Genomic DNA, 57,671 nt, shown 5'->3' with positions numbered 1-57,671 from the left:
ATGGCGAAGACGTTCCCGGCCCGGCAGATCCCGGCGTACGGGGCGTACACGGTGGCTCCCGGCTACCCCGACTTCTTCCTGCCGGACGAAGTCGCGCGCGAGGACGCCGTGCGCCGGTACTTCGCGCCGGGTACGCCCCGGGCCGAGCGGATGGAGGTGCTGCGGCGGTACGGGGTGCGGTGGGTCGTGGCGTATCCCGGGGACGGGGGTCTGGGGGCGGACGATCCCGCGCTGCGGAAGGTGGGGACGGGGCCGCGGGGGCTGGGGCTGTACCGGGTGGTGGGGTGAGGCGGCACCGGCCCACGGGAAGATCTGGAGTGGGGGTCGCCGGAACAGCCGTACACTCGGGCTCATGGGTCGCATGGGTTCGCTGAGGCAGTGCCCGCACAGGGCGGCCTCAGGACCGCGCCCGATCGTCGTCCACGCGGCTGTCGCCGTTGACGTCGAGACACCCCTTCCCCGGCGGATCGCGCTCCACGGGCACGGTTAGCGCGCTGGGGCGCACCGGTTCGCCGCTCTTCCGTGCCGCGCGCCGGGCCATTCGCGGCGGCGTCCCGCGGTCTCCCAGGGCCTCCAGGCGCCGAGAGCCGTTTGCGCCTTTCCCTCCCCCCCCGCCCCGCCGGGCGAATTCCCTTCCCTCGCCCCATCGCCACACCAGCTTGCCGGCCTCCGCCGGTGCTGCCACCTGGCTCCGACCGCACGACCGGGCCGGGGCCACCTCGAAGGGATCACTGTGAAGCTGAGCGAGCTCCTGGCCGGACAGGAACATCAGGTACTTGAGGGTGACCCGAGCGCGACTGAGGTCACGGCGGGGGTGACCTTCGACGTCGACCGGGTCACGCCCGGGGCCGTCTTCATCGCCGTGCCCGGACACCGGGAGGGCGGACCCGGCTCGGTGGCGGCCGCGTTCGCGCGGGGCGCTGCCGCTGTGGTGGTCGAGGGGCCGGTGGTCGAGGGGCCGGTGGCCGAGGGCTCGGTGGTCGAGGGGCCGGTGGCCGAGGGCTCGGTGGTCGAGGGGCCGGTGGCCGAGGGGCCGGATCCAGCCCTTCCCGGCCGTCCAGCCCTTCCCGGCCGTCCAGCGCTCCCGGGAGCCGCGGGCAGGTGCACCGTGCGGGTGCCGGACGCCCGTCGGGCGGCTGCGGTCGTGGCCTCCCGGTACGTCGGCGAGCCGGGCCGGTGGATGGACATGGTCGCGATCACCGGGACCAACGGCAAGACGTCGGTCTCGTACATGGTCGAAGCCGTACTGCGGATGTCCACGGGGGCGAAGGTCGGAGTCATCGGGACGGCGGGCAGCCGCATCGGCGACGAACTGATCCCGATGCCGCCCTCGGTGCTCACCACTCCGGAGTCGCCCGACCTGCAGTACCTCCTTGGGCACATGCGGGACCGCGCGACCGGCAGCGTGGTCCTCGAAGCCACCTCGATGGCTCTGCTCACCCATCGGGTGGACCGGACGTTCATCGACGTCGGCGTGTTCACCAACCTCACGCAGGACCACCTCGACGACCACGGCACGATGGCCGACTACCGGGACGCCAAGCTCCGCCTCTTCCAAGGCCTGTGCGGGCACGCGGTGGTCAACGCCGACGACCCCGTGGGCGCCGGGATCGTGGCGATGATGCCGGGGGCGGTGACCACGTACGCGCTCGACGCACCGGCGGACTTCCGGGCGACCGACCTCGCGGTGAGCGCCACGGGGACGCGGTTCACGCTGCGGCACGGTGGGCGGGCGTATCCGGCGGCCATACCCTTCCCCGGCCGGTACTCGGTCGCCAACGCCCTTGCCGCGCTGGCCTCCTGCCACGTCCTGGGGCACGACCTGGACGCGCTCGTCGCCGCGCTCGCCCACATGCCGCCCGTACCCGGCCGGTTCGAACGCTTCGAGACCACCGACGGCACCTCCGTGATCGTGGACTACGCCCATTCCCCCGACTCCCTGGACAAGGTCCTGACCACCATCCGCGGCTACGCGCGCGGCCGCGTGATCACCGTCTTCGGCTGCGGCGGCGACCGGGACACCACGAAGCGGGCCGACATGGGCAGGATCGCCGGGACCCACTCCGACCTGTGCGTCCTGACCTCCGACAACCCCCGCGACGAGGACCCCGAGGCCATCCTCGACGAGATCACGCCCGGCCTCACCGCGACGGGCACGCCCTTCGAGCGCCTCGCCGACCGCCGCGAGGCAATCGCCTTCGCCCTGTCCGCGGCGGGTCCCCGGGACACGGTCCTCATCGCGGGCAAGGGCAGCGAGCCGCACCAGACCGTGCGGGGGCGACTGCTTCCGTTCAGCGACATGGCCGTCGCGCGGGAGGCCGCCCTGGAGGGGGCGGGGGGTGGGGCCGGGGTGGGGCGACCCGGGCGGGGTGGCGCTGCGGCTGCCGCCAGCCTGGCCTGAGGGCCCGGGCCGGACGCGGCACCGGGTGGCGGCTCGTGCCGACCATGCTTCACCTGCGGCCACAACCCGGCCCGGTGGACCGGCCGTTGGCTAGTCTCGGAGTCAACGGTCGACAACTGTCCGGAGCGCCCCGTGACCGACTTCGCCGTCCGCGCCCGTGCGGGTGGGGCGGTGCCTGACCGTTTGCGGAGTGAGTGTGCCTCCGTCGTCGCGGAGGCGGCCCAGGTTGCTGGGTGGCTCTTGTTCGTGGCCGACCGGCAGGAAGCCGCGCGGGCCGCTCGGGCTCTCGCCCACGCGGGCGACGGCGGCCGCGCCCTGCGCGAGATGAAGGCGGCCTGGGCAATTCTGGACGACTCGATCGGTCCCCGGGACCCGGCCCGGACCTGGTGGCTCAACGAGTGCGAGCTGTCCGGCCACGAGGGCGAGGTCCGGCTCGCGCTGGGCGAACCGGCCAGGGCGCTGCCCCGACTGCGAGCGCAGTGACGTTGGGGGTGAGGTCGCGTTCGCGGGGGTCACTCAGGTGTGAACTCGTATTGCAGCTCATAGAGATGGCCTGCCTTGGCCATGACGGTGACCTCGATGGGGAGGTCGTTGTCGCTGTAGACGACGCGCAGGGTGTGGAGTACCGGCAGGTTGCCGGGCAGCCTCAGAGCCTGGTGCTGGTCCTGGGTGGGAACTCTGGCGGAAACGCGGTCCACACTCCGGCGCGGCGGGAAGCCGAGCTCGGCGAGCAGGGCCGGGGTGCCGCCTTTGATCCGGCGCTTGTCCGTGATGGCGGTTCCCCTGGCCAGGGTCAACGGGTAGTACGACGTGACCAGTTCGGCCGGTTCGTCGTCGATGGTGAGGAGCTGCCGTCGCAGCAACGCCGATTCGCCATCGGCGAGCTTCAAGGCGGCCGAGACGTCGGCGGGCGGGTGCGCCTCTGCCACGTCCAGCAGTGTGATGTGCGCCGACGTGCCGTGCCGCGCCACCTCGGTGAGCCAGCGATACGGCTCTCCCGGGCCTGCCGGGGCCATGTAGGAAGCGGGACGCATGGTGCGCTGCCTGTGTTCGCGTACCGTGACCGCCGCTCCGGCACGGCCTATGACGAGCTGTTCGTCCTTGAGGAGTTGAAGCGCCTTCTGGATGGTGGCGTTGGAGGCGTCGAAGCGTGTTTTCAACTGCGCGGTGGACGGCAGTTTGCCGCCCGGGGGCAGGTCGCCGCTCATGATCTCGTCCCGGAGGTCGGCGGCGATCCGCTCGTGCAGTGAGCGGCGGTCGAGCGCGTGGGCTTCGGTGGTGGGCACGGTCATCCGATCCTGATCTCGTAACGCAGTTGCTGCCGATGGGCGGGCATGACCATCAGGTCGACCTGGATCGGCTGGTCGTCGCTGTCCAGAGTGACCCTGGAAAGGCGCAGGACAGGTTCGTCCGTTCCTGTACGCAGCGTCTCGCGCTCGTCCGCGCTGGGCATCCGCGCGGTGACGTCCTCCCGGACCCGTACGCCGACGTGGCCGAGTTCGGCGAGCAGGGTGACGGCACCGCCGGGGATCTTCCGCTTCGCGGCGAGGCGGGTGCCGCGGGCGATGGACACGGGATAGTACGTGTCCGTCAACTCGCATGGCCGGTCATCCAGTTCGATGACCCGACGGCGCACGACGACGGGTTCGCCGGCTGCCACGCCGAGCAGCGCGGCCACCGCGTCCGGGGCCGGCACCTCCCCGGCGTGCACGATGCGCTGACCTCCCGTGCCGCCCTGGGCGGCGGCCTCGGCCGCCCACGCGTGGGGCTGTCCCGCCGCTCGCGGCGCCAGGTACGGCATCGAGGTGCTGACCCACGTGCTCTCGCTCACGGTGTCCTCCGAGTGGCCAGTGGCTTCGACCTTGCTGCTTTACACGTTAAGCGACCCGCTCGGCGCCTGACCCTTGGGTCACCTTGCTGCTTTTCGTGAATAGTAGTACGGTCATCGCCATCGTACGGCCCAGGATCAAGGCGGTGTTCACCGTGTCCCTGTCACGGCAACGACGATTTCCCCGCGCACGTGGCTCCGTGCCCGCTGCTCGCGCCTTCGCTCTTGAGACGCTGGTGGAGTGGGGTGTGGACGTCACTGATCGGTATGACGACGTACGTCTCTGCGTCTCGGAGCTCGCCACGAATGCCGTGTTGCACGGCGTTCCGCCGGGGCGTGAGTTCTGCCTCACGCTTGTTGTGGACGGTCCGCTGCTCCGGATCGAAGTGCGGGACAGCGGCGGCGGGTTCCCGCGGATCGTCCGTGAGGGCGGCGAGGAGTGCGGTGGCCGAGGGCTGCGCCTGGTGGCGGCCTTGGCCGACGACTTCGGTGTCACCGTTCACACCCCTGGCAAAACCGTCTGGCTGGTCTTCAAGGCCGTCACCGAAGTGGCGCCGAGGTCCGCGCGTGCGGACGGGACGCTCGGGGTTCGCGCGTGAGCGGGAGGGGCGGGATCGCGTGAGGCAGGTATGGGTTCGACGCTGTGATGGTCGACCTGGATGCGGCTTCGGACGCACCGTAGGCGGAGAGGTGGAGGGCTGCTGCCCGCGTGGGTTCACTCGGGTCGGCGGGGGCGGGCGGGTGGGCAAAGGCCGGGCGGCGAGGACGGCGGTGATCGGCTGCGGCGTCATGGGGGCGGGCTCGGGCGCAGCCTCCGCGTCAGCGGGTCGCGCTTGCCAGGAGGCGGGCCGCTCGGCGTACGCGGGAGTTGCTGGGGCCGATGATCCTGCGGGTCAGGGGACGCAGGACGTGGGCCGTCACGCCCGCCGGGGTCCAGGTGAGTTGGAGGCGGCCCGCGCCGCGGCCTTCCGGCTCCGCCGTCACCTGGTGTGGGGCCGTGCCCGAGCGGTAGGGGATCCGGGCCGTCATGCGGGGGAAGGTCAGCGGGGCCAGGAGCAGGCCGCTGTTGCGGAGGCGGCCGTCGGTGAGCTGGATCAAGGGGTGGCGCGTGCCGGAGAAGCCGTCCACGGGGACGCGGGCCTGCGCCAGGTCCAGGACGACCTCGCCCTCGAAGACGCCGGGGCGGACCGGGTCCAGGCGGAAGCGGGTCGTCATGCGGCGGCGGCCCGGCGCCACGACCAGGCTCGCCACCTGCGGGCCCACGGGGAGGCGGAGCCCGGGGTCGTACGTGCGGACGGAGAGGGTGAGTGCCGCGCCGACGGGGGCCCGCTCGATGCGCGTGATCTCGTGCCGGAACTGCGCGCTGGGAAAGGGGCGCGCATCCAGGGCGAGTTCCGTCAGGTCCAGCTCCCCGCGCGCGGACGGTGTGTCCGGGACCCGCGCACCCCAGTACAGCCGCCCCTCCCCGTCCACACACACCTCGCGCGGAGCGACTCCGTGGCCGAGCCCTCGCGCCGCGACCTGCGCCTCCGCGAGTCGCCCGTCCCGTACGAGTTGGAGGACGACGCGCTCCGCGCGCGGCAGCCGCTCGTACGCCCTCTGCGCGAGGCCCGCCAGATAGGGGTTCACGATGTCCGCGAAGCCCCGCAGCCACTCCTCGTCCCGGAAGGGGAGGTCGCCCGCGTACATCCGGAAGTCGTGCTTGAGGAACTTGTAGTCCTTGGCCTCCCGCACTCCCGCGTGCCCGCTCTCCACCAGGAACGCATCGATCAGGCCCTGCACGTGCACCCGGTCCCGCACATTGCTCAGCTTGTGCCGCTGGTTGGAGATCGACGCCGCCTCCGCCGCGCCGTAGGGCTCTATGTACCAGCGGTACACCGGCTCGGGGATCACCGTGAACGCCTTCGCCAGGCAGTACGCCTGCGCCGAGAACAGCTGGTCCTCGTAGTGGATGCCCTCGGGGAAGCGGAGGTTGTTCCGGTCCAGGAAGGACTTCCGGTACATCTTGCTCGTCGACAAGTGCTCGAAGAACAGGCCGGGTTCGGCCTCGATGCCCGCCACCGTGCGGCGCTCGGCGACGAGGTGCGGCATCCACGTCGACGTACGGCCGGTGTCCACCCGGACCCGCTCCACGGCGCCCATCACGAAGTCGACCTCCGCCTCGGCGTGCGCCGCGAGCAGCAACTCCACCGCTCGCTCGGGGAGTTCGTCGTCACTGTCCAGGAACATCAGGAACGGTGCGCGCGCGATCTCGATCGCCCGGTTGCGGGGCGCGCTGCAGCCGCCGCTGTTCTCGGGGAGGCGGAGGTACGTGACCCGGTCGTCCCGCGCCGCCAACTCCCGCGCCACGCGCGGCGTCTCGTCCGTCGAGTGGTCGTCGCTGATGACGATCTCGATGTTCGGGTGCGTCTGGGCGCGCAGTGAGGCCACCGCACGCGGGAGGCGTTCGGCGTCGTTGTAGACGATGACGGTGACGGTCACGTCGGGGGCTTCGGAAGGCGCTGACGGGTGTGCGGTGCCCTCGGTGCTCATCGTGCCGCCTCCTCCGGAGTCGGGGCCGGGGTCCGTTCGTCCAGGGGCGTGACCGGCGGCAGCGACGCTTCGCTCTCGCCCAGGAACACCCGCCGTACGACCCGCTCCGCCGCCCGCCCGTCGTCGAACTCGCAAAAGCGCCGCCGGAACGCCGCCCGCGCCTTCGCCGCCGTCTCGTCCCGCCAGGCGTCGGAGACAAAAAACTGCGTCAACTCCTCCTGGGTGCGCGCCACTTGGCCCGGCGGCTCCGCCAGCAGGTCGAAGTACACACCGCGCGTCTTCGCGTACGTCTCCCAGTCGTCGGCGTAGACGACGATCGGGCGGTCCAGATTGGCGTAGTCGAACATGATGGAGGAGTAGTCCGTGATCAGCGCGTCGGCGGCGAGGGCCAGGTCCTCGACGGGGTCGTACGTCGACACGTCGATGACGCGTCCGGCGCGGCGCAGCCCGGCGAGCGGGGAGGCCGTGCCGCCGTAGAAGTAGTGGCCGCGCACCAGGAGCACGGTGTCCTCGCCGAGCCGGTCGGCGAGGGTCGCGAGGTCGAGGCGCGGGGTCCAGGTGGCCTCGTAGTCGCGGTGCGTGGGGGCGTAGAGGAGGGCGCGCTTCCCGGGGGCGATGCCGAGGCGTTCGCGGACCGCGCGCACGTCCGCCGCCGTCGCCGTGTAGTACACGTCGTTGCGCGGGTAGCCGTAATCCAGCTCCACGTACCGCGACTGGTAGGCGCGCTGCCACATCTGCGTGGAGTGGGTGTTGGACGAGACGCTGTAGTCCCAGCGGTCCACGCGCGCGAGCAGGTCGTGGAAGTTCAGGCCCTTGGCCGCCGCCGGGTAGTCGAGCTGGTCCAGGCCCATGCGCTTGAGGGGCGTGCCGTGGTGGGTCTGGACGTGCACGGCGTCGGGCCGCTTCACGGTCGCGTTGGGGAAGTTGGCGTTGTTCACCAGGTACTTCGCCGTCGCCAGGGCGCGTGAGTGGCGGCGCGTGCCGGGGACGACGTGGTCCGTGCCGGGCGGCAGCAGCGGTACGTTCTCGGCCGCGACCACCCACACCGGGTGGATGTGCGGGGCGAGTTCGGCGAGCTTCGCGGCGATCGCGGCCGGGTTGCAGGCGACGCCCCGGTCCCAGTACGCGGAGAACACGGCCAGGTTCGGGTCGACCGGGCGCCGCAGGTCCTGGTGGTAGCGCGCGTCCCGGACCTTCCTGCCGACCGCCGCCCGTCCCGCCCCGACGGCCGAACGCACCTTGCGCCGCCGCTGGTTGACCGCCTGGAACGCGCGGTACTTCGCGTACGCGTCCTCCTCCAGGAGGCGTCGGCGCACCCCTTCGAGGCCGCCGGGGCTGCGGTACCCGGGCGGGCGGTGGGCGACCGCCGCGCGCGAGGCCCGGCGGAAGAACTCCCGCGCCGCCGGTTCGGGCAGCCGGTCGCGGGCGACGATCCGCAGGCTCGCGGTGACCATCGCCGCGTACAGCACGGCGCCGGGGCCGCCTCCCGCGTCCCGCTCGGCCGCCAGGTTCAGGAGCCGCTCGTACGTCTCCAGGAGCGCGAAGCGGTCCTCGGGCGTGACCGGCGGCAGGCTCTCCACCCGCAACCGCCGGTCCTCCAGGGCGACTTGGTCGTACGCTGCCACGCGCCCGGCGACCAGCGGCACCGCGTACGCCACGAACAGCTCGTCGTCCGTACCGAACAGCTCCGCGTGCGCCCGCCAGAAGTCGGCCCGCACGATCCTCGTCCCCAGCAGCGGCGTGACCTTCAGCAGATCCGGGCAGTCGGCGAGCGGCACGTCCCGGCGGCCCGGCTTGGCCAGGAACCGGCCGTCGCGGCTCGGCGTCCGCGAGTGCCGCCAGGTGGAGACGACGTGGTCGGTGAGCAGCACGTCCACGGTGTCGTCGAGGGCCGCCGCGCGCTCGGCGACCGCTCGGGCCGCGAGCGCGGGCACCCCGTCCTTGCTGTGCGCGAACTGCAGCCGGCGCCCGCTCGCCCGCGCCGCGCCCGCCGCACGGGCCGCGCCGTCCGGGGTGCCGTCGGGCAGCGGGACCACCGTGACGTACGGGTGGCGGGCGGCGGCCTCCTGGGCGGACGCGCCGACGGCCGCGAGGACCACCTCGACCGCGGGGCCGGCGTCCGCCAGCTCCGCCAGGGCCTCGGGGAGATGTCCCTGCACATTGCGGCCGTACACGACGACGCTCAGGTCTGGCATCCAGCGGCCCGCCTCTCTCGTCCTTCCGGTGTAAACGCTCCCATAGTGTAAGGATCTGCGTATTGATGCGACAAAAGGGGCACTGTCAGCGGGCGGTGAACCGCTCGTACTCCTTCATGACCTCCGCCGTCGGCCCGTCCATCCGCAGCTCGCCGCGCTCCAGCCAGAGCACGCGGTCGCAGGTGTCCCGGATCGACTTGTTGTTGTGGCTGACCAGGAAGACCGTGCCCGCGCGTGCGCGCAGTTCGCGGATGCGGGACTCCGAGCGCTTCTGGAAGGAACGGTCGCCGGTGGCGAGGGCCTCGTCGATGAGGAGGACGTCGTGATCCTTGGCCGAGCCGATGGAGAAGCGGAGGCGGGCCGCCATGCCGGAGGAGTACGTGCGCATCGGCAGGGAGATGAAGTCGCCCTTGTCGTCGATGCCGGAGAAGTCGACGATCTGCTGGTAGCGCTCGCGGATCTGCGCGCGGGACATGCCCATGGCCAGGCCGCCGAGGTGGACGTTGCGCTCGCCGGTGAGGTCGTTCATCAGGGCCGCGTTGACGCCGAGCAGGGACGGCTGGCCGTCGGTGTAGATGTGCCCGCGCTCGACGGGGAGCAGCCCGGCGACCGCCTTGAGCAGGGTGGACTTGCCCGAGCCGTTGGTGCCGATCAGGCCGATGGCCTCGCCGCGGTGGGCGGTGAAGGAGACGCCGCGGACGGCGTGGACCGTGCGGACGCCACGCGCCTCCCCGCCCTCGCGGCGGCGCAGGATGCGGCCGAGGGCGGCGGTGGCGGCGCCGCGGCCGGAGGTGGCCGCGCCGTGGACGCGGTAGACGATGTCGACCGCGTCGGCGATCACGGTGGGGGTGTCAGCCACGGCCGTACGTCTCCTCCGCCTTCCAGAAGTACAGGAACCCGCCGACCCCGGCGAGCAGCGCCCAGCCCACCGCCCAGGCCCACACGTGCGCGGGGAGCCGGCCCGCGTGGAAGCTGTCGATGAGGGCGAAGCGCATCAGGTCGATGTAGACGGCGGCCGGGTTGGACTCCAGGAGCACGGTCACCGCGTGCGGCAGGTGGCGGTCCTTCAGGACCGTGTCGATGCTCCACATCACCCCGGACGCGTACATCCACGTCCGCAGCACGAACGGCATCAGCTGCGCGACGTCCGGGGTCTTGGCGCCGATCCTCGCCATGGCGAGGGCGAGCCCGGCGTTGAACGTGAACTGCAGCGCGAGCGCGGGGATCGCCAGCAGCCAGGACGCGGTGGGCGGCACGCCGAACGCCAGCAGGATCGCCACCAGGGCGCACAGCGAGAACAGCAGTTGCTGGAGCTGTTGCAGGCAGTACGAGAGGGGGAGCGAGGCGCGCGGGAAGTGCAGGGCGCGGACCAGGCCAAGGCTGCCGGAGATCGCCCGCGTGCCCGCCATCACCGACTGCTGCGTGAACGTGAACACGAAGACGCCCGTGACCAGGAACGGGACGTAGTCCGGCACGCCGTGCCTGGTGTTCATCAGCACGCCGAAGATGAAGTAGTACACGGCCGCGTTCAGGAGCGGCGTCATGATCTGCCAGAGCTGGCCGAGCTTCGCCTGGCTGTACTGCGCGGTGAGCTTGGCGGTGGCGAACGCCGTGATGAAGTGCCGCCGGTGCCACAGCTGCCGTACGTAGGCGGGCAGGGTGGGGCGGGCGCCGCTGACGGTCAGGCCGTGGCGGGCGGCCAGGTCGGCGGGGGACAGGGCGGGGGGTCCGGAGGGGGCGGCCGTCGCGGTGGGCGGCTTGTCGAGGAGCTGGCTCACGTCCGCTGCTTTCGCTCGGGGGCGCGGGGGTCCGAGGGCGACGGCGACACGTCTGTGCGTCGGGACGGGTCCGTATCGTCGTCACGCCGACAGTAGGACGTCATTACGTCGGGACGCAACCGTATCGTCGTCACGCCTTATGCTGTCCGTATGACGACGAGCGACGGGGACGCGGGCCGTACCGCACGCCAGCAGGGCAAAAGGACGCCGGCCGGAGCCGCCGTGCTCCGTGAGGATGTGACCGAGGCCATCCGGGCCGCCGTCTTCGGGGAGCTCGCGGCCGTCGGCTACGCCCGCATGTCGATCGAGGGCATCGCGCGCCGCGCGGGCGTCGGCAAGACCGCCGTCTACCGGCGCTGGCGCTCCAAGCTGCACCTGGTCCTCGACCTGGTGTCGGCCCTGGCCGTCCAGGGCCTGCCGACCCCGGACACCGGCTCCCTGGAGGGCGACCTGCGCCTCCTGTACGAGGTGACGTCCCGGGCCCTGCGCCACCCCGTCGCCTCCCAGGTCATCCCCGACCTCCAGGCCGAGGCGGCCCGCAACCCCGAGATGGCGGCGGCCCTGCAGAAGGCGCTCCGCGAGGGCCAGCACGGCGTGGCGAGCGGCATCGTCGCGCAGGCGGTGGCGCGCGGCGAACTGCGCGCGGGCCTGGCCGACGGGGACGAGGAACTGGCCCTCGACCTGATGTCGGGGCCGCTGTACTGGCGGGCGGTGGTGGTGCGCGGGGAACTGCCGAAGGGGTACCTGGAGAGCTTGGTGCGGGCTACGGCGGCGGGGCTCAGGGCGCTGTAGGGCCGCGCGCCGCCCGGACGCGGGTGGGCCGGGGCGCTGTGGGCCGATGCGGCCCAGGCCCGTCCCGGCCCTCGCTCAGGCCCGCTTCTCGCGCGTCAGCACCAGCGCCGTGATCGAGCCGATGACGGCGACGCCCGTGGTGACGCTCACGGCGATCTCCAGCGCGCCGTCGAACAGCATGCCGCCGAAGGCGTTGACGATGGTGCCGAGGGCGAGCAGGAGCCAGAGGGCGGCCTTCATGGTGTGACCTTTCGGGACGGCGGGACGGCTGGGCGCCCGGACGAGGGGTGAGGGCTGGAGGGTCCGTCGGTTTCGTACGTGATCAACTCTGCCGCCCCCGCGCCTCGATGGCGAGGGAGCGTCCCCCCGAAGCGATGGTGCAGCCCGCTGCACCATCCTCCAGGGGGCGGGCACGCCCGCGCCCACGGAAGCCCTCGCCTAGCCTGAGGCTCATGCGAGAGACGATCGACCGGGCGGACCGCGCCTCCATGCTGCTGCTCATGGGCGCCGGCCTGTCGATGATCTCGTACATCTTCGTCGGCATCCTCCTCTTCACCGTCGTCGCGTCGCTCATCGTGGTCGGCCTGGGGATGCTGCCCGAGACGGTCCTGCTGCTGCGCAGGCTCGCCGGGATCAAGCGGCGGCAGGTCGGCGAGTGGTCGGGGCGGCGGATCCCCGAGGCGTACACGCCGCTGACCGGCACCCTCGTCGAACGGGTGCGGAAGGCCGTCAAGGACCCCGGCACGTACCGGGACCTGCGGTGGCTCGTCCTGCACTTCATCTACGGCTTGCTGCTGCTGTACGTGGCGCTGCCGGTGTGGGTGGTCGGCATGCTGGTCGACGGCGTGTGGTGCGGACTGCTCGGCCGCAGGGCCGTGGTGCTCCCGCTGATCGTGCGCTTCGCCGCCCTCGACGCGCGCTGGTCGCGGGCGCTGCTCAAGCCGTCGCCCGACGCCGAGCGCAACGCCGAACTGACCGAACGGGTCGAGGAGCTGACCGTCACCCGGGCGGGCGCGGTCGCGGCGCACGGCGCCGAGCTGCGCCGGATCGAACGGGACCTGCACGACGGCACCCAGGCGCGGCTCGTCTCCCTCTCGATGCGCGTCGGCCTGGCCCGGCGGGCGTACGACAAGCAGGTCACCGCCGACCCCGGCGCCGGCCCTCCGGACCCCGAGGTCGTCCGCAAGCTCCTCGCCGACGCGCAGGACCAGGCCGAGGAGGCCCTGACCGAGCTGCGCCACGTCGTGCGCGGCATCCACCCGCCGATCCTGACGGACCGCGGACTCGTCGGTGCCGTCAGGGCGTTGGCGGCCAGCAGTGGCCTGGACGTGACCGTGCGCGACGAGGGCGTGGAGGGCGGGCCGCGCGCTCCCGCCGCCGTGGAGGCGGCCGCGTACTTCGTGGTGGCGGAGGCACTGACGAACGCGGCGAAACACAGCGGGGCGCGGCGGGCGGCGGTGGAACTCGCCCGTGGGGCGGCGGGGCTGCGGCTGCTGGTGCGGGACGAGGGGCGGGGCGGGGCCGACGAGTCCGGCGGCACCGGCCTGCTCGGCATGCGGCGCCGGGTCGCGGCGCTCGACGGGACCATGGAGGTGGTCAGTCCCACCGGGGGGCCGACCGAGATCGGAGTGGAGCTGCCGTGCGTGTGGTGATCGCGGAGGACAACGCCCTGCTGCGGGAGGGTCTCGTGCTGCTCCTGACGTCCGTGGGACACGAGGTGGCGGCCGTCGCGGCCACCGGCCCCGAGGTCCTGCCCGCGCTCCTCGAACACCGCCCCGACGTCGCCGTCCTCGACGTCCGGATGCCGCCCGGCTTCCGCGACGAAGGCCTGCGCGCGGCCCTCGCGGCCCGCGAGCAACTGCCGGAGCTGCCGGTGCTCGTCCTCTCCCAGTACGTCGAGGAGACGTACGCGGCCGAACTCCTCGGCGCCGGGGCGAGCGGCGTCGGCTATCTCCTCAAGGACCGCGTCGGCCGCGTCGACGAGTTCCTCGACGCCCTGGAACGGGTCGCCGCGGGCGGCACCGCCCTCGACCCCGAGGTCGTCACGGAACTCCTCACCCGCCGCGGCGCCGACCCGCTCGACTCCCTCACGCCCCGCGAACACGAGGCCCTGCACCTCATGGCCGAAGGCCGCGACAACGCGACCATCGGCGCCACCATGTCCATCTCCGACCGCGCGGTCAGCAAGCACATCGGCAATGTCTTCCTGAAGCTCGGGCTGCCGCCGAGCGACAGCGGGCACCGGCGGGTGCTCGCGGTCCTCGCGTACCTGAACAAGGCCCAGTAGGACCCGGCACGCGCAAGGGGGTGGGCCCGGACCGGGCCCACCCGACGGTTCGGCGCGCCCGCGGCTCGTGGCCGGTGGAGGTGCCGCCGTGACCGGTGCTCAGGACGTGGTCAGGAGCACGCCTTGTAGAAGTGCTTCCACCCGCTGGTGGGCATGGCCGGCGGCTCGGCCGGGGTGCCGGTCTTGCCGTACCGCTGCTGCAGGTCGTAGTCGTACTTGCCCGGTCCCGTGCCCGGCTTCGAGAGGCGCACGGACCGCTCCCACACGCCGTCACCGGCGTTGTTGAGGACCGCGAGGTCCGGGTACGCGTCGCCGCCGTAGTCGGCGATCCGGAGCTGCTTGGCCTCGCCCTGGGTGCCGATGTCGAGCTTGCGGGCGGAGGCGGAGCCCAGGTCGGCGCGCTTGAGCGGGCCGGGGCGGTACTGCGCGACGCGCGCCTTGTTGGGGTCGTCGATGCCGGACGGCTTGACGATGTTGACGACCATGTCGAGGGTGCCGTCGTTCTGGAAGTCGGCGACCGCGGCGGTCGTGACCTCTCCGGACCTCGTGCCGAGCAGCTTGCTGACGGTGTGCTTGGTGCCGAACGAGCCGCTCGCGGTGCCCCACTGGACCGTCATCTTGAGGCCGGTGTGCCCAGGGTTGATGATCTTGTCCGGGCGGCCGTCGCCGTCGAGATCGCCGACCAGCGTCGTGGCGCCCGCCAGACACGGGGCCGCCGCGGCCGCCTTGCCGGACCGGTCCGCGCCGCCCGAAGCCGAGGACTCGGCCGCGCTTGCCTGGAAGCCGGCGACGGTCAGGGTCAGGGCCGCAGCCGCGACCGGCGCGGCGATCAGCCGTGAGCGCTTAAGCATGTACGAACTCCTCATGTCGTTGCGGTGAAGCCGTTGAGCCCCACTGCCACCAGCGTGCGAGGTGATCCATGCAAATCGCCAATAAAACCGGGCAGCTTGGGACACTGGAACGCAAAAACGGTCGTTGGCCAGGGGATACGCGTGCAGCCTGGAACGCCGGGGTGGAACGCTCCGCCGCCTCAGCCCGTCGGATAGCGCCCCCGCAGCACCCGCCACAGCGGCGGCACCGTCCCCGCCAGAGTCGTCGCCGCGACCACCGTCACGATCAGGATCACCTGGGTCGCAGGGAGGTGGGGCAGCGCCCCCGTGAAGGCGAGGCTGAACGCGAGGAGCGGGACGAGGGCCGCCGCGGCGCCCACGGTCAGGCCCGTGAGAGCGATCGCCGCCGCCTCCGCGTGGAGCATACGGCGCAGTTGGGCGCGGGCCGCTCCCGCCCGGCGCAGGAGGGTGAGTTCGGGGCGGCGGCCCACCCCGATCAGGGTGAGGGTGCTCAGGACGGCCACGACCGTGAAGGCCCCGATCGCCCCGACCGCCGTCGCGTTGACCACCTCGCCCAGGGCCTGGTCCTCCGGCTCGACGTGCGCGGCGGCCCGCACGGCCTCCGCGCCCCGGTCCACCCGCGCCCCCGGCACGGCCGCGCGTACCTTCTGGGCCGCCTGGGCCCCGCCGTCCGTCGCGACGAGCACCCGGGCCGCGCCGACGCCGGACGTGTGCCGCAGGACCTCGTCCCGGGAGAGCAGGAAGTCCCCCGCGCCCAGGCCCCGTTCGTACACCGCGACCACCCGCAGCCGCCCCTCGGCCCCGTCGCCGAAGCGCAGCGTCACCGTCGAGCCCGGTTTGGCGTCGAGGGAGCGGGCCCGGTCCGAGGAGAGGGCGACCGTGCCGGGGCGCAGGCCACCCAGGCCGCCCTCGCGGACGTCGGGGTCCAGGGTGCGGGTCAGCCGCTGCGGCGTGACGCCGAGCACCGGTACGCGTTCCAGCACCGGCGACCCCGCCTCCTTGCGGGCGAGGACGACCGTGCTGTGGACCACCTCGGTCGCCGCGGCCACCCCGGGCGCCGAGCGGATCCGGTCGAGGGCGCCGGACGGCAGGCCGCCGTCCGCCCGCACCACCAGGTCCGCCCGGGCCACCTCCCGCGCCTGCGCCCGCGCCTCGTGCGAGAGCGTCGCGCCCGCCGCGAGCTGGACCACGGAGAACGCGGTGACCAGCACGATCGGGGTGATCGCCGCGCCGAGACGGGCCGCCGCGGCCGTGCAGTTGGCGGCGGCGAGCCCCCCGCCGGGGCCGCCGAAGCGGCGCATGGGGGCGCCGAGCACCCGCATCGCGCCCGTCGCGATCCACGGGCCGAGCACCGCGCACGCGATGACCAGCGAAACGGCGGCCGTGCTCGTCGCCGCCGCGGCGGCCTGGCCGTGCTGCGTCACCGCCGTCCCCGCTGCGGTGACGCCGACGCCGAGCAGGACCAGGCCGGTGACGCGGCGGGGCGTCCCGGGCGGCGACTCGCGCAGCGCCTCCGCCGGACGGACCTTCGCCGCCCGGGAGACGGCGAACAGGGCGGACAGACGGGCGACGAGGACCGTCACGGCGGCGGTCACGAGGGGAGCGGCCAACAGCCAGGGCGGCAGGGGGAGCCGCAGGCCGTCGGGCAGCGCGCCGCGCGCGTCCAGGAGCGCCCGCAGGCCGAGATACGCCGGTACGGCGAGGACCGCGCCCACCGCCGCGGCGGCCACCGCGACCCGGCCCACCTCGCGGCCCACCGCGCCCCGCAGTTGCCGGGGCGTCGCGCCCACGGCCCGCAACAGGCCCAGCTCGTGGCCGCGTTGCCGCAGCGCCTGCACGATCGTCGACGCCACCACGAGGACGGCGATCATCACCATGGTCCCGGCGACCGCGCCGAGGATCTCGATCATCGTCGCGCGGGCGGGCGCCGCCGCCAGGTGCTCGGCGGTGCCCCTGCCGTCCCCGGAGAGCACCCGCAGCCCGGCGGAGTCCCCGTCGGCCCGGTCCCCGGCGGCGCGCAGCTCCGCCTTGTCCACCGCGTCCCGCACCCGCCCGTACAGCTCGCCCGCGCTCACGCCGGGCCCGGCCACGACGCCGATCGCGTCGACGGTGCCCGCGTGCCCGGCCAGGTCACGGGCCCGCCCGGCGGTGAAGTACACGGCGGCGCGCGGCCCGTCGGCGACGCCCACCACGCGGTACGCGGCGTCCGCCCCGCCGGCGCGGAGCGCCACCCGGTCGCCGGTGCGGGCCCGGCCCGCGCCCACGACGACCTCGTCCGGCCGCTGCGGCGCCCGGCCGTCCCGCAGCGCGAACGGCGCCAGCCGGGCCGCGTCCCAGGGCCGACCGGTGACCGACTCGCCCTTGAGCCCCACCGGGAACAGCCGGTCGGCGACGGCCGCTTCGACGCCGGGGACCGCGCGGACCACACCGAGCGCGGCCTCGGGCACCCGCACCCGCTCCGTCAGCCCCGTGGTCTTCGTCTCCGGCTCCGACCCCCACGGCTTCGCGGTGTACCGGGTGTTCTGGTCCCCGGCGACCACGAGGTCCGCCGCCGCGTACCGCTCCACCGGCGCGTGCCCGAGCGCCGCCGACGCCACCGCCAACGCGAAGGTGCCGAGCAGCGCGGAGGTCAGCACGAGCGCGGCGAAGACAGCGGCCCAGGCCTTGCGGTGGGTGCGGGCGGCTCGGGCGGCGAGGAGGGCGGTGACTTTGGGCTTGGGCGTGGACTTGGGCGTGCGCGTGGATGTGGGCGTGCGCGTGGACTTGGGCTTCCGCCTTGACGTGGGCGTGGGTCGGGATGCGGACGTGCGCTTGGACGTCGACTGCGGCGCGGACATGGGTGTGGGCTCCGGTGCGGGCGCGGGTGTGGCGGCGGGTGTGAATGCGGACTTGGCGTCGGGCGTGGACCTGGCGTCCGGCGTGGACCTGTGTCCGGACGCGGACGCAGGCCAGGACTCCGGCGTGGACGTCGATCCGGGCTCCGGCGTAGACCCCGCCCCGGGCCCCGGCGCAGACCCCGCCCCGGGCCCCGGCGTAGACCCCGCCCCGGGCCCCGGCGTAGACCCCGCCCCGGGCCCCGGCGTAGACCCCGCCCCGGGCCCCGGCGCAGACCCCGACCCGGGCCCCGGCGCAGACCCCGACCCCGCCCAGGACTTGGGCGTGCTCACGCCGCCACCGCCCCTCGTCCCAGCCGTCGCATCACCGCGTGCACCCGTTCCGCGTCCGGGCGGTGCAGGGTCGCCACCACGCGGCCCTGCGCCAGGAACACCGCCTCGTCGCACCACGCCGCCGCGGTCGGGTCGTGGGTCACCATGACGACCGTGTGGCCGTCCTGGTCCACGGCCTGGCGCAGCAGGGCGAGGACGTCGTGGGCGGTCGCCGGGTCGAGGGCGCCGGTCGGCTCGTCGGCGAAGACGACGGCCGGGTCGGTCACCAGGGCGCGGGCTATCGCGACGCGTTGCTGCTGGCCGCCGGAGAGTTCGGTGGGGCGGTCGTCGGCCCGGTCGCCGAGGCCGACGGCGGCGAGGGCCACGGCCGCGCGCCGGGCCGTCGTCTCGTCGGTGCCGTCGGCGCCGCCCAGCATCAGGGGCAGCGCCACGTTCTCCGCGACGCTCAGCGACGGCACGAGATTGTGCGCCTGGAAGACGAAGCCGATCCGCTCCCGGCGCAGCCGCGTCAGGGCGGCCTCCTTCAGCGAGCCGAGCTCGACGCTCTCCACGCGCACGTGCCCGGACGTCGGCCGGTCGAGCCCCGCCGCGCACTGGAGCAGCGTCGACTTCCCGGACCCCGAGGGCCCCATGACGGCGACGAACCGGCCGCGCCCCACGGCCAGATCGGTCGGGTGCAGCGCGACGACGGCGCCACCGCGATACGTACGGGAGACCCCGTCGAGGGCGAGGGCGGCATCGCTCGGCGCGTGGCCGCCGTTGGGCGCGAAGCCGTCACCGCCGGGCGCGAAGCCGTTCCCTCCGGCCCCCGCCCGCCCCGCCCGCGCCAACCGCTCCGGACCGCGCCGCCTGAACATTCCGTACGCCCTCTCGGTGACCGTCGCGGCACACGCCGCCCGTCACCGAGAACGCTAGGAATCGGGGCCCTTCGGGCACGAGAGGGCGAGCCCCCGAGGTGGGGGTGCAGCCTGCTACACCCCCGGCCCCCGAGGCCCCGGCGGGCCCTACGCGGGCTTGCGCAACACCTCCACCAGGGCGCTGACGCTCTGGTCCGCGCGGCCCTCCGCCACCGCCCGGTCCAGGAGCGCGTGCATCGGCTCCAGCCAGCGGGTGTCGAGCCCGGCCTCGGCCGCGACCTCTCGCTCGTCGGCGCTGCCCGCGTGGAAGATGCCGATGGACGACTGGGGGTCGTCGTAGGCGCCGCGGTCGATCTCCGCCGCGTAGTGCGGCAGCAGGGAGACGATCATCTCCAGCCACTTCGCGGTGTACGGCACCAGCGTGCTCGCCTCCAGGCCCCGCGCCGTGACCAGCGCCGCGCCCTGGAAGAAGCCGAGCAGCGCGGGCAGCAGCGTGCCGCCGACCGCCGACTCGTACAGCGCCGCGAGGTCCGGCTCGGTGCCCAGGTGCACGGTGTCGCCGCCGATGACTCGCAGCGTGGCCTCGTACTCCTCGAAGAGGGCGCGGTCGCCGCAGTAGTAGTGCAGGGTGTCGGCCGCGCCCACGGCCGCGGGGACGTTCTTGATCGCGCCGTCCAGGAACCGCGCGCCGTGCCCGGTGGCCCACTCGGCCATCGCGCGGGCGCCGGAGGGGATACCGGAGTTGACGGTGACGAGGGTGCGTCCGGCGAGCGCGGCGGTGGCCGGTTCGAGGGCGGCGAGGGTGGCGTCGTACGTCGTCAGGCAGGTGATCGTCAGGGGGCTCGCGGCGAGCGCGTCGCGGATGTCGGGGGCGTGTGTCGCGCCCCGCTCGACGAGGGGCGCGGCCTTCTCGGGGCTGCGGTTCCAGACCGTCGTCGGATGCCCGGCCGCGACGTACGCCGAGGCGAGCGCCGCTCCCATGGCACCGAGTCCGACGATCGTCACGGGCGTGCGGGCATGCTCGGGCATGGTGCTCCAATGCTGGGGTGGGGTGGGCGATGCGGCCTCGCACCCCAGCCTGGATTCCGCCGTACGGATCCTCAAGTACCTACTATTTGGTGCGGTACTTACCGTTCGGTGCGTGCCTCGGGGTGCAGCCGCGTCCACCCCGCCCACGCCGACTCCACCATCTCGCGCACGTCCCGCTTGGCCGACCAGCCGAGTTCAGCGGTGACGCGGTCGGCGGCGGCGACCACCCGGGCCGGGTCGCCCGCGCGCCGCTCGGTGACCGTCGCCGGGATGTCGTACCCCGTGACGTCCGCGATCAGGTCGACCATCTCGCGCACCGAAACCCCCTCGCCACGGCCGACGTTGAGGGTCAGGTCGGTGGACTCGGGCGCGCCCGCGAGGCGCCGGGCGGCGGCCACGTGGGCCTCGGCGAGGTCCGTGACGTGGATGTAGTCGCGCACGCAGGTGCCGTCGGGCGTGGCGTAGTCGGCGCCGAAGATCCGGGGGGCCGCGCCCGCGGTGAGCTTCTCGAAGACCATCGGGACGAGGTTGAACACGCCGGTGTCGGCGAGCTCCGGGCTCGCCGCGCCCGCCACGTTGAAGTACCGCAGGCAGGCCGTGCGCAGGCCCGTCGCGCGGCCCACCGCGCGGGTCAGCCACTCGCCCGCGAGCTTCGTCTCGCCGTACGGACTCATCGGCACGCAGGGCGTGTCCTCGGTGACCAGGTCCACGTCGGGCATGCCGTACACGGCGGCCGACGAGGAGAGGACGAAGGACGGCACCCGGGCGTCCGCGACCGCGTCCAGGAGGACCCTGAGGCCTTCCACGTTCTCCCGGTAGTAGCGCAGGGGCTGTTCGACCGACTCGCCGACCTGCTTCTTCGCCGCCAGGTGTACGACACCCGTGACCGCGTGGTCCCGCAGGGCGCCCGCGACCCGGTCCGCGTCGAGGGTCGAGCCGACGACGAGCGGCACCCCCTCAGGCACGCGCTCGGCGAGGCCCGACGACAGGTCGTCGTAGACCACCGTCCGCTCGCCCGCCTCCGTCATGGCGCGCACGACGTGCCCACCGATGTATCCGGCGCCGCCGGTGATCAGCCAGGTCATGGTCAGCTCGTCCCGTCGTGTCGTGTTGGCCCGGGATGTACCCCGGACATCCCGGACGTGCAGTGTCGCAGAGCCCGGATACGGGTCACGTCAGGGGCCGTCCGCCCGACGGCCCCGGCCGGGGGCCGTCCGCCCGCGATGGCCTTCGCGCACGTCAGAGGCCGTCCCCTCGTCCGCCCGCACGCCTCCGCACGAACCGCGCCAGCCGCCGCCGCGCCACCGCCACCACCCCGCGGAGCCCCGGCGCGAGCCGCACCGACAGGTTCCCGGCCTGCGTCGCGTACGGCTGGACGAGCAGCACGCCGCGCCGCCCGCCCGGCACCACCGTGCGGCGCAGCAGGCCGGGCCCGGCCACCGCGCGCGCCGTGGTCTCGCGCGCCGTGCCGTCGCCGAACAGCAGCCGCACGCGCAGGTCCCACACGTCGCCGTCGAGCGCCGCGAGGTCGACCCGCACGTCGGCCACCCACGTCCGGCCCGGCTCCTCGGCCGTGAACGCCGCCGACCGCCGCACGCCGGGGCGCCCGCCGCCCCGGCGCGTCAGCTCCACGTCGACCACCCCCGGGCCCGCCGCCGCGACCCGGCCGTACAGCTCGTGCAGGCGCAGCCGCAGCACGCTCGCGCCCCGGCGCGGACGCAGTTCGGCGTCGACCGCGAGCGGCAGCAGGCGCAGCGGCCTTGCGAGGAGGTGCTCCAGGGTGACCTGGGGCAGGTCGGCCGACCAGACGGGGGTGTCGTCGGCGGCGCGCGCGTAGGGCGGGGCGAGCCGGGCCGGGCGGGCCGCGACCTGCTTGAGGCGGTCCAGGTCGCGCGGCTCGGCGGCCGCGAGGACGACCCGGGCGATGACGCGGCCGGGGGCGGGGGCGGCCGCGAGGTCGGCCTCGTCGAACTCGGTGAGGTAGGCGCGGGTGAGCGCCCACCACTCGCGCTGGTACTCGGGGCCGCGCTGGGGCAGTTCCCGGGTGTACATGCGCAGGCCGTGGTCGAGGAACTGGGCGCGGGCGGCCCGCGCCAGCACCTTGTCGCCGTCGGCGGCGCCGCGCAGGATGTCCACGGCCTGGCGGTGTGCCGTGATCCGGGCCCGCCAGTTCTCGATGCCCGCGCGGTCCAGCGAGATCGACAGCTTGGCGGCGGTGCGCCGCACGTGCCACACGTACACGGTGTCGGGGACGAGGGCGATGCGCGGGGCGGCGGCGAGGACCCGGGCGCCGAAGACGAAGTCCTCGTAGATGAAGCGGCCTTCGGGGAAGCGGACGGCGTGCTCCCGCAGGAAGTCCGTGCGGTAGAGCTTGTTGACGCACAGCGTGTCGTGGACGAGGCGGGGGCGCAGCTCGGGGCGGGTCACGAGCGCGGCCTTGCGGTACAGCTCGGGCTGCCAGGGCACCTCGCGCCCCGACGGCAGCTCGCGCCGCACGCACAGGCCCGACGCGACGTCCGCGCCGTGCCGCAGCGCCGCGGCGAGGAGCGCCCGCGCGCCGCCCGGCGCCAGCACGTCGTCGCTGTCCAGGAACATCAGGTACGGCAGCGTCGCAGCGTCGACGCCGTCGTTGCGCGGGGCGCCGCAGCCGCCGCTGTTGACGGCGCGCCGCACGACCCGCACCCGCCGGTCGGCGGCGGCCAGTTCCGCGAGGACGGCGGGGGTGTCGTCCGTCGAGCAGTCGTCGACCGCGATCACCTCGCCCACCACGGGGCCCTGGGCGAGCGCGGAGCGCACCGCGTCGGCGATGTGCGGGGCGTCGTCGTAGCCGATCACGACGACGGTGATCTGGGGCTCTTGAGGTGAGATGGGGTCCACAGGGGAAATTTTAGGGCTTGGTAGAAATTATCCGATTAGGGGGCTTCGTCACGGAGTGCCGGACGGAGCGCAGGACGGGGTCCCGGACCGGGACCGGCGCCGCTCATCCGCCCGAGGACGCGCCCTCATCCGCGCGACGACGCGCCACCCACCCGCGCGAGGACCTCGCCCGTCCGCGCGCTCCACGCCACCACCACCGCCTCCGGCGGCAGCGGCTGCTCCGGCGCCACCAGGAGCCAGCGCACGTGGTGGCGCCGGACGACGGCGGCGCGTTCGGCGGCCGAGGTGGCCGGGTCGAGGTAGGCGCGCACCTCGCCCAGGCGCTCGTTGCGCGCGGACTCCGCGAGCGACGCGTCCGGCCAGGCGGGCGCGACCAGGTTGACGCCGAACGCCGGGATCGAGCGCATGGGGCGGTAGCCGTCGGTCAGGACGACGTCGCCGCGCTTCATGTGGGCCGCCGCCCAGGCGTAGCTCGGCCAGCGCGGCGGCTGGTCGAAGCCGATCGGGTCGAGGGTGCGGGGCACGACGGCGCCCGCCTGGATCTGGACGAAGCCGACGAGCGCGCCGAGCGCGGTGGCCCCGGCGAGGGCGGCGCGCCGGTTGCCCCAGGTGCGGGGCGCGGTCAGCTCGATGGCGAGGGCGAACTGGAGCGGGACGAGGGTGAGCCCGAGGATCCTGCCGTACGTGTAGTGGCCGCTGAGCCAGCCGTAGCCGACGATCGCGCAGTCCAGGGCGAACATCAGGACCAGCGGGTCCGCGCGGTCGCGCCGCCAGCGCAGGAACAGGGCGGGCAGACCGAGGGCGGCGAGCCAGAAGCGCTGCGGCATGTCGGTGTAGAGCTGGCGGTGGATCCAGTCGACGCTCGCGTCCCCGACGAGCGTGAGCGGGTTGAAGTACGGCCAGGTGGTGGCCACCGCGAGCGCGGCGAGCCCGGTGAGCGCCCATCGCAGCGGCGACCGCAGGCGCGGCAGCGCGAACGCCGTCACGCCGATCACCGCCGCCACCGAAGTGATCGGGTGGATCAGGAGGACCAGACCGCACAGGGCGCCCAGACCCGCGTACGCCCACCAGCTCCTGGGCGGCGCCCCCGCCAGCGAACCCGCCCACGCCCAGGCCCAGAACATCAGCGCGATGCCGAACGTCGACGGATAGCCGAGGTTGCCCGTCATCGACATCAGGCCCAGGTAGCCGCTCCACCACGCCATCCGCGTGCCCCACAGCAGCACCATCGCGAACAGGGCGAGGACGGGCGCCCAGGGCCGGGGGGTGAGGACGCGCACGAAGCGGGCGATGCCGGTGAGCAGGACAAGGAGGTTCAGCGGCCCGGAGAGCTTGACGACCTGCCAGCCCGCGAGGCCCGTGGCCTTGGCGAAGAGGGCCTGGGCGACGGCGTACGGCGAGTAGTACGCGCTGCCGTCGCCCGGCAGGTCGGCCATCGGGTGCCGGGGGTGCAGCAGGTCGTCCTTGAGGCGTTCGACGACGGCCGCGTGCTGGCCGAAGTCACAGCAGATCGGCACCCGCCAGTACGCGAGCGACATCACCAGCCAGAACAGCCCGCCGACGACCAGGTAGGGGCTGGGGTGCCAGCGGATCCCGAAGCCCGTGGCGGTCGCGCCGAGCCGGGCGCGCCGCCGCTGCCACGTCGTCACCGCGGGGGCCGCCGCGGTGCCTTCCGCGGCCGGCGCGGTCGTCGTCCCCGAAGTGCCCGCCGCCGTCATCGCATCAGCCTGTCCGCGACGCGCTCCGCCGCCCGGCCGTCGTCGAGGTCGCAGTAGGCCTCGCGGAACGCCGCGTACGCCTTGCGGTGCCGGGCGGAGACGGAGTCGAGGTCGCGCAGGGCGTCGACGACCTCGCCGGTGGAGGCGAGCAGCGGGCCCGGTGCGCGGGACTCGAAGTCGAGGTAGAAGCCGCGCACGGTGTCGCGGTAGTGCTCCAGGTCGTAGGCGTGGAAGAGCATCGGGCGGCCGGTGTGCGCGAAGTCGAACATCAGGGACGAGTAGTCGGTGATCAACACGTCGGCGACCAGGAGGAGTTCGGCGGTCCGCGGGTGGCCGGTGACGTCGCGGACGAAGGGGGCGCGGGCGCCCGGGAGCCGCCCGGAGGTCAGCGGGTGCTTGCGCACGAGCAGCACGTGGTCGTCGCCGAGGACGTCCTCGGCGGCGCGCAGGTCGAGGGCGGGGTCGTAGCGGAAGCGGCCGGGGCCGAAGCCGAGGTGGTCGCGGTAGGTCGGGGCGTACAGGACGATCCGTTTGTCGGGGCTCAGGCCCAGTTCGCGCCGGACGCGTTCGGTGACCTTGTGGCGGTCGTCGGCGAACAGCACGTCGTTGCGCGGCGATCCGGCTTCGAGGACCTCGCCGTCGTAGGTGAGGGCGCGGCCCAGGTGCGGGGTGGCGAAGCCGCTGGGGGAGACCAGGACGTTCCACTGCGCGGCGAGCCGGGGCAGCCGGTCGAGGTGGCCGTGGTCGGCGTACAGGGTGTCCGTGAGGTCGGCGCCGATGCGCTTGAGGGGCGTGCCGTGCCAGGTCTGGACGACCGTCTGGCCCTCCCGGCGCGCGAAGAAGTCCGGCAGATGGCCCGCGGTGACGATACGACGGCAGCGCGCGAGCGCCCCGTACCACTCGGCGCTGTGCTCCTCCACGCCGCGCGCGCCCGCGGGGACCCGCGTCTGCTGGTCGTGCGTCACCCAGAGGTGCTCGACGTCGGCGCCGCGCCGCACCAGCTCCTCGTGGACGGCGCGCGGCGAGTCGCCGTCGAAGTACAGGACGGCGTCGCGCAGGCTCTTGACGCGCTCTCTGGGGTAGTGCTCCGTGCGCAGCCGGTGGCGCCGGTACGCGCCGCGCTCGGTGGGCGCGAGCACCGACCCGGCGTCGATCAGAAGCCGGTCGCCGAAGCGCCGGTCGGCGCTGAACTCCCGCCCCTGGACCACCCGGTGGTCCGGCATCCCGGCCCCCACCGACGTGAGCACCCGCACCGGCACGCCCGCCCCGCCGTGCCCGACCTCCCGCAGGAACGCGTACCACCGCCCCTCCCGCAGCACCCCGCCCCCGGGTGCGACGCGGGCCCGGAACCGCCCGCCGGACAGCTCCACCGGCACGGTCACCTCGTCGTCGCGGCCGCTGTGCCGCAGCACCAGCTCGGCCGACGGCCAGCTCGCCGCCGCGGCCGTGCCCTCGACGGCGAGGGTGCCGTCGTCGGCCCAGTCGACGCGGTCGGCGACGGGACGCCGGGTGAGTTCGACGACGAGGCCGCCGCGGTCGTCGGCGGTGGCGCACAGTTCCCGGCCGGGGCGCGTCGCGTAGCGGCCGGGGGGCAGGTCGAGGGCGGCGGCGAGGGGCGCCGTGCTGCCGTCGGCCAGTTCGAGGACGGCCCCCCAGCGGTCGCCGTGCGGCGGCTCGACCTGGGCGGGCGCGCGGTGCGGTGCGGGCGGCACGTCCTCCAGGTCGGCGAGGCGCACACGGGCCTCGAAGCGGTCGTCGACGAGGGCGACGGGGTAGCTGAAGACGGTGCCCTCGCGGGTCAGGCGCAGGGCCTTGGGCCGGGCGGCGCCCGCGGGGGCGGTGGTGAGGGTGCCGGTGAGGATCACGTCGCCGCCGTCCGCGCGATGGCCGTCCACCCGCGCCGCGTACTCCTGGACGCGCAGCACGAGCCGCCCCTTGCTGAAGCCGAGGACCAGGCGGAGCCCGTCGCCGAGGTCGCGGGTCAGCGACTGGGTGCGGGGGCCGTCCGCCGCGCGCACGGCGGCCCGGCGCACGGTGCCGTGGCCCGCGACGACCACGCCGAGCAGCCAGTTCCCTGGCCGCCACCGGCCGCCGGCCTTGAGCTGCTCGGGGTCGACGGTCATCTCGAAGCCCGACAGGTCGTAGCAGTGCAGCCGCTGCCCGGAGCGCTCGGTGGCCTCGGGCGCGGGCACGGTCCGCGTCGGCACCCGCTTGAACCGGCCCCTGCCGTGCGCCGACTTGAGCAGCCCCGCCTTCACCGACTGCCCCGGCCGCGCCGCCTCCAGGTTGCGCACGTAGGCGTGGCCGCGGATCCGCAGCCGCCCCCGCTCGTCCCAGCCGGCCTCGTCGAGCCGGGCCACGGCGGGCAGTTCGCTCTGGTCGAGGCGGGTGAGGTCGCGCGGGAGCCGGTCGACGCCCGGGTAGGCCGCGTACCGGCGCAGCGAGCCGCGCACCGCGAACGCCCCCTTGCCGCCCCGCCGTTCACGGTCGAGCAGCTCGATCAGCTCACCCGTGCGCCGCTCGCGTACGAGATGCCACTTCACGCGCAGGTCCACGGGAAGCCGCCGCAGGATCGCCGGGTCGGCGGTGCGCAGGAACTCGGCGGTGTCCGCGAGGAACGCCGCCCGGTACTCGGGCCCGCCCATCGGCAGCCCCTCCAGGAAGTACACGAAGTCGTCGCGCAGACAGGAGACGTCGTACGTGGACTTCAGCTCCGGCGCGTGCTCGGCGAGGAAGCCGCTGACGTGCGCGCAGGCCGCGACGCGGTCGCGCACGCCCTTGACGTCGGTGCGCCGCCGCGTGATCGAGCCCTCGCGCACCCGCCAGTAGTAGACGTGGTCGCTGAGCACGTCCACGGACGAGGCGAGGAAGTGCGCCGGGATCATCACCGGGGTGTCCTCGTACAGCCTGCCCTCGGGGAAGAGGAAGCCGTGCCGGTCCCAGAAGGAGCGCCGGAAGACCTTGTTCCAGGCGACCCGGTCGGCGAGCAGCGCCAGGTCGCGGGAGATGTGGGTGCGGGTGCGCGGGGCGGTGAGCCACTGGTACTGCCAGGCCTGGGAGCGGCCGCGCTCGGTCAGGCGCCACACGTTGCCGCTGGCGAAGTCGGAGCCGCTGGCGTCCAGGCTCGCGATCATGCGGGCGTACGCGTCGTGCGGCACGATGTCGTCGCTGTCCACGAACGTCAGGTACTCGGCGGTCGGACTCGCGTGCCGCACCCCGGTGTTGCGGGCCGCGCTCAGGCCCGCGTTCGGCTGGCGCACGTACACGAAGCGGGGGTCGCGGGCGGCGAAGGCGCGGGCGATGCGGGGGCTTGCGTCGGTGGAGCCGTCGTCGACGAGGACGACTTCGAGCCCGCCGGCACGGCCGCCCCCGGTATCCCCTCCGTCCCGTCCGATCCCTCCGGCCCCTCCGACCCCGCCATCAAGGGTTTGGCGGGCGATCGACTCCAGGCACTCCTCCAGGAACTCCTCGACGTTGTAGATGGGCACGACGACGCTGAGTCGGGGCTGCACGGCGAGCGGCCTTTCGTAGAAGTCGGCTGGCGTTACGACCCAGTACGGGCGTATTCACACCTTTTTCCCGCCGCGATCAACTTCTTTGCCGTCGCTCACCCCAACGAGGTTCGCGATCACCCCATCGAGTGAGGCGCGGTCTTCGACAGAGCGTGTACGCGTGACTACCGTCGGTGTCCATGCCGCGCTTCTCAGTCGTCGTGCCCGCCCACCGCGTCCAGGGCTACCTGCGGGAATGCCTGGAGTCCGTCCTCGACCAGTCCTACGAAGACCTCGAACTCCTCGTCGTCGACGACGCGTCGCCGGACGCCTGCGCCGCGATCGCGGCGGAGTATGCGCAGCGCGATCCGCGCGCGCAACTCGTCCGGCTCACCCGACGCCAGGGCACCGGACCCGCCCGCGACGCCGGGGCGGCCCGCGCCACCGGCGACTGGCTGCTGTTCCTCGACGGCGACGACGTGCTCCTTCCGGGCGCCCTCGCGGCTCTCGACCGCGCGATCACGCGGACCGAGGGTGAAGCGGGGGCCGGAGGCGAGGGCGGCGCGGCGGGCGCGCCGGGCCTGGACGTGCTGCTCTTCGCGCACGACCGCACCGACTGGTGGGAGGCCGTCCGCAGACCGGCGGGCGAGGACGTCACCGGCGACCCCCTCGCCGTCACCGTCGCCGCCTGGAACCGCGTCTTCCGGCGGTCCTTCTGGACCGCGCGCGGCCTCGCCTTCTCCCGGGGCGCGTACGAGGACGTGGTGCCCGTGCACCGGGCGACGCTGGCCGCGGGCGACCGCGTCGGCGCGCTCGACCGGGTGTGCGTGCGCTGGCGGGAGCGGCGCGGCGGCAGCTTCGCGAAGTCGCCGGGGCGGGAGCACTTCGCGGTGATCGGGCGGTACGAGGAACTGTTCACGGACGGCGCCGGGGCCACCGACCGCCTCTTCCTGCGCGCCGTCGACCACCTCCTGGCCGTCCTCGACGACCCGGGCCGGATCGCGCCCGGCGACCGCTCCGCGTACTTCCGGGCCGCGGCGGGCATGCTGCGCGCCCACCGCCCCGCCGAGCGCCTGCCCTTGACGGAGCGTCAGCAGGCCCTGGTCTCCGGCTCGTACGCGTCCTACCGGGCCCTGTCCCGCGTGGGCGGACGCATGAAGTCCGTCCGCTCGGCGCTCGCCCGCCGCAAGAAGTCCGTCCGCGCCCGCGCCATGCGCGTCACCTACCGCGCCGACCTGCGCCGCTCCCTCGACCCGAACCTGGCCGTCTACGGCGCCTACTGGAACCGCGGCGTCAGCTGCAACCCGGCCGCGATCCACGCCAAGGCCCGCGAACTGGCCCCCCGCATCCGGGGCGTGTGGGTGGTGTCGAGCCGCCACAAGCACCGTGTGCCGCCCGGCGTCGAGTACGTCATCGAGGGCTCGCGGCGCTACTGGCGTGCGATGGCCCGCGCCACGTACCTCGTCAACAACTCCTCCTTCCCCGGCGGCTTCACCAAGCGCCCCGGCCAGGTCTACCTCCAGACCCACCACGGCACCCCCCTGAAGAAGATGGGCCTCGACCAGCGCCGCTATCCCGCGGGCACGCACGGCATCAGCTTCCAGAAGGTCCTCGACCACACCGACCAGTGGGACTACAGCCTGTCCGCCAACCCGCACTCCACGGAGGTGTGGGAGCGCGTCTACCCGGCCGCGTACCAGGCCCTGGAAGCGGGCTATCCGCGCAACGACGTGTACTTCACGACCGGCCCCGACGCCATCGCCCGGATCCGCGCCGACCTCGGAGTGCGCCCGGACCAGCGGGCCCTCCTCTACGCGCCCACGCACCGCGACTACCAGAAGGGCTTCCTGCCCCGCCTCGACCTGGAGCGGTTCGCGACGGCGCTAGGCCCCTCCTGGGTCGTCCTCGTCCGCGCCCACTACTTCTACGGCGCCGACGCGGGCCTCGCCGCCCACCCCGGTCTGCTCGACGTCACCGGCCACGCGCGCGTGGAGGACCTGTGCCTGGCCGCCGACGCCCTGGTCACGGACTACTCGTCGCTGATGTTCGACTACGCCTGCCTGGACCGCCCGATCGTCAGCTACGCCCCCGACTGGCAGGCCTACCGCCTCGCCCGCGGCACCTACTTCGACCTCCTCTCGGGCCGCCCCGGCGAGACCCCCGGCGCCCTCGCGACGACCGAGGACGAGCTGACCGCGCTGTTCCGGGACGGCGGCTGGGACACGGACGCGACGACGGTGCTGCGGAAGGCGTTCCGGGAGCGCTTCTGCCCCTACGACGACGGGGGCGCCGCCGAGCGGGTGGTGCGGCGGGTGTTCCTGTCCTGAGGCCGAGGCCGAGGGTGCGGACGTGCCACCGCCCGGGCCGGTGAGAAGCCCGGGCGGCGACCGGTTCAGACCGCGGCGGCGCACTCGTACGGCGAGCGCACCGGGAAGTACGCCGTCAGGAACGACCGCACCGCGAGCGCCATCTCCTCGTCGGACATGCCGCTGTCGGGCGACTCCCCGATGCAGAACGCGGTCTTGTTCCGCGACTGCAGGAGCTGCCCGAGCCGGGCGTGGTCGGTGCGGCTGCCGATGTCCACGAAGTCGTACGACACGGAGCCCGGCACGGCGCGGCCCGTCAGGTACGCGTAGTGCTGGTGCAGGGACGAGACCAGGGAGTGGTCGGTGGTGCCGCGGAAGCGGGCGCGGGAGGTGGCCGCCAGCTCGTCCGCGTACCGCTCGCCGAGTTCTTCGAGGATGCTGCGGCGCAGCGCGTACGGCACGTGCAGGAAGCAGTGCGTCGCCGTGCGGCCGAAGTCGCGGCGCAGCAGCTCGCGGTTGTTCTTCGCCGCCGCCAGATAGCCCTCGTCCGCCGCGTCCACCGGCAGCGCGGGCACGGACGCCGACGACCAGAAGAACTTGGGCAGACCGGAGCCGAGGAAGAAGGTGCCGGGCGTCGTCGGGCGGCCCAGGAACATGTCGTCGTTGAAGTAGAGGAAGTGCTCCGCCAGGCCTTCGATCCGGTGCAACTGGGTCTCGATGGCGTGGGAGTTGAAGGTCGGCAGGGCGGCGGGGTCGGCGAACAGGTCGCGGTGGTCGACCACGGTGAGGCCCGGGTGGTCGCGGTCGAGCCAGTCGGGGACCTGCCCGGCGGTCACGAGGTACACGTGCCGCACCCACGGGGCGTACATCGCCAGTGAGCGCAGGGAGTAGCGCAGCTCGTCGCGGTTGCGGAAGCGGACCGTGCCGCTGTCCGCCGAGGAGTCGGCGGCGTCGGCGGCGCCGCCGAGCGCGGCCGTGCGGGCGGCGCGCCAGTCGGGGTCGGAGTCGTCGACCCAGGTGTAGACGGCGTCGACGGGGAAGTCGGCGTCGTTCATGAGGCGCTCGGTGAAGACGTCGAGGGTCGGGTAGTCGCGCGCGCCGACGCGCAGCCGGGCGGTGGGGGTGAGGGAGGGCAGCACGGCCCCGGCGAGGGTGCTGCCGAAGGGGGCGCGGCGCCAGGACGGGTCGGGCGCGGGGGGCGCGGTGGGGTCGGCCGCGGCGCCGGGGGAGTCCGGCGCGCCGGTGGCCCCGGGGCCCTGGATACGGGGCCAGAACGCCACCGTGCACGCCTGCTGCACCCCGTGGCGCAGCGACAGCGTCGTCGTGGTCACCGGCCGGAACACCTTGACGCCCGCCAACTCGCCGATGCCGTCGAGCCGTTCGGCGAGGACGGCGCCGGGCGCCGCGTCACGCGGATTGACCAGCTCGGCGTAGACCGGCTCCCCGTGCAGCGCCTCCGCCAGGGCCTTCAGGGCGCGGTCGCGGTCGTCCTCGTCCACGGCGAGGGTGTGGGCCGTGCCGTCGGTGCGCACCAGGACGTAGGGGACCTGGCGTGACTCCAGGGCGGCCGCGGTGACGTCGAGGTTCCACTCGGCCATGCGCGGCGCGAGCACGTCGTCCCTGCACTCCGCGAGACGGCCCACCGAGCGGATCACCCGGCCCTCGGGTGCGGCGGCGATGATCTCGTCCTCGCGGGCCCGCTCATCGGCGCCCGCGTCCGCGTTGAAGGTGTGCGGCGCCGTCGGACGGAAGCCGCAGCCGCCCGACGCGACGCCGAGCGCCACCCGGTCCGCGCGCCCGGCGAGCCGCTCCGGCCGGTCCCGCCCCGCCACGAGCCGCGTGTACAGCTCCTCCCACAGCGCCGTCACCCCGGCCGACGAGAACCGCTCGTACACCCCCTCCCTCGCCGCCCGCGCACAGCCGCGCCGCAGCTCGTCGTCGGACATCAACTCGTCCATCGCGGCGGCGAGTTCACCGATCTCGCCGGGCGGCACGAGCAGCCCGTCCACGCGGTGCCTGACGATCTCCGCCGGTCCCGTGAGCACGTCGTACGTCACCACGGGCACCCCGGCCGCGAGCGCTTCGAGGAGCACCAGCGGGAACGCCTCGTTGTGGCCCGCCGTCATCAGGGACAAGCCCGCCTTCGCCCACTCGGACGCCATGTCCTGGCAGGGGCCGAGGAGTTCCACCCGGTCCTGGAGCCCGAAGGCGTCCACAAGGCGGCGCAGGCTCTGCTCGCGGTGCCCGCCGCCGAAGATCCGCAGCGTCCACTCCGGGTGCGCCTCGGCGACCCGCGCGAACGCGCGCACGGCGTGGTCGACGCGCTTCTCGCCGGTCAGCCGCGCCGCCATCACGATGACCTTGCTCTCGCCGTCGGCGCGCGGCCGGAACCCGTCGGGCACGGCGTTGGGGATCACGGCCAGCTCCGGCGCGGTCGCGCCCAGGGACTCCGCGATCCAGTCCCGGGTCCGCCCGGTCAGCGTCACCAGGGCGTCCAGGCGCGGCGCGTGCAGCAGCAGCGGCTCGCCCGAGGGGCCCCGGCGCTGGGTGGGGCGGTGCTCCTGGTGGACGGTCACCACGCGCGGCGGTACGAGGCCGACGGCGGCGGCGAGCAGCGCGGGCGTCGTCGTCACCAGGACGTCCGTGTCGAGGGTGCTGAGGGCCGCCGTCAGCTCCACGTCCGACAGGCGGTCGAACGCCGACTCCCAGGCGGGCCTGATCAGTTCGCTCGGCAGCGCGGCCAGCGTCCGGCACGCCGCCTCGTCGAGCCGGGAGTCGCGCACCGGCCGCTCCGGCGTCACCGTACGGTCCACCAGATAGCGCACGGGCACCTGCCGCGCCTCGGGGAAGAACGGCTCGGGGCGGGTGCGGAAGACGGAGACGACCTCGACGTCGTGCCGCTCGGCGAGGTGCAGCGCCTGGGTGTACGTGGCCAGCTCGGTGCCGCCCATCTCGTCGCCCCAGCCGAGCAGATAGGTGATCTTCAAGGGGTCTCCTCAGCGGGTCTCACACGGGGGTGGCGGTTCGGGCGCTTCACGAGGTCTCCTTCGTGATGTCCAGGCAGGTCACGGCGAAGGCGCCGGACGCGGTCAGATGCGGGTGCGCGCGCACCAGGCGGCCGCCGGGCAGCGCGACCAGACGGAACGGCGTGGGGAACGCCGACGGCAGATCGCGTACGTCGGTCAGGCGCCGCCCGAGTCCGAGCTCGCCGACGCGGAAGTCCCACACCCACTGGCCGGGCCCGGCCTCCGCCATCGCGCCGAGCGGCAGCGCGAAGCTGAACCGGTCCCCGTCCCAGGCGAGTTCGACGGGGGCGACGAGGCCGTCACGGCGCCGCACGGCCCGCGCGGACCACCGCGCCCGGTCCCGCTCCCGGGGCCCGGCGACCACGCGCCCGTACACCGTGATCCCGTCCCCGCGCGGCACGAACCGCACCAGCTCCGCCCGCGGCCGCGACCGCGTGACCTGCACCGCGGCCCGCCCCCCTCGGCAGCGCACGACCCGGATCAGGGTGCCCGTGCGGGGGTTGGGCGCGTGCGGCGCGGTGGGGCCGGGCGGCGGGGCGCCGCCGTCGGCGAGGGCGAGCCCGCGACGGCGTACGCGGCCGTCGGCGCCGCTCGTCGCGACGGCGAGCCGCCAGACGCCCTCGCTCAGGAGAGGGGCGGTGCCCTGAGGGCGGGCCGCCGCGGGGGCGGCGTCCAGCGCGTCCCACAGGGTCACCGTCGCCGTCAGGAGCGGGCCGCCGTCGGTGTCCCGTTCGACGGCGAGCGGGACGCGGAAGCGGCGGTGGCCTCGGGTGATGAGGAGTTCGGCGGCGCGCAGGTCCGGCTCGGGCGCGGCGAGCGCGAGGTTGAGGGTCCGGCTGTCGCGCAGGGAGAGGTGCGCGGGCGGGGGGAGGAGGGCGTCCGGCCCGGTGCCGCGCCCGGCGGTGGCGCGCTCCAGGCGGAAGCGGGCGGTGCGGGCGAGGGCGGTGAGGCGGTGGGGGCGGAGGGCGCGGGGCGCGCGGGGCGCGCGGGGCGCGCGGGGCGTGCGGGCGGCTCGGGCCGCGGAGCGGGCGGCGTGTGCCGGGGCTGGCGGGGCCGGTGTGGTCGCCGGGGGCGTGGGGGCCGCCGAGGTCGTGGGGTGGTGTTGCATTGCCCCACTTTGCCGTCATTCACCCAGAATTCATCGGTACGGCACGCGCCCGGTGCCTGACCGGGGCGGCGAACGGCTCGCGGTGAGCGACACCCGCCGGGGTGGACGGCCGGAACCCGACCCCCACCCCGACGCGTGCCTCGTCCTCAGGACCGGCGGCTCAGGAACGAGACGAGACCCCGCCCCTTGGGACGCCGATTGTCCCCGCTCCGCCGACCGGGCTTGCCCGGCGCCTGCTGGACGGCCGCGGCCTGCGCCGCGCCCTTGCCCTGCGCCGCGCCCTTGCCCTGCGCAGCCCCGGCGGCAGCCGCCCCCTGCCCCGGCACACCCGAGGCGTGCCGCGACACCGGATGCGCGGGCGTCCGCGCCTTCCCGCCGCTGATGCGGATCATCGGCTGCCCCGCGACCTCCTCCGCCCCGTGCCACATGTCGTCCCGGCCCTCCAGGAACGCCTTCAGCTCCCCGTGCACCTCGTCGTAGGCGCCCCACGTCCCGTAGAACTTGGTCGCCGTGATGCACAGCGGCTTCAGACCGGTCGTGGCGACCGCACCCCAGGTGGCGGCAGCGACGCCCGGGCAGTGCTCGGCGCGGAAGTCGTCCAGGACGACGATCCCGTCCCGGCGCAGCAGGCGCCGGGCGGCGGCGATGTCGGCGTGGACGTGCTCGTACAGGTGGGAGGCGTCGATGTGGACGAAGCGGCAGCTGTCCGCGCGGACGTGCGCGGTGATGCCGGACGAGGGCGCCTGCACGACGGCGGGCAGCTCGTCGTGGAAGGAGCGGTAGTTGGCCTCGAAGGCGCGCCGGGTGAGGGTCGCGTACGAGCGGTTCATCTCCTTGGAGTTGGCGTCGTCGGGCGCGGGCGAGTCGAAGAGGTCGCAGACCGTGAAGGTCTCGCCGGGGCGCAGGAAACCGCCCATGAAGATCGCGCTCTTGCCGAGGTAGACACCGAGCTCCAGCAGGTCGCCGGGTTCCTCGAGGGTCCGCTGGCGGTTCAGGAACCAGTCGAAGAGCACCTGGTCGGCGGGGTGGAACCAGCCCTTCACCGCGGAGAGGTCGGTCGGGAGCGGCAGGTCATCCAATTCCTGGGCGGACGTCGGTACGGAAGCGGAGGCTTCGGGCATGTCAGGTCCTGGAGTCGGGGGCAGTGCGCCGCGATCGACCGTAGTGGCCAAGATCCGCCGGACACCACAACCGGCACGACACGCCGCCGAAGCGGCACGACACGCCCCCGACTCCTTGGGTCCCCTGTCCCCTCGACGTCACCCGCCCGTCACTTGACGGCACCCGCCATGACGCCGGACACGAACTGACGCTGGAAGGCGAAGAACACCGCCAGCGGGATGACCATGGAGATGAACGCGCCCGGCGCCAGGATCTGCACGTTGTCGCCGAAGAACCGCACCTGCTGCTGCAGCGCCACCGTGATCGGCGGGCTGCCCGCGTCCGCGAAGATCAACGCGATCAGCATGTCGTTCCACACCCACAGGAACTGGAAGATGCCGAGCGAGGCGATCGCGGGCGCGCCGAGCGGCATCACCACGCGCAGGAAGAGCCGCAACTCCCCGGCCCCGTCGAGCCGGGCCGCCTCCAGGAGTTCACGCGGGATCTCCGCGAAGAAGTTCCGGAGCAGGAAGATCGCGAACGGCAGGCCGAAGGCGGTGTGGAAGAGCACCACGCCCGTCGTCGACTCGAAGATCCCGATCTCGCCGAACAGCTTCGCCACCGGAAGCAGCGCCACCTGCACCGGCACCACAAGGAGCCCCACCACGCCCAGGAACCACCAGTCGCGGCCCGGGAACTCCATCCACGCGAACGCGTACCCCGCGAGCGAGCCGATCACCACGACGAGCAGCGTCGCCGGCACGGTGATCGACACGCTCGTCAGGATCGAGTCGGTGATCGTCTCGTCCTTGAGCAGGTTGGAGTAGTTCTCGAAGGTCAGCTGCGAGGGCTTGGCGAAGACCTTCCACCAGCCGCTCTCGCTCATGTCCTGCGTCGTCCGCAGCGAGCCGAGCATCAGGCCGAGCGTCGGCACCAGCCAGAACAGGCCGACCACGACCAGGAAGACGCGCAGCACACTGCCGCTGACGACGGCGGCGATCCGCCCACCCAGCGATTGCTTGGCCTTCACGATCTGTACGGGGGATGCCTTGGCCGTCTCACCCTGGGTACTCATCGCCGAGCCTCCCGCCGCATCCGCCGCATGTTGAACAACATCACCGGAATCACCAGGAGGAACAGCAGCACCGCGATGGCGCTCGCCACGCCCGCGTCCCGGTCGCCGAACGCCGAGTTGTACAACTGCACCGCGAGGACGTTCGCCTCGTCCTTCGACGAGCCCGGCGGGATCACGAAGACCAGGTCGAAGATCTTCAGCACATTGATCATCAGCGTGACCGCGACGACCGCGAGGACCGGCGCGAGCAGCGGCACCGTGACCCGCCGGAACACCTGCCACTCATTGGCCCCGTCCACGCGCGCCGCCTCCAGGAGTTCACGCGGCACGCTCGCGAGCCCGGCCGCGATCAGGACCATCGCGAACCCGGCCCACATCCAGATGTAGCTGCCGATGATCGCGGGCGTGATGAGCGACGGGCCGAGCCAGTCCACGCCGTTGTACGGCTCGCGGAAGTTGGAGGCCGGATAGCGCAGTTGGGCCCCGTCGGCCTCCTTCGGCAGGCTGAACGTCCCGTCGGCGGCGGCCGTCGTCGAGGCCACCACCTCGCCGCCCTTGACCGCCTCGATCTTGATGCCGGGGTAGCCGAACTCGGCGGCGTCCGGCGCGTTCAGCTTCCCCCGGCCCTTGCCGCGGGTGAAGTCCTGCCAGGCCGTGCCGGTGACCTTGCCCGGGTCCGCCGACGCGGCCTTCGCGGACTTGGCGTCGTCGGGCATCTGGTCCGGCGGCACACCGGTGAGCGGCAGCGCCACCGGCTCGCCCGCCTTGACCGGCTCCTTGGTGACGAAGGCGCCGTCGCCCGCCGACTCCAGCGGGGAGCGGGCGCCGGGGTGGCCCCGAGGGAAGTTCGAGGATTCGGCGAACGTGTCGTGCACGCCCACCCACAGGGCGTTGGCGACACCGCGGTCGGGGTCCGACTCGTACACGAGCCGGAAGATGATGCCCGCCGCCAGCATCGAGATCACCATCGGCATGAAGATGATGAGCTTGAACGCCGTGCCCCAGCGCACCCGTTCGGTGAGGACCGCGAAGATCAGGCCGAGCGCCGTGGTCAGCGCCGGGGCGGCCACCAGCCAGATCGCGTTGTTCTTGATGGCGGTACGGATCCCGTCATCGGAGAACATCGTCTCGTAGTTGTCGAAACCGGCGAAGTCACCGGCCTTGTCGAAGAAGCTGCGGCCGACCGAGTAGCCGATCGGATAGAGCACGAGCGCGCCGAGCAGGACGAGGGCGGGCAGCAGGAAAAGCGCCGCGATCGTCTTGCGGGTCCCGGTGACGCTCCTGCGGGGACCGGCCCGATGCGGGCCGGACTTGGACGTGTGCGGCGTCGACTGGGCCGGGGGCACCGCCGCGGTGCCCCCGGCATCCGGGGTCGTCATCGCCTCGTCAGCTCTTCTTGTACGCCTTGGCCGCCGCGTCCTCCAGCGTCTGCTGGGTGCCCGCGATGTTCTTCGGGTTCTTCAGGAAGTCCTGCAGCGCCTTCCACTCGCCCTTGCCGGGCGTGCCGCCGAAGGACTGCGGGGCCTGGTCCGACATGTCGAAGCGGATGTCGTCGCCCGCCTTGATCAGGGCGCTCGCGATACCGCGCTGCACGTCGTTCGGGTACGCCTTCAGGTCCAGGTTCTTGTTCGGTGACACGAAGCCGCCCGCCTCGGCCCAGATCTTGGCGGCGTCGGGGGTGGCGAGGAACGTCAGCAGGGCCTGTGCGCCCTTGCTGTCCTTCAGCGCCACGGCCGCGTCACCGCCGACGACGGCCGGCGACTCGTCCCCGACCGCGGGGAACGGGAACACCTTCGCGTCCGTGCCCACCTCGGCCTTCGTCTCCGCGATCGCCAGGGACACCATGTCGCCCTCGAAGACCATGCCAGCCTTCGGCTGGTCGCCGCCGGTGAAGGTCTGCTTCACGGACGCGGGGAACTCCGTCTGCAGGGCCCCGTCGGCGCCCCCGGCGATGAACCCCTTCTTCCCGAAGAGGCCCCCGAGCGTCGTCAGGGCGTCCTTGACGGACGGATCCGTCCACTTGATCTTGTGCTGGGCGAGCTGGTCGTACTTCTCCGGACCCGCCTGCGAGAGGTAGATGTTCTCGAACCAGTCCGTGAGGGTCCACGCCTCCGCGCCGCCCACCGACATCGGCGTGACACCCGAGTCGTACACCGTCTGCGCCGTCTTCATGAAGTCGGCCCAGGTCTTCGGCTCCTTGACGCCCGCGTTCGTGAAGACCGCGGTGTTGTACCAGATCAGCGACTTGTTGGCGGCCTTGAAGTAGACGCCGTACTGCTTGCCGTCCACCGCCCCGAGGTCCTGCCAGCCCTGCGCGTAGTTCTTCGCGAGCTGCTTCTGCGCCTCGGGCCCGACCGGCTTGGCCCACTTGTTCTGCACCGCCTGCTCGATGGCGCCGACCTGCGGCAGCATCGCCACGTCCGGCGGCTGGCCGCCCGCCACCTTCGACTCCAGGAAGCTGATGATGGGGTCCTGAGCCGGTACGAACGACACCTCGGCGCCCGTACGCTTCTCGAACTCGTCCAGGACCTTGAGGAACACCTTCCGTTCGGCGCCGCCCCAGACGGCGGCCACCGACACCTTCTCGCCGTCCAGCTTGGGCAGTTGCACGGTGGCCGCGCTCTCCTTGCCGCCACCGCCCGCCTTGTTGTCGTCCTTGTCCTTGTCGTCGCCCCCGCAGGCGCTGAGCCCCAGCGCGAGGGCGCCGACGGCAGCGGAGGCGACTATCTTGGCGGCCGCCCCACGCGTGCGACGAGTGCGACGTGTACTCGGTGTGCGTGTACGAAGAGTGCTGCGCATCACTGCCCCGTTCTCTTCCCCGACAGGTCCCGTTGCGGTCTGTCTACGCCCGCACGGTCAGGGGCGGCAAGATGGTCAACGGCGTCAAGTCGGTGATCGTGATGGCGTTGTGACGTGCCGTCATCTGGCGTGGGCGCCCTTTCGGACGAGGTTCGCCGGGGTTTGCGTACGCCTTTCGCCCCACCTGTTCCCGGCCGGGGGCCGCGCCTTCCGTCCCACCGCTCCGCGGTGGGTTCCCCCACCCGCCCGCCCGTGACTGTGGGGCGCGGCTTGCCCTCGCGGGCGGCGGTCACGTCGGGCGCGGACGCCGCCAAGGGTTACCCCAGGCCGACGGCGTCGGCCCCGCGGGCGGCAGCCGCCCCGGGCGCCGGCCCGGGGACGCGTCACAGCAAGGAAGGGACCCGCTCCGCCGACACCGAGCGCGCCGCCCGCTCCAGCGCACTGGCGAGGAGGGCCAGATCCGTCGGCCCGTTCCCCAGCTCCCGCACGGGCCTCCGCGTCGGCGGATCCCCCATCCGCTCCCACTCGACCGGCACCACCGTGGGCCGCAGCGTCGCGGTCCGCGGAATCCGCCCGGTGACCCGCCCGGCCTGGAAGGCGGCCCCCCGCCCGTCCAGGCCGCGCAGCACACCCCGCCCGGGGGCAGGGTCGTCCGCCCCGGCCCCGACCGCGTCGAGCGCGACCAGGAGCCCGGCCCGCCGCCCCACCTCCGAGGCCCCGGCCCGCTCGCCCCGCGCCGCCGCGACCAAGTGCACGCCGAGCCGCTCCCCGTCCCGGGCCACCGCCTCCAGGGCCCGCACCACGGACCCGGCGGCGGGCCGCCCGGGCGACCCGAGCGCGGGCGCGAGCAGCGCGTCGAAGTCGTCCACGAGCACGACGAGCCGCGCGAGCGGCGGCCCGGGCTCGGCCCGCCCCGCCCCGACGGGCCGCAGCCGCATCGTGGCACTCGTCGGGGCGTCGAGGTCCCCGCTGTCGGCGGCGCTTGTGCCGCGGGGGGCGTCCGCTCCGCCGGGGCCGTTGGCTCCGCCGGGCGCGGCAGCGCCACCCGCGCCGCCGGAACCCTCGGCCCGGTCCACCCCACCCGCACGCCCCGCACCGCCGCCGTCCCCGGACGCCCCGAGGCCCCGCCCCGCCCCGGGCGACCCCCCGGCCTCCGCCCCGGAAGACCGCTGCGCGACCATCCGCCCGGACACCTCCCGCTGCGTATGCCACTCGGCGAACCCCACCCGCCCCAGCAACTCCGCCCGCCGCTTCAGCTCGGCCGTCAGGGACTGCGCGAACTCCCGCATCCGGACAGGGTCGTTGGCGGCGAGGTGCGTGGTCACATGGGGCAGCTCCGTACAGGCCCGCAAGCCGTCCCCCGGCCGCTCCCCAGCCCCGCTCCCGCCACCCGTCCCGGAGCCGTTGCCCGGTCCGCCGTCGCGGCCGTCGATGAGGACGATCCCGAGCCGGTCGGGCCGTTCGGCCGCCGCGAGGGACGCCGCCACGGACCGCAGCAACTCCGTGCGCCCGCTGCCCGTGGGCCCTTCGATCAGCAGATGCGGGCCGTCCGCGACGAGGTCCACGACCACCGGCCCGCGCACCCCCGCCCCGAGCACCGCCCAGGCCCGCCCGCCCAGTGCCTGCGCGTCGTCCGCGGCGGCCGCCCACCGCGCCATCAGCGAGGGGGGCGTGGCCCGGGCGAGCCCCAACTCGTCCAGGAGCCGCGCCGATTGGGGCAGCGGCACGGCCACCCGGGCCCGTCCGCCACCCGTACCCGCCCCGTCGGGCCGCAGCGGCGCGAGCGCCCGCGCGAACCGCTGCGCCCACGCCGCCGACACCGCGTCCACCACGGCGACCGTGCCGTGTCCCGCGGGCTGTCCCTCCGCCGTGCGCAGCACCCGCAGCGCCGTCGCCACGTCCCCGCTGAGCAGCGCCGCCGCCCCGCACGCGCGGAACGCGGGCGACACCTCGCACGCCGCCTCGTACGTATCCGTCACCGCTGACGTGGGTGACGCCGCCGCCGTCTCGGCGAGGCACACCACATGGATCCCGGCCCTGGCTCCTTCGCGCGCGAGCCGCACGGCTGCCTCCCGCAGCCCGGCCGACCCCGGATCCCCGTCCACGACCACCACCGTGCGCGGCCCGGCCGCGGGCACGCTCTCGGCGGAGCCGTCCAACGGGCCCCCGGAGAAGCCAGGTTGGCCGGACGCCACTCCGAACCCCGCCTCTGCCCCGGCCGGTTCGGCGGGTTCAGTGGGTTCATCGAGACGTCGCAGCAACTCGCCCGTACGGGCCGCCGCCTGGTCCCGGTCGTACGCGAGCAGCAGCCGGCAGTCCTGCCCATGGCCGGGTCTGACGTGCGGCAGCCAGCCCAGCCAGGACCACTCGTCGGCCCGCTGCCGCGGCGTACGCGTACGGTCCGTGCTGATCAGGACGATCTCCAGGGCCGCGGGCGAGTGCAGCGCCGCCAACTGCGCGAGCACCGATCTCGCCAGGCCCGCGAGCCGTTCGCGCGGCCCCGCGAGCCCCAGCGCCCCCGCCTCCCGCAGGCTCACCGTCACCGGCACCGCGGGCAGTAGTCCGTCCGCGCCCGGGGCGGTCCGGTCGACCGTGCCGAGCCGCACGGCCAGCGCCTCCGGGTGCCCGGGGCCGCGCTCCCAGAGCCGTGCCCCCGGCCCGAGCGCCGTCAGGAGCAGCGCCGCCGCGTCGGGCCACGCCTCGGGCACCCGCGCGCCCGCGTCGGCCACCGCGTCGGCGCCGACCGCTTCTGCCCCGTCCGGCCATCCGTCCTCGTACGCCCCGGCGTTCCGGGGCCCGTCATACGTCTCGTCGTACGCGGCGTGCTCCCGCTCCGCCTCCTCGCCCCGCCCACCGGCCAGCCGCCGCGCCCACGCGGAGAGCCCGCCCCGCTTGCGCACCCCACGCGGCACGGTCGTCCCCCGAGGCGGCGTACCGGCCCGGTGCCGCTCCATCTCCGGCACCCCACCCTGCTGCGGCACCACAGGCGCCTCGGAGGGGGTGGGGGAGCCGGTGGTGGGGGAGGTGGGGGAGGCCGGGGGCAGGCCCGGGCCACCAGGTGCCGCGGGCGGCGGGGGAGCCGCAGGGTGCGCGGGCGGTGCGGTGGGCGCAGGTGTCCCTTGCGCCCCGGGCATCCCTGGGGCCGCAGGCGTCCCCTGGGCCCCGGGCATTCGCGAGGCGCTGGGCATTCCGGGGTTCCCGGACATCCCTGGAGTCCCAGGCGTCCTCGTGGTCCCCTGCGTCCCCGGCGTCCTCTGGGTCCCGGGCATTCCGGGGTTCCCGGACATCCCTGGAGTCCCAGGCGTCTCCGTGGTCCCCGTGGTCCCCGGCGTCCCCTGGATCCCGGGCATTCCGGGGTTCCTGGGCGTCCCTGGAGTCCCTGGCGCTTCTGGGGTCCCAGGCATCCCTGTTGTCCCCGGCACACCGGGGGCCGCAGGCGTCTCTGTGGTCCTGGGCATCCCAGGGCGCCCGGACATCCCTGGAGTCCCCGGCACCCCTGAGACTTCAGACGCCCACGAGGCCCCACGTACCCCAGAAGCCCCAACAGCCCCACCGGCCTCCGGCGCATCCACGCGCCCACTCGCGCCCCCGGGCCCACCGCCATGCCCGCCCGCGCTGCCCCCAGCGGCCCCCCAGTCCGCCTCCCCGTACGCATGCTGCGTCGAGCCGTCCCCCGGCCGCACATCCCCAGGCCGTCCGTCCCCGTGCCGCACCCCCTCAGACCGCGCGCCCCCGGCTCCGGGGCCCTGCTGCCGCACATCCCCGCTCCCGGGACCCTGCTGCCGCACGCCCTCAGGCCGTCCGTCCCCGTGCCGTACGCCCTCAGACCGCGCGCCCCCGGTCCCGGGGCCCGGCTGCCGTCCGTCCCCAACCCCGGAACCCTGCCGCCGCCCATCCCCGACAGCCTGCCGCCGCACACCCCCAGCCATTGCGGCTCCAGCCCCACCAGGCACCCCGTGCCCAGGCCCTCCTGCGCCCTGCCCAGGGCTCACCGCCCCGTGCCCAGGGTTCACCGCGCCCTGCCCAGGGTTCACCGCCCCGTGCCCAGGGTTCACCGCCCCCTGCCCAGTGCCTCCCGCCCCCTCCAGGCCGACAACCCGCACCCGCACATGCCCCTCCCCGTCCGAGGCCGTCGGCAATGGGCTGTCCACGGCGTCGCCCGTGGTGAGCCGCAGCACGGACTCGCCGACGCGCAGGAGGGAGCCGGAGGGGAGGCGGACCGGGCGGTCGGAGATGGCGCGGCCGTCCACCGTCGTGCCGTTCGTCGAGCCGAGGTCGGTGACCGTGACGCGGCCGTCCGGGTCCAGGGTGACCGCGCAGTGCAGCCGGGAGACGTCCGGGTCGTCGAGGGGGACGTCGGCCTGCGCGGAGCGGCCGACGCGGATCTGGCCGCCGTGCAGCAGGTGCACACCGCCCGCGTCGGGGCCCGCGACCACGTGCAGCCGGGCGGTGGCCTCGGCCAGGTCGGGTCCGGGCTCGGCGGGGGTGCCGACGGACAGCACGGCGCCGTCGACCAGGGGCGGCTCGCCGAGCGTGCAGCGCTGGAGGTCGAGGCGGTCCGACTGGGCGTACAACACGGTGGGGCCGTCGCCCGCGCTCACGGCCGCGGCCAGGCCGGAGGCGACCGCGGCGAGGGCGGTCCCGGCGGGGGCGGTGACGAGCACGTCGCAGGCCGCCGCGGGGCGTCCCCCCGGCTCGGTCTGGCCGCCACGCGGCCCGAGGACGGTCAGCCGGATCTGCATCGCCGTCAGCGGTCCCTTCCTGCGCTGGGCGCCCGGCACGGGGACTCGCGCTGTGATTCCCCCCACCGCACACGGGCACGTCGGCCAGTACGGACAGCATCCTCGCACCTGCCACTGACAACACGCCCGCCCCCCACCCGCATTTGATCTTGATTGGTCGGCTCTGCTCGGAAACGTGCCCGCAAAGTGCCTGCTCGGACCGATGTGGGCGGTGATGACCACGTGGACGCGGCGGACCCGGCGCAGGGCCCGGGGCAGGACCCGGAGCGGGACCCGGGACCAAAGTCCGTTTCGGTGGCTCCTGACGGCTTGCGGCGCCCTCCCGGCAACCAACCGCGCTGGTCCAGCGTCTTCCCTCCGAACAATGGTCCGTCGTGGGTCCGATTCCGGCCGCCGTGAGGCGCAAGATCGTCGGACGGCGCCCCGTTCGGCGGCACTACAGTGGGTCGGAACGCTGTACCGGACGACGGGGCGGCGCGAAGCACACCAGCACCGCAGGACAGCGGGACGGCGCCACCGCACAGCGGGGCGGCGCGAACGCACCGCAGGACCACAGACCAGCCAGATCAGCAGGGAGCGCATGACGTGCGGCCGGTAGGCAGCAAGTACCTGCTCGAGGAGCCGCTCGGGCGCGGCGCCACGGGCACCGTCTGGCGAGCCCGCCAGCGGGAGACCGCGGGCGCCGAAGCGGCCGTTCCCGGCCAGCCCGGCGAGACCGTCGCGATCAAGGTCCTCAAGGAGGAGCTGGCCAACGACCCGGACGTGGTGATGCGCTTCCTGAGAGAGCGCTCCGTCCTGCTCAGGCTGACGCACCCGAACATCGTGCGCACCCGCGACCTGGTCGTCGAGGGCGATCTGCTCGCGCTGGTCATGGACCTCGTCGAGGGCCCCGACCTGCACAAGTACCTGCGCGAGAACGGCCCGTTCACACCGGCCGCGGCGGCCCTGCTCACCGCACAGATCGCCGACGCGCTCGCCGCGAGCCACGCCGACGGCGTCGTGCACCGCGATCTGAAGCCCGCGAACGTCCTGGTCAAGCAGGACGCGAGCGGCATGCACCCGATGCTCACGGACTTCGGCATCGCCCGCCTCGCCGACTCCCCGGGCCTGACCCGCACCCAGGAGTTCGTCGGCACGCCCGCGTACGTCGCGCCGGAGTCCGCCGAGGGCCGCCCGCAGACGAGCGCCGTCGACATCTACGGCGCGGGCATCCTGCTGTACGAGCTGGTCACCGGCCGTCCGCCGTTCGCCGGTGGCTCCGCCCTCGAAGTGCTGCACCAGCACCTGAGCGCCGAGCCGCGCCGCCCCTCGACCGTGCCCGACCCGCTGTGGACGGTCATCGAGCGCTGCCTCAGCAAGGACCCCGACCGCCGCCCCAGCGCCGAGAACCTGGCGCGCGGCCTGCGCGCCGTCGCCGACGGCATCGGGGTGCACGCGAGCGCCGCGCAGATCGCCGCCGCCGAGGGCGTCGCCGCGCTGCTCGCGCCCGACCCCGCGCCCGCGCCGGTCCCCGGCAGCCAGGGCGCGGCCGACCCCACCCAGGTCCTGCCGACCAACGCGGGGGCGTACGACCCGAACGCCGCGACCAGCGTCATGCCGAACACCGGCGGCCCCCAGGGCCCGAACGCCGACCCCACGGCTGTCCTGCCGCCGGTGGGCCACAACCAGGGCGGCAACCCCGACGAGCCGCACCCCTGGCAGAACCAGATGCGCGCGGCCCGCGACCGCAACGACCAGACGCAGGTGCAGTACCTGGACCCGAGCCAGGACCCGCTGCGCCGCCGCCCGCAGCGCCAGGTGGCCCGCCCGCAGCAGCCCCAGCAGCCGCAGCCGTACGCCCCGCAGCACCAGCCGCAGCCGTACCAGCCGCAGCCCCAGCCGCGCCAGATGCAGCCGCAGCCCCAGCCGTACGCGCCCCAGCCGCAGCCGTACCAGCCGCCGCCGCAACCCGCCCCGCCGCCGCAGCCCGCGCCCCCGGAGCCGCGCCGTCAGCGCGGGCCGAACCCCAACCGGACCCGGATCCCCGGCCTCGGCTGCCTCAAGGGCTGCCTGGTCGTGCTCGTGATCCTGTTCATCGCGAGCTGGCTGGTCTGGGAGCTGAGCCCGCTCCAGGACTGGATCGGCACGACGAAGAGCTACTGGGACCAGATCAAGGACGTCTACAACACGGTGTCCGACTGGTCGAGCAAGGTCGGCGGGAACTGACGGAAGGCCGGGTTCGGGAGCCGGACCCGGCCGACTCTGTTGATTTGTCGACTCCTGCGGGGTGATTTCCCGTGCGGATGTGATGGTTGGTGCCCTGGCCGCGTAGTTTTGGGCCAACACACATCCGTAGGAGCAGTCTTGGGACGGAAGATCGGCAGCCGGTACACGGCCCACCAGATTCTGGGACGGGGCAGCGCCGGCACGGTGTGGCTCGGCGAAGGCCCCGAAGGTCCTGTCGCCATCAAGCTGCTGCGCGAGGACCTGGCGTCCGACCAGGAACTCGTCGGCCGCTTCGTCCAGGAGCGCACGGCGCTGCTCAGCCTCGACCACGCGCGCGTGGTGGGCGTCCACGACCTGGTGGTCGACGGCAACGACCTCGCCCTGGTGATGGATCTCGTACGGGGCACCGATCTGCGGACGCGTCTGGAGCGCGAGCGCAGGCTCGCCCCCGAGGCCGCCGTCGCGATCGTCGCGGACGTCGCCGACGCGCTCGCCGCGGCGCACGCGGCGGGGATCGTGCACCGGGACGTGAAGCCCGAGAACGTCCTCCTCGACATGCAGGGCCCCCTCGGCCCCGGCGGGTCGCACCCGGCCCTGCTCACCGACTTCGGCGTCGCCAAGCTCATCGACTCGCCGCGCCGCACCCGCGCCACGAAGATCATCGGCACGCCGGACTATCTGGCCCCCGAGATCATCGAGGGCCTGCCCCCGCGCGCGGCCGTCGACATCTACGCCCTCGCCACCGTCCTGTACGAGCTGCTCGCGGGCTTCACGCCGTTCGGCGGCGGCCACCCCGGAGCCGTCCTGCGGCGCCACGTCACCGAGACCGTGGTCCCGCTGCCCGGCATCCCCGAGGAGCTCTGGCAGCTCATGGTGCAGTGCCTGGCCAAGGCCCCGGCCTCCCGGCTGCGCGCCTCCGAGCTCGGCGACCGGCTGCGCGAGCAGCTGCCCCTGCTCGCGGGCATGCCGCCCCTGGACGTCGACGAGCCCGAGGCGGAGCCCACCGACGAGCCGTACGAGGAGACGTCCCCGGAGCCGCACGAGAAGCCCCCGCGGCGGGGCGCCGTGCCCCTCGTCCCCGGCGCCGCGCCCGCGGACGCCAACCGCGACACCCACACCTCCATGCGCGTCCCCGCCCCCGACGAGCTGGCGGGCGGCGCCCGCGGCACGGCCCGCGCCCCCCGCGCCACGGGCACCGTCCGCCCCGGCTCGGCCCGCCACCGCGCCTCGGCCAGACGCCGCCGGATCACGCTCGGCGTGGCGGGGGTCGTCCTCGCCGCGGCGGTCGGCGCGGGTGCCTGGTACGCCACGTCCGGGGGCGACAGCGACCCCGCGACCCCCGACAACAGCAACTCGGCGCCGCCGGTCCCGTAGGTCCCGGGCCCGCCGCCGGGGGAAGACTGCTTGCCGTAGCCGTTACGCTGGTGTGGTGGCAGTCGTCGACGTATCCGAAGAGCTCAAGTCCCTCTCCTCGACCATGGAGTCGATCGAGGCCGTCCTGGACCTCGACAAGCTGAGGGCAGACATCGCCGTGCTCGAGGAGCAGGCGGCCGCGCCGTCCCTCTGGGACGACCCGGACGAGGCGCAGAAGATCACCAGCAAGCTGAGCCACCTCCAGGCGGAGGTCAGGAAGGCCGAGTCGCTGCGCGGGCGTATCGACGATCTGGGCGTGCTCTTCGAGATGGCCGAGGAGGAGGACGACCCGGACACGCGCGCGGAGGCCGAGTCGGAGCTCACGGCGGTCAAGAAGGCGCTGGACGAGATGGAGGTCCGCACCCTCCTGTCCGGGGAGTACGACGCCCGTGAGGCGGTCGTCACCATCCGCGCGGAGGCCGGCGGCGTCGACGCCTCCGACTTCGCCGAGAAGCTCCAGCGGATGTACCTGCGCTGGGCGGAGCGCCACGGCTACAAGACCGAGCTGTACGAGACGTCGTACGCGGAAGAGGCCGGCATCAAGTCGACCACCTTCGCCGTGCAGGCTCCGTACGCGTACGGCACGCTCTCCGTGGAGCAGGGCACGCACCGCCTGGTGCGCATCTCGCCGTTCGACAACCAGGGCCGTCGCCAGACGTCCTTCGCGGGGGTCGAGATCCTCCCGGTGGTCGAGCAGACGGACCACATCGAGATCGACGAGAGCGAGCTGCGCGTCGATGTGTACCGCTCCTCGGGCCCCGGCGGCCAGGGCGTGAACACGACCGACTCCGCGGTCCGCCTGACCCACCTGCCCACCGGCATCGTCGTCTCCTGTCAGAACGAGCGCTCGCAGATCCAGAACAAGGCGACCGCGATGAACGTCCTCCAGGCGAAGCTCCTCGAGCGCCGCCGCCAGGAGGAGCAGGCCAAGATGAACGCCCTCAAGGGCGACGGCGGCAACTCCTGGGGCAACCAGATGCGTTCGTACGTCCTGCACCCGTACCAAATGGTGAAGGACCTGCGCACGGAGTTCGAAGTCGGCAACCCCGAGGCCGTGTTCAACGGCGAGATCGACGGCTTCCTTGAGGCCGGAATTCGCTGGCGCAAGCAGCAGGAGAAGTAATTTCGGCGCTTTGTCGACAAAGCTGAGCAAGGCAACTGCCACCCCCTGGGCGGCAGTTGCCTTTGTTTATGGGCCTTCCGGGGCCTCCTGTGGGCTTCCTGCGCCTTTTACGTCACAGTCACATGTCCGTACGCCGGTCAACTGTCCCCATAACGGGCATCGCGCCCGCAACGACCTTGACGGTGCTTCGAAAACTGGCAAGGCTAGCGAGCGGCATGCGTATCTCCGGTGCGCGTGTGATCCGGGGGGCCGAACGAGAGTCACCCCGCGTCCGCGATCCGGGGCGCTGCCTCACTGACGATTCAGCTACTGGGGGTAGCAGCCAGATGACGAAGAAGACGCGGATCCGCGTCGCGCGGATAGCCGCCGGCGCAGTGATCGCCGCGGGCGCCTCGCTGACCGCCGCCGGCGCCGCCTCGGCCCTGGACGTCGGCGTCGAGCTCGGCGGGACGGGCGCGAGCGCCTCCGCCGACGAGAACGGCATCGGCGTCGACGTCGATCTGCCGGGCGACGACGAGGACCCGGAAGAGCCCACCAACCCGCCGGAGCCGACGGACGAGCCGACGGACCCGCCGGAGCCCACGGACCCGCCGGAGCCGACGGACCCGCCCACGGAGCCCACGGACCCGCCGGAGCCGACGGACCCGCCCACCGAGCCCTCGGACCCGCCCACCCGGCCCACCGACCCGGGTGACAACAACGGCACGGGCGGCGGCACCGGCGGTAATGGTGGCAACGGCGGCAACGACACCGACCCCGACGGCGGCGGCTCCAACCCCGCCGAGCAGGGCGGCAAGGACAGCCTGACCGACACCGGCTCCAAGCCGGTCGAGCGGGTCTCCGACACCGGCAGCGGCAAGAACGACGGCGAACTGGCCGAGACGGGCGCCGCCGAGACCACCTTCCTGATCATCGGTGCCGCCACCATGATCGCCGGTGGCGTCGGCTTCCGCTTCCTGCCGCGCCTGGTCGGCAACCGCGGCGCCGCCGCCTGATCCGGCGGGGCGCCCTGAGGGGCATGCGTGACGCGGCGCGTACGGAGGCGTACGTGTCGTAGCGGGTGACCCTCGGGAGCCTCAGGGGCACGAGAAAGGGCCCGGAGCCGCATCGGCTCCGGGCCCTTCATCTGTCCTGCGCTTATGGCGCCGGGGCGCACTGCCGCCCGGGACCAGTGCCCAACGACTACGCGGTCTGGTGCGCCAGCAGGGCCATCGCCATGATCAGCACCACGAGCAGCCCTATCAGGGCCGCGGGGCTGAGGCCGCCGAAGGGGCCCTCGTGCTGCATCCGCTCCCGGTTCGCCCGGCACACGGGGCAGCGGCCCTCGCTCACAGGCGCCGCGCAGTTCGCGCACACCAACCTGTCATAGGTCATGCGCTTCTCCTCCCGCACAGTCTCAGCCTGCCCAACGCTCGGGGAACCTCAACCGTTCCCCCTACCACTGTGCCAGCTTCCGCGGAATTCGGCGCGGCCCGCCGCCCGGCCCCGGTTGACGTCCGCCCCGCCCCAGCCGTGGGGCAGTGCCCCCGCACCCTCGGGCGCCCCATTTGTTCCGGGTCGGATCCACAACAAACCGCGCAACTCAGGACGCCGACTGCGCGGCCCCTTCCGGTTCGCGTATGGTCACGCTCACCTACCCCCGGCTACCCGTGGTGCATCCGTGATCCGATTCGACAATGTGTCCAAGGCCTATCCGAAGCAGAACCGCCCGGCCCTCCGCGATGTGTCGCTGGAGATCGAGAAGGGCGAGTTCGTCTTCCTGGTGGGGTCATCCGGCTCCGGAAAGTCGACCTTCCTGCGGCTGATCCTCCGCGAGGAGCGCACCAGCCACGGCCAGGTGCACGTCCTGGGCAAGGACCTGGCCCGGCTCTCCAACTGGAAGGTGCCGCACATGCGCCGCCAGCTGGGCACCGTCTTCCAGGACTTCCGGCTCCTGCCGAACAAGACCGTCGCCGAGAACGTGGCCTTCGCCCAGGAGGTCATCGGCAAGTCGCGCGGCGAGATCCGCAAGTCCGTGCCCCAGGTCCTCGACCTCGTCGGCCTCGGCGGCAAGGAGGACCGGATGCCCGGCGAGCTGTCCGGCGGTGAGCAGCAGCGCGTGGCCATCGCGCGGGCCTTCGTCAACCGGCCGAAGCTCTTGATCGCCGACGAGCCGACGGGCAACCTCGACCCGCAGACCTCGGTCGGCATCATGAAGCTCCTCGACCGCATCAACCGCACCGGCACCACCGTCGTGATGGCCACCCACGACCAGCAGATCGTGGACCAGATGCGCAAGCGCGTCATCGAGCTGGAGAAGGGCCGCCTGGTCCGAGACCAGTCCCGCGGCGTCTACGGCTACCAGCACTGATCCGGCCCTCGGCGCGCCCCCACGGCCGTCGGCACGCCCCACCGCAGCCGGCCGCCGCGCCGGCCCCGCAGCACCGCTCCCCCTGATCCATTGAAAGGCCGCCATGCGCGCCCAGTTCGTCCTGTCGGAGATCGGCGTCGGTCTCCGCCGCAATCTCACGATGACCTTCGCGGTCGTCGTCTCCGTAGCGCTCTCGCTCGCCCTCTTCGGCGGCTCGCTGCTCATGCGCGACCAGGTGAGCACGATGAAGGGCTACTGGTACGACAAGGTCAACGTCTCGATCTTCCTGTGCAACAAGGCGGACGCCGAGCAGGACCCCAAGTGCGCCAAGGGTGCCGTCACGAACGAGCAGAAGGACCGGATCCTCACCGACCTGAAGAAGATGCCGGTCGTCGACACGGTCCAGCACGAGACGGCGGACCAGGCGTACAAGCACTACAAGGAGCAGTTCGGCGACTCCCCGCTGTCCAGCTCGCTGACGCCGGACCAGATGCAGGAGTCGTACCGCATCAAGCTGAAGGACCCGGAGAAGTACCAGGTGGTCGCGACCGCCTTCTCCGGAAGGGACGGCGTGCAGTCCGTGGAGGACCAGAAGGGCGTTCTGGACAACCTCTTCGAGCTGCTCAACGGCATGAACTGGGCGGCGCTCGCGGTGATGGCGCTGATGCTCGTCGTGGCGCTGATGCTGATCGTCAACACGGTGCGCGTATCGGCGTTCAGCCGTCGCCGTGAAACCGGGATCATGCGGCTCGTCGGCGCGTCCAGCTTCTACATCCAGATGCCGTTCATCCTGGAGGCGGCGGTCGCCGGACTGATCGGCGGCGGGCTCGCGTGCGGATTCCTGCTTATTGGCCGGTACTTCATCATCGACCACGGCCTGGAGCTGTCCGAGAAGCTCAACCTGATCAACTTCATCGGCTGGGACGCGGTGCTCGCGAAACTGCCGTTGGTGCTCGCCATCGGCCTGTTGATGCCCGCGCTGGCCGCTTTCTTCGCCCTGCGCAAGTACCTGAAGGTGTGAGACGGCAGGTATCCCACGCTCCTGCGGGTGTGAGGAGTGCCTCGGGCGCCGTGCGGTCAACCGGCCGTGCGGCGCCCCTCGTTGTCCTAGACTCACCGACATGTCAGGCCCTGATTGGCACGTCGAGCCCCGCCGCATCCGCCGCGGGGCGGCCCTGACGTTGGTCTTCGCGAGTGTCCTCGCCACCGGCGCCGCCACCGGATCCTGGCCCGGGGGCGCCGAGGAAGGCCGGAACAAGGCAGCTCCCTCGACCCGCTCGGTCTCCGCCACCCGGGACGCGCGGGACCCCCACGACCCCCACGACGCCGACCGCGACCCCGCCGACGAGGCCGCCGAAGCCGCCGCGGACGCGATGGCCGACGGCAAGTCCGGCGAGAAGGCCGCCGAGGACGTGGTCAGCCGCAGCGGCGACCGGTGGTCGTCGGTCTACTCCCAGGGGGAGTACCGCGAGTTCGAGCAGTCCCTCGGCGGCGCCTACACCGGGGTCGGCCTGTGGGCCCGGCGGGAGGCCGACGGCAGGATCGAGGTGTCCCGGGTGCAGCGCGGCGGGCCCGCCGACCGGGCCGGCATCCACGAGGGCGACAAGCTCACCACCATCGACGGCAAGAACGTCACCGGCCGCCCCGTCACCGACGTCGTGTCCCTGTTGCGCGGCACCCGCGCGAACACCCCGGTCACCCTCGGCCTCAAGCGCGGCACGCGCGCGTGGACCGAGACCCTGCGCCGGGCCCGCCTCTCGACGGACTCCGTGACCGTCACCCGGCTCCGCGGCGGCGCCGTGATGATCAAGGTCGCGGCGTTCACGAAGGGCTCCGGCGAGGCCGTGCGGAAGGCGGTGCGCGGGGCCCCCGCGGGCGCCGGGATCCTCCTTGACCTGCGCGGCAACTCCGGCGGCCTGGTCTCCGAGGCCACCACGGCCTCCTCCGCGGTCCTGGACGGCGGCCTCGTCGCCACGTACGACGTCCGGGGCAAGCAGCGCGCGCTCCACGCCGAGCAGGGCGGCGACACCCAAAGACCCGTGGTCGCGCTCGTCGACGGCGGCACGATGAGCGCGGCCGAGCTGCTCACCGGGGCCCTCCAGGACCGCGGCCGCGCGGTTGTCGTGGGCTCCAGGACATTCGGCAAGGGCTCGGTGCAGATGCCGAGCAAGCTGCCCGGCGGCTCCGTCGCCGAGCTGACGGTCGGGCACTACCGCACCCCTTCGGGGAAGGCGGTCGACGGCCGGGGCATCACCCCGGACCTGGAGGTCGAGGACGGTGCCCAGGAGCGGGCCGAGACAGTATTGACTGGCCTCGGACCCCCCTCGTAGTGCGAAAATGGCCGCACTATGGCGAAGGAAAAGGTAAAGCGCAAGGCCGCCAAGGCCAACGAGAAGGCACCCGCCCGGAAGATGGTCGCGCAGAACAAGAAGGCGCGGCACGACTACCACATCCTGGACACCTACGAGTGCGGCCTGGTGCTCATGGGCACCGAGGTCAAGTCGCTGCGGCTGGGCCGGGCCTCCCTGGTGGACGGCTTCGTGCACATCGACCACGGCGAGGCGTGGCTGCACAACATCCACGTCCCCGAGTACGTCCAGGGCACCTGGACCAACCACTCCGCCACGCGGAAGCGCAAGCTGCTGCTGCACCGGGCCGAGATCGACAAGCTGGAGTCGAAGTCCCAGGAGACGGGTCACACGATCGTGCCCCTCGCCCTGTACTTCAAGGACAGCCGCGTCAAGGTCGAGATCGCGCTCGCCAAGGGCAAGAAGGAGTACGACAAGCGGCAGACGCTGCGCGAGAAGCAGGACACGCGTGAGACGAACCGGGCGATCTCGGCGGCCAGGCGGCGCCAGGGGATCGGCTAGGCCCCCGGCGCCCGGGAATAGGCTGGCACCGGTCGGCGTTGGTCACGTACGATGGTTCATGCCCCGCAGGTGACGGGGCGCCCCCTCCTCGGAGGGTTTGAAAAAACAACATGGGGATGATCGGTTTCGACAGCGGATGTCGAAGCAGGGGAAGCGTGTCGAGGAAGCGGCAATGATCTCGTAAACCATATGTCGCAACCAATAATCGCCAACACCAAGCGCGATTCCTTCGCCCTCGCTGCCTAAGTAGCGACTTTGCGAAGTGTCAGCCCGGGGCTGTTCCCGACCCGGATCCTGGCATCAGCTAGGGAACTAAACTTCTAGACCCGGTCACGGGGTCTGGGAGGAAATCAAACAGTGACTGAGCCCGTCGGAGACTTGTCCACGAGATCTCCGGGGCTGAGAAAATCGCAGTGGACTGCACACGGAGAAGCCCTGATTCTGCACCGTTGGACGCGGGTTCGATTCCCGCCATCTCCACAATTCCCATGTGAGGCGAAGGCCCGGCGACCCCAGCGGTCGGCGGGCCTTCGTCGTGTCCGGGCACGACACGCGTGCGGTGGTCTGTCGCCGCGTGCAGTCTTCCGGGATGCTCCAGGGTCATGAGTAGACCCGTGAGACGCGTCAACCACCGTATGCGCCACTGGATCTGGCCCGGCGTGCTCGGCATCGCCGTGGCCACCCTCTCTTTCGGCTCCCTCAGCGCCCCGGCCGGGGCGGACTCCGACCGGAGCGGGCTGCCCGAAGCCATCGACACCATCCTCGGGGACCCCCGCATGGAGGGCGGCGCGGCCAGCGTCGTGGTCGCCGACGCCGAGTCCGGCGACATCCTCTACCAGCACCTGCCCAGCGGGCGCCTCATGCCCGCCTCCAACACCAAGATGCTCACCTCCGCCGCCGCCCTGGAACTGCTCGGCCCCGACCACCGGTTCCGCACCGACGTGCTCGCCGCAGGTGACCGGCACGGGCCCGTCCTCAAGGGCGACCTGTACCTGCGCGGCACCGGCGACCCGACGACGCTCGCCAAGGACTACGACAAGCTCGCCGCGGACATCGCGGCCAAGGGCATCAAGCGCGTCTCGGGGCGGCTCGTCGCCGACGACACCCGCTTCGACGACCGCCGCCAGGGCGACACCTGGGGCGCCGACGACGAGTCCTCGTACTACGCCGCGCAGATCTCCGCGCTGAGTGTCGCCCCCGACACCGACTACGACACGGGCACGGTCATCGTCGAGGTGGCGCCGGGAGCCGCCGCCGGGGACAAGCCGCGCGTCACCGTGACCCCGAAGACCGACTACGTAGACATCGATCTGCGCGCCAAGACGGTCGCGGCGGGCGGCGGCGACACCATCGCCGTCGAGCGGCAGCACGGCAAGAACACGATCACCGTCACCGGCGACGTGCCCGTCGGCGGCTCCACCACCAAGGAGTGGATCACCGTCTGGGAGCCGACCCGGTACGCCGCCGCGGTCTTCCGGGACGCGCTGGCCGCCCACGGCGTGAAGGTGAGCGGACCGACCCGGGCCGGGATCGCGACCCCCCAGGGGGCGCGCGAGCTGGCCTCGCACCACTCCATGCAGCTCAGGGACCTGCTGATCCCGTTCATGAAGCTGTCCAACAACATGCACGCCGAGTCCCTGACGAAGGCCATGGGGCACAGGGCGACCGGGCGACCCGGCAACTGGGGCGACGGCATCGCGGCGATCGGCGGCTACCTGAAGACCGCCGGGGTCGACCCGGGCAAGCTGCGCCAGGTCGACGGCTCCGGGCTCTCCCGCAAGGACAACGTCGCCGCCGACCAGTTCATCAAGCTGCTCCGCTCGGCCAGGGGCGAGCCGTGGTTCGCCGACTGGTACCGGTCCCTGCCGGTGGCGTGCGACCCGGACAAGTTCGACGGCGGTACGTTGCGCACGCGCATGTGCGGGACACCGGCGGCGCTCAACGCGCACGCGAAGACCGGGTCGCTGACCGGCGCGTCCGCCCTCTCCGGGTACGTGACCGACGCGGGCGGCCGGGAGCTGGTCTTCAGCATCGTCCTCAACAACTACCTGCCGTCGTCGGTCAAGGCCCTGGAGGACGCCATCGTCGTCACCCTCGCCAAGTCCGACGAGGACAAGGCCGTCCTGGTCAGGCCCCGTACGGAGCGTGGTTCCGACCGGAGCGGCGAGCTCGAGTGCTCGTGGCGCAAGCCCGCGCGGTGCTGAGCAGCAGCGCGCACAGCGCCGCGGCGACCGGCACGGCGTAGGCGGCGGCGGGGCCCAGGTGCTCCGCCGCCCAGCCGCCGGCCGCCGCGCCGCACGCGATGCCCCCGAGGAGGCCGGTCACGGCGAGGGTCATGGCCTCGTTCAACTGCCCCTCGGGGGCGCCCCGCTGCACCAGCGTCATGCCCGTCACCATCGTCGGGGCGGTCGCCATCCCGGCCACCAGGAGCGCCCCGGCGAGCACGACGAGCGAGCCGGTCGTCACCACGGCGAGCAGCGGCAGCGTCATCAGGGCCGCCATCGCCACCCCGCACAGGACGTGCCGCCGGTCCGGGGAACCGCTCGGCCGCAGCGCTCCGTAGACCAGCCCCGCCACGCAGGAGCCCGCGGCCTGCAGGGCCAGGACGACGCCCGCGGCCGCCTTGTGGCCCCGCTCGTCCGCGTACGCGATGGTCGCGACCTCCATGGCGCCGAAGACGGCCCCGGTCGCGAGGAACACGACAAGCAGGGCGGGCATCCCGCGCGTGCGCAGCGGCGACCTCGGCCCCGGCGTCGCGTCCGTACGCTCCCGGACCGGGGGTTCCGTCGTGCGCTGCGCGGCGAAGAGCAGGACGCCGGTCAGCAGCAGCACGGCGCCCACGAGAGTGCCCGCCTGCGGGAAGAGCGCCCCGCACAGGAACGCCGCGAGCACCGGGCCGAGCATGAAGCACAGCTCGTCCGCCGCCTGCTCGAAGGAGTTGGCGGTGTGCAGCGCGTCCGGCTCGCCCTTCAGCAGATGCGACCAGCGCGCCCGTGACATGCCCCCGGTGTTCGGGGTCGTGGCCGTCCCCACGTACGAGGCGAACAGCGTCCAGTCCGGCGCCCCGAAGCGCACGCACAGCAGCAGCGACAGCGAGCCGAGCACGGCCAGGACCGTGGCGGGCACGGCGATCCGCGCCTGCCCGTACCGGTCGACCATGCGGGCCGTCCAGGGCCCCACGACGGCGGTCGCGGCGAGCCCGGTGGCGGTGACGGCACCCGCGAGGGCGTACGAGTCACGGGCCCCCGCGATCATGATCACGGCGCTCACGCTGAACATGCCCATGGGCAGCCGGGCGATGAGGTTGCCGACGGTGAAGGCGGTGGCGCCGGGTATCGCGAAGAGTCGGGCGTAGGGGTTGCGGGGGCGGCGGGTACGCGCGCGGAGGGCTTGTTCCGGCGGGGTGGCGGGCGCGGGGGGCGACGAGGTGGTGGGGGTGGCCGGCTCGGTGGGGGAGTGCGGGGGCCGGGGGCGGGCGGGGGCTTGCGGGGTGCGGGAGTTGGCGGGGGCCTCGGGCATGGCTCAAGGCTCGCCGCCGTGTGCGGGCGTGGTCCAACACCTTCTGGAGGGCGATTCACGCGCCTGGGTTGTAAATTCACGGGATGATCGAACCGCCGTCCGGGGGGCCGCCCGTGCCCGCGTCAGGGCCAACGTCCGCGTCGGCCTCCGAGCCCGCGCCCGCGTCGGCCTCCGAGCCCGCGCCCGCGTCGGCCTCCGAGCCCGCGCCCGCGTCGGCCTCCGAGCCCGCGC

41 protein-coding genes and 1 other RNA gene (1 of these 42 cut by a window edge) are annotated in these 57,671 nt (G+C 73.5%); 18 read left to right on the top strand and 24 right to left on the bottom strand.

Going from position 1 to position 57,671, the window contains the following annotated elements; genetic code table 11:
• The 3 genes from ACZ6BG_RS06915 to ACZ6BG_RS06905 form a co-directional block, all read left to right on the top strand.
• Window positions 1–288 carry the final stretch of a hypothetical protein gene (locus ACZ6BG_RS06915; RefSeq protein WP_468997729.1) on the top strand. The gene continues 1,257 nt to the left of window position 1, outside the view, so the window shows 288 of its 1,545 coding nt (coding positions 1,258–1,545); its start codon lies off the left edge, out of view; it ends in the stop codon at window positions 286–288.
• A 445-nt stretch (window positions 289–733) separates the two neighbouring features.
• Window positions 734–2,401 (top strand): UDP-N-acetylmuramoyl-L-alanyl-D-glutamate--2,6-diaminopimelate ligase, encoded by a 1,668-nt coding sequence (locus ACZ6BG_RS06910; protein WP_468997726.1) that lies wholly within the window; start codon window positions 734–736, stop codon window positions 2,399–2,401.
• A gap of 246 nt (window positions 2,402–2,647) precedes the next feature.
• Window positions 2,648–2,884, top strand: coding sequence for a hypothetical protein (locus ACZ6BG_RS06905; protein WP_468997724.1), 237 nt, complete (start codon window positions 2,648–2,650; stop codon window positions 2,882–2,884).
• 29 nt (window positions 2,885–2,913) lie between these two features.
• On the opposite strand, the gene ACZ6BG_RS06900 is transcribed toward ACZ6BG_RS06905, so the two are convergent.
• Together ACZ6BG_RS06900 and ACZ6BG_RS06895 are read right to left on the bottom strand one after the other, a co-directional pair.
• Complete coding sequence (locus tag ACZ6BG_RS06900) at window positions 2,914–3,693, bottom strand: GntR family transcriptional regulator (RefSeq protein WP_468997722.1); 780 nt, start codon at window positions 3,691–3,693, stop codon at window positions 2,914–2,916.
• Window positions 3,690–4,232, bottom strand: a complete 543-nt coding sequence (locus ACZ6BG_RS06895; protein WP_468997720.1) for a UTRA domain-containing protein — start codon at window positions 4,230–4,232, stop codon at window positions 3,690–3,692. Before ACZ6BG_RS06895 ends, ACZ6BG_RS06900 begins: the two co-directional genes overlap by 4 nt.
• A gap of 143 nt (window positions 4,233–4,375) precedes the next feature.
• Between ACZ6BG_RS06895 and ACZ6BG_RS06890 the strand changes: the two genes are divergently transcribed.
• Window positions 4,376–4,828 (top strand): ATP-binding protein, encoded by a 453-nt coding sequence (locus ACZ6BG_RS06890; RefSeq protein ID WP_468997717.1) that lies wholly within the window; start codon window positions 4,376–4,378, stop codon window positions 4,826–4,828.
• Between the two features lie 220 nt (window positions 4,829–5,048).
• On the opposite strand, the gene ACZ6BG_RS06885 is transcribed toward ACZ6BG_RS06890, so the two are convergent.
• The 4 genes from ACZ6BG_RS06885 to ACZ6BG_RS06870 all read right to left on the bottom strand — a co-directional run bounded on the left by ACZ6BG_RS06885 (window position 5,049) and on the right by ACZ6BG_RS06870 (window position 10,734).
• Window positions 5,049–6,761 (bottom strand): glycosyltransferase, encoded by a 1,713-nt coding sequence (locus ACZ6BG_RS06885; protein WP_468997714.1) that lies wholly within the window; start codon window positions 6,759–6,761, stop codon window positions 5,049–5,051.
• Window positions 6,758–8,956, bottom strand: coding sequence for a CDP-glycerol glycerophosphotransferase family protein (locus ACZ6BG_RS06880; RefSeq protein WP_468997712.1), 2,199 nt, complete (start codon window positions 8,954–8,956; stop codon window positions 6,758–6,760). The genes ACZ6BG_RS06885 and ACZ6BG_RS06880 overlap by 4 nt, the downstream gene beginning before the upstream one ends.
• A gap of 85 nt (window positions 8,957–9,041) precedes the next feature.
• The gene (locus ACZ6BG_RS06875) at window positions 9,042–9,815 is read right to left on the bottom strand and encodes an ABC transporter ATP-binding protein (RefSeq protein ID WP_468997709.1); all 774 of its coding nucleotides are present in this window, start codon (window positions 9,813–9,815) and stop codon (window positions 9,042–9,044) included.
• The gene (locus ACZ6BG_RS06870) at window positions 9,808–10,734 is read right to left on the bottom strand and encodes an ABC transporter permease (protein ID WP_468450060.1); all 927 of its coding nucleotides are present in this window, start codon (window positions 10,732–10,734) and stop codon (window positions 9,808–9,810) included. Before ACZ6BG_RS06870 ends, ACZ6BG_RS06875 begins: the two co-directional genes overlap by 8 nt.
• Window positions 10,735–10,884: 150 nt before the next feature.
• Here ACZ6BG_RS06870 and ACZ6BG_RS06865 point away from each other — a divergent pair, with 150 nt between their 5' ends.
• Entirely contained in the window at window positions 10,885–11,526 is a 642-nt protein-coding gene (locus ACZ6BG_RS06865) for a TetR/AcrR family transcriptional regulator (RefSeq protein WP_468997707.1), read from the top strand.
• Window positions 11,527–11,601: 75 nt separating this feature from the next.
• Here the strand turns inward: ACZ6BG_RS06865 and ACZ6BG_RS06860 are convergent, their stop codons facing one another.
• A complete protein-coding gene (locus ACZ6BG_RS06860) occupies window positions 11,602–11,766 on the bottom strand; it encodes a hypothetical protein (protein WP_468997705.1) in 165 nt (54 codons plus the stop codon).
• Between the two features lie 212 nt (window positions 11,767–11,978).
• On the opposite strand from ACZ6BG_RS06860, the gene ACZ6BG_RS06855 reads away from it, so the two are divergent.
• Together ACZ6BG_RS06855 and ACZ6BG_RS06850 are read left to right on the top strand one after the other, a co-directional pair.
• Entirely contained in the window at window positions 11,979–13,178 is a 1,200-nt protein-coding gene (locus ACZ6BG_RS06855; protein WP_468997703.1) for a sensor histidine kinase, read from the top strand.
• On the top strand, window positions 13,166–13,813 hold the full coding sequence (locus ACZ6BG_RS06850; protein WP_468997700.1) for a response regulator transcription factor: 648 nt from the start codon (window positions 13,166–13,168) through the stop codon (window positions 13,811–13,813). Before ACZ6BG_RS06855 ends, ACZ6BG_RS06850 begins: the two co-directional genes overlap by 13 nt.
• 110 nt (window positions 13,814–13,923) lie before the next feature.
• On the opposite strand, the gene ACZ6BG_RS06845 is transcribed toward ACZ6BG_RS06850, so the two are convergent.
• The 8 genes from ACZ6BG_RS06845 to ACZ6BG_RS06810 all read right to left on the bottom strand — a co-directional run bounded on the left by ACZ6BG_RS06845 (window position 13,924) and on the right by ACZ6BG_RS06810 (window position 27,824).
• Window positions 13,924–14,664 (bottom strand): FG-GAP repeat domain-containing protein, encoded by a 741-nt coding sequence (locus tag ACZ6BG_RS06845; protein WP_468997697.1) that lies wholly within the window; start codon window positions 14,662–14,664, stop codon window positions 13,924–13,926.
• A 179-nt stretch (window positions 14,665–14,843) separates the two neighbouring features.
• Window positions 14,844–17,501, bottom strand: coding sequence for an ABC transporter permease (locus tag ACZ6BG_RS06840; RefSeq protein WP_468997695.1), 2,658 nt, complete (start codon window positions 17,499–17,501; stop codon window positions 14,844–14,846).
• A gap of 326 nt (window positions 17,502–17,827) precedes the next feature.
• Window positions 17,828–18,688 carry an ABC transporter ATP-binding protein gene (locus tag ACZ6BG_RS06835; protein ID WP_468997693.1) on the bottom strand — a complete coding sequence of 287 codons (861 nt, stop codon included), beginning with the start codon at window positions 18,686–18,688 and terminating at the stop codon, window positions 17,828–17,830.
• Between the two features lie 147 nt (window positions 18,689–18,835).
• Window positions 18,836–19,717, bottom strand: coding sequence for an NAD(P)-dependent oxidoreductase (locus ACZ6BG_RS06830; protein WP_468997691.1), 882 nt, complete (start codon window positions 19,715–19,717; stop codon window positions 18,836–18,838).
• A 98-nt stretch (window positions 19,718–19,815) separates the two neighbouring features.
• Entirely contained in the window at window positions 19,816–20,802 is a 987-nt protein-coding gene (gene galE, locus ACZ6BG_RS06825) for a UDP-glucose 4-epimerase GalE (protein ID WP_468997689.1), read from the bottom strand.
• A gap of 154 nt (window positions 20,803–20,956) precedes the next feature.
• Window positions 20,957–22,585, bottom strand: coding sequence for a glycosyltransferase family 2 protein (locus ACZ6BG_RS06820; protein ID WP_468998011.1), 1,629 nt, complete (start codon window positions 22,583–22,585; stop codon window positions 20,957–20,959).
• A 134-nt stretch (window positions 22,586–22,719) separates the two neighbouring features.
• Window positions 22,720–24,312: a hypothetical protein gene (locus tag ACZ6BG_RS06815; protein WP_468997687.1), complete on the bottom strand. Its 1,593-nt coding sequence runs from the start codon at window positions 24,310–24,312 to the stop codon at window positions 22,720–22,722.
• Window positions 24,309–27,824, bottom strand: coding sequence for a bifunctional glycosyltransferase/CDP-glycerol:glycerophosphate glycerophosphotransferase (locus ACZ6BG_RS06810; RefSeq protein WP_468997685.1), 3,516 nt, complete (start codon window positions 27,822–27,824; stop codon window positions 24,309–24,311). The genes ACZ6BG_RS06815 and ACZ6BG_RS06810 overlap by 4 nt, the downstream gene beginning before the upstream one ends.
• A gap of 179 nt (window positions 27,825–28,003) precedes the next feature.
• On the opposite strand from ACZ6BG_RS06810, the gene ACZ6BG_RS06805 reads away from it, so the two are divergent.
• Complete coding sequence (locus ACZ6BG_RS06805) at window positions 28,004–30,130, top strand: bifunctional glycosyltransferase/CDP-glycerol:glycerophosphate glycerophosphotransferase (protein WP_468997681.1); 2,127 nt, start codon at window positions 28,004–28,006, stop codon at window positions 30,128–30,130.
• Between the two features lie 65 nt (window positions 30,131–30,195).
• Here ACZ6BG_RS06805 and ACZ6BG_RS06800 read toward each other — a convergent pair whose 3' ends face one another.
• The 7 genes from ACZ6BG_RS06800 to ACZ6BG_RS06770 form a co-directional block, all read right to left on the bottom strand.
• The gene (locus ACZ6BG_RS06800) at window positions 30,196–33,096 is read right to left on the bottom strand and encodes a stealth conserved region 3 domain-containing protein (RefSeq protein ID WP_468997679.1); all 2,901 of its coding nucleotides are present in this window, start codon (window positions 33,094–33,096) and stop codon (window positions 30,196–30,198) included.
• Between the two features lie 46 nt (window positions 33,097–33,142).
• On the bottom strand, window positions 33,143–34,243 hold the full coding sequence (locus ACZ6BG_RS06795) for a hypothetical protein (RefSeq protein ID WP_468997677.1): 1,101 nt from the start codon (window positions 34,241–34,243) through the stop codon (window positions 33,143–33,145).
• A gap of 146 nt (window positions 34,244–34,389) precedes the next feature.
• Window positions 34,390–35,364, bottom strand: a complete 975-nt coding sequence (locus tag ACZ6BG_RS06790) for a class I SAM-dependent methyltransferase (protein ID WP_468997675.1) — start codon at window positions 35,362–35,364, stop codon at window positions 34,390–34,392.
• 149 nt (window positions 35,365–35,513) lie between these two features.
• A complete protein-coding gene (locus ACZ6BG_RS06785) occupies window positions 35,514–36,419 on the bottom strand; it encodes a carbohydrate ABC transporter permease (RefSeq protein ID WP_468997672.1) in 906 nt (301 codons plus the stop codon).
• Complete coding sequence (locus tag ACZ6BG_RS06780; protein ID WP_468997670.1) at window positions 36,416–37,798, bottom strand: carbohydrate ABC transporter permease; 1,383 nt, start codon at window positions 37,796–37,798, stop codon at window positions 36,416–36,418. Before ACZ6BG_RS06780 ends, ACZ6BG_RS06785 begins: the two co-directional genes overlap by 4 nt.
• Before the next feature lie 7 nt (window positions 37,799–37,805).
• Window positions 37,806–39,218: an ABC transporter substrate-binding protein gene (locus ACZ6BG_RS06775; RefSeq protein WP_468997667.1), complete on the bottom strand. Its 1,413-nt coding sequence runs from the start codon at window positions 39,216–39,218 to the stop codon at window positions 37,806–37,808.
• Between the two features lie 383 nt (window positions 39,219–39,601).
• Complete coding sequence (locus ACZ6BG_RS06770; protein WP_468997663.1) at window positions 39,602–43,960, bottom strand: FHA domain-containing protein; 4,359 nt, start codon at window positions 43,958–43,960, stop codon at window positions 39,602–39,604.
• A 585-nt stretch (window positions 43,961–44,545) separates the two neighbouring features.
• Between ACZ6BG_RS06770 and ACZ6BG_RS06765 the strand changes: the two genes are divergently transcribed.
• From ACZ6BG_RS06765 to ACZ6BG_RS06750, 4 genes are all read left to right on the top strand, one after another.
• Entirely contained in the window at window positions 44,546–46,165 is a 1,620-nt protein-coding gene (locus ACZ6BG_RS06765) for a serine/threonine-protein kinase (RefSeq protein ID WP_468997661.1), read from the top strand.
• A 138-nt stretch (window positions 46,166–46,303) separates the two neighbouring features.
• Window positions 46,304–47,539 (top strand): serine/threonine-protein kinase, encoded by a 1,236-nt coding sequence (locus ACZ6BG_RS06760; RefSeq protein ID WP_468997658.1) that lies wholly within the window; start codon window positions 46,304–46,306, stop codon window positions 47,537–47,539.
• A 55-nt stretch (window positions 47,540–47,594) separates the two neighbouring features.
• Window positions 47,595–48,701, top strand: coding sequence for a peptide chain release factor 2 (prfB, locus tag ACZ6BG_RS06755; protein WP_468450039.1), 1,107 nt, complete (start codon window positions 47,595–47,597; stop codon window positions 48,699–48,701).
• 326 nt (window positions 48,702–49,027) lie between these two features.
• Window positions 49,028–49,696 carry a hypothetical protein gene (locus tag ACZ6BG_RS06750; protein ID WP_468997654.1) on the top strand — a complete coding sequence of 223 codons (669 nt, stop codon included), beginning with the start codon at window positions 49,028–49,030 and terminating at the stop codon, window positions 49,694–49,696.
• Between the two features lie 187 nt (window positions 49,697–49,883).
• Here the strand turns inward: ACZ6BG_RS06750 and ACZ6BG_RS06745 are convergent, their stop codons facing one another.
• On the bottom strand, window positions 49,884–50,075 hold the full coding sequence (locus tag ACZ6BG_RS06745; RefSeq protein WP_190114008.1) for a hypothetical protein: 192 nt from the start codon (window positions 50,073–50,075) through the stop codon (window positions 49,884–49,886).
• 286 nt (window positions 50,076–50,361) lie between these two features.
• On the opposite strand from ACZ6BG_RS06745, the gene ftsE reads away from it, so the two are divergent.
• From ftsE to dacB, 6 genes are all read left to right on the top strand, one after another.
• Window positions 50,362–51,051 (top strand): cell division ATP-binding protein FtsE, encoded by a 690-nt coding sequence (gene ftsE, locus ACZ6BG_RS06740; RefSeq protein WP_016644946.1) that lies wholly within the window; start codon window positions 50,362–50,364, stop codon window positions 51,049–51,051.
• A gap of 103 nt (window positions 51,052–51,154) precedes the next feature.
• A complete protein-coding gene (gene ftsX / locus ACZ6BG_RS06735) occupies window positions 51,155–52,072 on the top strand; it encodes a permease-like cell division protein FtsX (protein WP_468997647.1) in 918 nt (305 codons plus the stop codon).
• A gap of 100 nt (window positions 52,073–52,172) precedes the next feature.
• Complete coding sequence (locus ACZ6BG_RS06730; RefSeq protein WP_468997643.1) at window positions 52,173–53,381, top strand: S41 family peptidase; 1,209 nt, start codon at window positions 52,173–52,175, stop codon at window positions 53,379–53,381.
• A gap of 18 nt (window positions 53,382–53,399) precedes the next feature.
• Window positions 53,400–53,921 carry an SsrA-binding protein SmpB gene (gene smpB / locus ACZ6BG_RS06725; protein WP_468450035.1) on the top strand — a complete coding sequence of 174 codons (522 nt, stop codon included), beginning with the start codon at window positions 53,400–53,402 and terminating at the stop codon, window positions 53,919–53,921.
• 112 nt (window positions 53,922–54,033) lie between these two features.
• Window positions 54,034–54,404: a transfer-messenger RNA gene (ssrA, locus tag ACZ6BG_RS06720) on the top strand.
• Window positions 54,405–54,523: 119 nt separating this feature from the next.
• Window positions 54,524–56,125, top strand: coding sequence for a D-alanyl-D-alanine carboxypeptidase/D-alanyl-D-alanine endopeptidase (gene dacB, locus ACZ6BG_RS06715; protein WP_468997641.1), 1,602 nt, complete (start codon window positions 54,524–54,526; stop codon window positions 56,123–56,125).
• On the opposite strand, the gene ACZ6BG_RS06710 is transcribed toward dacB, so the two are convergent.
• On the bottom strand, window positions 56,049–57,440 hold the full coding sequence (locus tag ACZ6BG_RS06710; protein ID WP_468997638.1) for an MFS transporter: 1,392 nt from the start codon (window positions 57,438–57,440) through the stop codon (window positions 56,049–56,051). The two genes, dacB and ACZ6BG_RS06710, sit on opposite strands and share 77 nt — an antisense overlap.
• Window positions 57,441–57,671 lie beyond the last annotated feature (231 nt).

The sequence above is a fragment of the Streptomyces sp. NPDC041205 genome (genome assembly GCF_055591765.1).
This window is presented reverse-complemented; position numbering and strand designations above follow the sequence as displayed.

What these genes read in the sequence shown, in the direction of transcription:
- ACZ6BG_RS06900 (WP_468997722.1), bottom strand. Translation starts at nt 3,693, where the DNA reads ATGACCGTGCCCACCACCGAAGCCCACGCGCTCGACCGCCGCTCACTG.
- ACZ6BG_RS06885 (WP_468997714.1), bottom strand. Translation starts at nt 6,761, where the DNA reads ATGAGCACCGAGGGCACCGCACACCCGTCAGCGCCTTCCGAAGCCCCC.
- ACZ6BG_RS06880 (WP_468997712.1), bottom strand. Translation starts at nt 8,956, where the DNA reads ATGCCAGACCTGAGCGTCGTCGTGTACGGCCGCAATGTGCAGGGACAT.
- ACZ6BG_RS06865 (WP_468997707.1), top strand. Translation starts at nt 10,885, where the DNA reads ATGACGACGAGCGACGGGGACGCGGGCCGTACCGCACGCCAGCAGGGC.
- ACZ6BG_RS06860 (WP_468997705.1), bottom strand. Translation starts at nt 11,766, where the DNA reads ATGAAGGCCGCCCTCTGGCTCCTGCTCGCCCTCGGCACCATCGTCAAC.
- ACZ6BG_RS06855 (WP_468997703.1), top strand. Translation starts at nt 11,979, where the DNA reads ATGCGAGAGACGATCGACCGGGCGGACCGCGCCTCCATGCTGCTGCTC.
- ACZ6BG_RS06845 (WP_468997697.1), bottom strand. Translation starts at nt 14,664, where the DNA reads ATGCTTAAGCGCTCACGGCTGATCGCCGCGCCGGTCGCGGCTGCGGCC.
- ACZ6BG_RS06840 (WP_468997695.1), bottom strand. Translation starts at nt 17,501, where the DNA reads ATGTCCGCGCCGCAGTCGACGTCCAAGCGCACGTCCGCATCCCGACCC.
- ACZ6BG_RS06835 (WP_468997693.1), bottom strand. Translation starts at nt 18,688, where the DNA reads ATGTTCAGGCGGCGCGGTCCGGAGCGGTTGGCGCGGGCGGGGCGGGCG.
- ACZ6BG_RS06830 (WP_468997691.1), bottom strand. Translation starts at nt 19,717, where the DNA reads ATGCCCGAGCATGCCCGCACGCCCGTGACGATCGTCGGACTCGGTGCC.
- galE (WP_468997689.1), bottom strand. Translation starts at nt 20,802, where the DNA reads ATGACCTGGCTGATCACCGGCGGCGCCGGATACATCGGTGGGCACGTC.
- ACZ6BG_RS06815 (WP_468997687.1), bottom strand. Translation starts at nt 24,312, where the DNA reads ATGACGGCGGCGGGCACTTCGGGGACGACGACCGCGCCGGCCGCGGAA.
- ACZ6BG_RS06805 (WP_468997681.1), top strand. Translation starts at nt 28,004, where the DNA reads ATGCCGCGCTTCTCAGTCGTCGTGCCCGCCCACCGCGTCCAGGGCTAC.
- ACZ6BG_RS06795 (WP_468997677.1), bottom strand. Translation starts at nt 34,243, where the DNA reads ATGCAACACCACCCCACGACCTCGGCGGCCCCCACGCCCCCGGCGACC.
- ACZ6BG_RS06790 (WP_468997675.1), bottom strand. Translation starts at nt 35,364, where the DNA reads ATGCCCGAAGCCTCCGCTTCCGTACCGACGTCCGCCCAGGAATTGGAT.
- ACZ6BG_RS06785 (WP_468997672.1), bottom strand. Translation starts at nt 36,419, where the DNA reads ATGAGTACCCAGGGTGAGACGGCCAAGGCATCCCCCGTACAGATCGTG.
- ACZ6BG_RS06780 (WP_468997670.1), bottom strand. Translation starts at nt 37,798, where the DNA reads ATGACGACCCCGGATGCCGGGGGCACCGCGGCGGTGCCCCCGGCCCAG.
- ACZ6BG_RS06775 (WP_468997667.1), bottom strand. Translation starts at nt 39,218, where the DNA reads ATGCGCAGCACTCTTCGTACACGCACACCGAGTACACGTCGCACTCGT.
- ACZ6BG_RS06770 (WP_468997663.1), bottom strand. Translation starts at nt 43,960, where the DNA reads ATGCAGATCCGGCTGACCGTCCTCGGGCCGCGTGGCGGCCAGACCGAG.
- ACZ6BG_RS06750 (WP_468997654.1), top strand. Translation starts at nt 49,028, where the DNA reads ATGACGAAGAAGACGCGGATCCGCGTCGCGCGGATAGCCGCCGGCGCA.
- ACZ6BG_RS06745 (WP_190114008.1), bottom strand. Translation starts at nt 50,075, where the DNA reads ATGACCTATGACAGGTTGGTGTGCGCGAACTGCGCGGCGCCTGTGAGC.
- ftsX (WP_468997647.1), top strand. Translation starts at nt 51,155, where the DNA reads ATGCGCGCCCAGTTCGTCCTGTCGGAGATCGGCGTCGGTCTCCGCCGC.
- ACZ6BG_RS06730 (WP_468997643.1), top strand. Translation starts at nt 52,173, where the DNA reads ATGTCAGGCCCTGATTGGCACGTCGAGCCCCGCCGCATCCGCCGCGGG.
- smpB (WP_468450035.1), top strand. Translation starts at nt 53,400, where the DNA reads ATGGCGAAGGAAAAGGTAAAGCGCAAGGCCGCCAAGGCCAACGAGAAG.
- dacB (WP_468997641.1), top strand. Translation starts at nt 54,524, where the DNA reads ATGAGTAGACCCGTGAGACGCGTCAACCACCGTATGCGCCACTGGATC.
- ACZ6BG_RS06710 (WP_468997638.1), bottom strand. Translation starts at nt 57,440, where the DNA reads ATGCCCGAGGCCCCCGCCAACTCCCGCACCCCGCAAGCCCCCGCCCGC.